Origin of the sequence: Mesorhizobium sp. M0018, assembly GCF_040323955.1 — a bacterium.
Taxonomy (GTDB): Bacteria; Pseudomonadota; Alphaproteobacteria; order Rhizobiales; family Rhizobiaceae; genus Mesorhizobium.
In genome coordinates, this window is record NZ_JAMYVL010000020.1 from 1 (window position 1) to 54054 (window position 54054).

67 protein-coding genes and 1 pseudogene (1 of these 68 only partly in view) are annotated in these 54054 nt (G+C 61.5%); 57 read left to right on the plus strand and 11 right to left on the minus strand.

From position 1 onward, the window contains the following. From NKJ81_RS23990 to rplQ, 28 genes are all read left to right on the plus strand, one after another. Positions 1-102 (plus strand): EF-Tu C-terminal domain-related protein (locus NKJ81_RS23990; RefSeq protein WP_502896533.1); only part of this gene is annotated, 102 nt, incomplete at its 5' end. 63 nt (positions 103-165) lie between these two features. Then, the gene (gene rpsJ, locus NKJ81_RS23995; protein ID WP_006205468.1) at positions 166-474 is read left to right on the plus strand and encodes a 30S ribosomal protein S10; all 309 of its coding nucleotides are present in this window, start codon (positions 166-168) and stop codon (positions 472-474) included. A 96-nt stretch (positions 475-570) separates the two neighbouring features. Further along, a complete protein-coding gene (gene rplC, locus NKJ81_RS24000; protein ID WP_352451050.1) occupies positions 571-1299 on the plus strand; it encodes a 50S ribosomal protein L3 in 729 nt (242 codons plus the stop codon). Further along, entirely contained in the window at positions 1299-1919 is a 621-nt protein-coding gene (rplD, locus tag NKJ81_RS24005; RefSeq protein ID WP_023675140.1) for a 50S ribosomal protein L4, read from the plus strand. The genes rplC and rplD overlap by 1 nt, the downstream gene beginning before the upstream one ends. Next, the gene (locus tag NKJ81_RS24010) at positions 1916-2209 is read left to right on the plus strand and encodes a 50S ribosomal protein L23 (RefSeq protein WP_023675139.1); all 294 of its coding nucleotides are present in this window, start codon (positions 1916-1918) and stop codon (positions 2207-2209) included. The genes rplD and NKJ81_RS24010 overlap by 4 nt, the downstream gene beginning before the upstream one ends. 22 nt (positions 2210-2231) lie before the next feature. Next, entirely contained in the window at positions 2232-3065 is an 834-nt protein-coding gene (gene rplB / locus NKJ81_RS24015) for a 50S ribosomal protein L2 (RefSeq protein ID WP_023675138.1), read from the plus strand. 16 nt (positions 3066-3081) lie between these two features. Next, positions 3082-3360, plus strand: coding sequence for a 30S ribosomal protein S19 (gene rpsS, locus NKJ81_RS24020; protein ID WP_006205463.1), 279 nt, complete (start codon positions 3082-3084; stop codon positions 3358-3360). 2 nt (positions 3361-3362) lie between these two features. After that, entirely contained in the window at positions 3363-3752 is a 390-nt protein-coding gene (gene rplV, locus NKJ81_RS24025; RefSeq protein WP_006205462.1) for a 50S ribosomal protein L22, read from the plus strand. Further along, positions 3752-4477: a 30S ribosomal protein S3 gene (gene rpsC, locus NKJ81_RS24030; protein ID WP_352541983.1), complete on the plus strand. Its 726-nt coding sequence runs from the start codon at positions 3752-3754 to the stop codon at positions 4475-4477. Before rplV ends, rpsC begins: the two co-directional genes overlap by 1 nt. Positions 4478-4504: 27 nt before the next feature. Next, positions 4505-4918, plus strand: a complete 414-nt coding sequence (rplP, locus tag NKJ81_RS24035; protein WP_006205460.1) for a 50S ribosomal protein L16 — start codon at positions 4505-4507, stop codon at positions 4916-4918. Positions 4919-4931: 13 nt separating this feature from the next. Then, positions 4932-5132: a 50S ribosomal protein L29 gene (gene rpmC / locus NKJ81_RS24040; RefSeq protein ID WP_006205459.1), complete on the plus strand. Its 201-nt coding sequence runs from the start codon at positions 4932-4934 to the stop codon at positions 5130-5132. Between the two features lie 11 nt (positions 5133-5143). Continuing rightward, a complete protein-coding gene (gene rpsQ, locus NKJ81_RS24045) occupies positions 5144-5383 on the plus strand; it encodes a 30S ribosomal protein S17 (RefSeq protein WP_023675136.1) in 240 nt (79 codons plus the stop codon). An 82-nt stretch (positions 5384-5465) separates the two neighbouring features. Next, positions 5466-5834: a 50S ribosomal protein L14 gene (gene rplN / locus NKJ81_RS24050; RefSeq protein WP_006205457.1), complete on the plus strand. Its 369-nt coding sequence runs from the start codon at positions 5466-5468 to the stop codon at positions 5832-5834. Positions 5835-5846: 12 nt separating this feature from the next. After that, complete coding sequence (gene rplX, locus NKJ81_RS24055; protein ID WP_254817150.1) at positions 5847-6161, plus strand: 50S ribosomal protein L24; 315 nt, start codon at positions 5847-5849, stop codon at positions 6159-6161. After that, the gene (rplE, locus tag NKJ81_RS24060; protein WP_008875670.1) at positions 6154-6732 is read left to right on the plus strand and encodes a 50S ribosomal protein L5; all 579 of its coding nucleotides are present in this window, start codon (positions 6154-6156) and stop codon (positions 6730-6732) included. The genes rplX and rplE overlap by 8 nt, the downstream gene beginning before the upstream one ends. A gap of 27 nt (positions 6733-6759) precedes the next feature. Further along, on the plus strand, positions 6760-7065 hold the full coding sequence (rpsN, locus tag NKJ81_RS24065; RefSeq protein WP_352451046.1) for a 30S ribosomal protein S14: 306 nt from the start codon (positions 6760-6762) through the stop codon (positions 7063-7065). Positions 7066-7077: 12 nt separating this feature from the next. Beyond that, complete coding sequence (rpsH, locus tag NKJ81_RS24070) at positions 7078-7476, plus strand: 30S ribosomal protein S8 (protein ID WP_006205453.1); 399 nt, start codon at positions 7078-7080, stop codon at positions 7474-7476. Between the two features lie 89 nt (positions 7477-7565). Continuing rightward, positions 7566-8099, plus strand: a complete 534-nt coding sequence (gene rplF / locus NKJ81_RS24075) for a 50S ribosomal protein L6 (RefSeq protein WP_023675133.1) — start codon at positions 7566-7568, stop codon at positions 8097-8099. 86 nt (positions 8100-8185) lie between these two features. Next, positions 8186-8545: a 50S ribosomal protein L18 gene (gene rplR, locus NKJ81_RS24080; protein WP_023675132.1), complete on the plus strand. Its 360-nt coding sequence runs from the start codon at positions 8186-8188 to the stop codon at positions 8543-8545. Positions 8546-8629: 84 nt separating this feature from the next. Continuing rightward, positions 8630-9193, plus strand: coding sequence for a 30S ribosomal protein S5 (gene rpsE, locus NKJ81_RS24085; RefSeq protein ID WP_006333394.1), 564 nt, complete (start codon positions 8630-8632; stop codon positions 9191-9193). A 24-nt stretch (positions 9194-9217) separates the two neighbouring features. Next, the gene (gene rpmD / locus NKJ81_RS24090) at positions 9218-9415 is read left to right on the plus strand and encodes a 50S ribosomal protein L30 (protein ID WP_006205449.1); all 198 of its coding nucleotides are present in this window, start codon (positions 9218-9220) and stop codon (positions 9413-9415) included. Positions 9416-9437: 22 nt separating this feature from the next. Beyond that, positions 9438-9911, plus strand: a complete 474-nt coding sequence (gene rplO, locus NKJ81_RS24095) for a 50S ribosomal protein L15 (protein WP_352541984.1) — start codon at positions 9438-9440, stop codon at positions 9909-9911. A gap of 191 nt (positions 9912-10102) precedes the next feature. Beyond that, the gene (gene secY / locus NKJ81_RS24100; RefSeq protein ID WP_352541985.1) at positions 10103-11443 is read left to right on the plus strand and encodes a preprotein translocase subunit SecY; all 1341 of its coding nucleotides are present in this window, start codon (positions 10103-10105) and stop codon (positions 11441-11443) included. Next, on the plus strand, positions 11440-12051 hold the full coding sequence (locus NKJ81_RS24105) for an adenylate kinase (RefSeq protein ID WP_352471809.1): 612 nt from the start codon (positions 11440-11442) through the stop codon (positions 12049-12051). Before secY ends, NKJ81_RS24105 begins: the two co-directional genes overlap by 4 nt. Positions 12052-12249: 198 nt before the next feature. Further along, entirely contained in the window at positions 12250-12618 is a 369-nt protein-coding gene (gene rpsM, locus NKJ81_RS24110; RefSeq protein ID WP_006205445.1) for a 30S ribosomal protein S13, read from the plus strand. Between the two features lie 139 nt (positions 12619-12757). Further along, positions 12758-13147 carry a 30S ribosomal protein S11 gene (gene rpsK / locus NKJ81_RS24115; protein WP_006205444.1) on the plus strand — a complete coding sequence of 130 codons (390 nt, stop codon included), beginning with the start codon at positions 12758-12760 and terminating at the stop codon, positions 13145-13147. A 104-nt stretch (positions 13148-13251) separates the two neighbouring features. Further along, complete coding sequence (locus tag NKJ81_RS24120) at positions 13252-14262, plus strand: DNA-directed RNA polymerase subunit alpha (RefSeq protein WP_023675128.1); 1011 nt, start codon at positions 13252-13254, stop codon at positions 14260-14262. Positions 14263-14377: 115 nt separating this feature from the next. Further along, positions 14378-14809, plus strand: coding sequence for a 50S ribosomal protein L17 (gene rplQ / locus NKJ81_RS24125; RefSeq protein WP_023675127.1), 432 nt, complete (start codon positions 14378-14380; stop codon positions 14807-14809). 22 nt (positions 14810-14831) lie between these two features. Here rplQ and NKJ81_RS24130 read toward each other — a convergent pair whose 3' ends face one another. Then, entirely contained in the window at positions 14832-15500 is a 669-nt protein-coding gene (locus NKJ81_RS24130; RefSeq protein WP_352541986.1) for a hypothetical protein, read from the minus strand. 132 nt (positions 15501-15632) lie between these two features. Here NKJ81_RS24130 and NKJ81_RS24135 point away from each other — a divergent pair, with 132 nt between their 5' ends. The 10 genes from NKJ81_RS24135 to NKJ81_RS24180 all read left to right on the plus strand — a co-directional run bounded on the left by NKJ81_RS24135 (position 15633) and on the right by NKJ81_RS24180 (position 25529). Continuing rightward, positions 15633-17120 carry a DegQ family serine endoprotease gene (locus NKJ81_RS24135; protein ID WP_352541987.1) on the plus strand — a complete coding sequence of 496 codons (1488 nt, stop codon included), beginning with the start codon at positions 15633-15635 and terminating at the stop codon, positions 17118-17120. Positions 17121-17163: 43 nt separating this feature from the next. Next, complete coding sequence (locus NKJ81_RS24140) at positions 17164-18474, plus strand: replication-associated recombination protein A (protein WP_352541988.1); 1311 nt, start codon at positions 17164-17166, stop codon at positions 18472-18474. Positions 18475-18610: 136 nt separating this feature from the next. Next, complete coding sequence (locus NKJ81_RS24145; RefSeq protein ID WP_352451041.1) at positions 18611-19441, plus strand: aspartyl/asparaginyl beta-hydroxylase domain-containing protein; 831 nt, start codon at positions 18611-18613, stop codon at positions 19439-19441. A gap of 31 nt (positions 19442-19472) precedes the next feature. Beyond that, positions 19473-19859 carry a fluoride efflux transporter CrcB gene (crcB, locus tag NKJ81_RS24150; RefSeq protein WP_352451040.1) on the plus strand — a complete coding sequence of 129 codons (387 nt, stop codon included), beginning with the start codon at positions 19473-19475 and terminating at the stop codon, positions 19857-19859. Between the two features lie 125 nt (positions 19860-19984). Beyond that, positions 19985-20356, plus strand: a complete 372-nt coding sequence (locus NKJ81_RS24155; RefSeq protein ID WP_352451039.1) for a CrcB family protein — start codon at positions 19985-19987, stop codon at positions 20354-20356. Beyond that, a complete protein-coding gene (locus tag NKJ81_RS24160) occupies positions 20353-20691 on the plus strand; it encodes a DUF190 domain-containing protein (RefSeq protein ID WP_352541989.1) in 339 nt (112 codons plus the stop codon). Before NKJ81_RS24155 ends, NKJ81_RS24160 begins: the two co-directional genes overlap by 4 nt. A 62-nt stretch (positions 20692-20753) precedes the next feature. Further along, on the plus strand, positions 20754-21734 hold the full coding sequence (locus tag NKJ81_RS24165) for an RluA family pseudouridine synthase (RefSeq protein WP_352451037.1): 981 nt from the start codon (positions 20754-20756) through the stop codon (positions 21732-21734). Positions 21735-21802: 68 nt separating this feature from the next. Then, positions 21803-22660 (plus strand): DMT family transporter, encoded by an 858-nt coding sequence (locus NKJ81_RS24170; RefSeq protein WP_502904319.1) that lies wholly within the window; start codon positions 21803-21805, stop codon positions 22658-22660. A gap of 2 nt (positions 22661-22662) precedes the next feature. Next, complete coding sequence (locus tag NKJ81_RS24175) at positions 22663-23454, plus strand: ATP12 family chaperone protein (protein WP_352541991.1); 792 nt, start codon at positions 22663-22665, stop codon at positions 23452-23454. 188 nt (positions 23455-23642) lie between these two features. Further along, the gene (locus tag NKJ81_RS24180) at positions 23643-25529 is read left to right on the plus strand and encodes an MFS transporter (RefSeq protein WP_352541992.1); all 1887 of its coding nucleotides are present in this window, start codon (positions 23643-23645) and stop codon (positions 25527-25529) included. 85 nt (positions 25530-25614) lie between these two features. On the opposite strand, the gene NKJ81_RS24185 is transcribed toward NKJ81_RS24180, so the two are convergent. Beyond that, positions 25615-25809 (minus strand): DUF2735 domain-containing protein, encoded by a 195-nt coding sequence (locus NKJ81_RS24185; RefSeq protein WP_352451032.1) that lies wholly within the window; start codon positions 25807-25809, stop codon positions 25615-25617. 319 nt (positions 25810-26128) lie between these two features. Between NKJ81_RS24185 and NKJ81_RS24190 the strand changes: the two genes are divergently transcribed. Continuing rightward, a complete protein-coding gene (locus NKJ81_RS24190; RefSeq protein WP_352541993.1) occupies positions 26129-27169 on the plus strand; it encodes a glutamine synthetase beta-grasp domain-containing protein in 1041 nt (346 codons plus the stop codon). A 114-nt stretch (positions 27170-27283) separates the two neighbouring features. Here NKJ81_RS24190 and glnA read toward each other — a convergent pair whose 3' ends face one another. After that, entirely contained in the window at positions 27284-28693 is a 1410-nt protein-coding gene (glnA, locus tag NKJ81_RS24195) for a type I glutamate--ammonia ligase (protein WP_023675115.1), read from the minus strand. A 54-nt stretch (positions 28694-28747) separates the two neighbouring features. Next, the gene (locus tag NKJ81_RS24200) at positions 28748-29086 is read right to left on the minus strand and encodes a P-II family nitrogen regulator (RefSeq protein WP_019857988.1); all 339 of its coding nucleotides are present in this window, start codon (positions 29084-29086) and stop codon (positions 28748-28750) included. A 358-nt stretch (positions 29087-29444) separates the two neighbouring features. Here NKJ81_RS24200 and NKJ81_RS24205 point away from each other — a divergent pair, with 358 nt between their 5' ends. Together NKJ81_RS24205 and NKJ81_RS24210 are read left to right on the plus strand one after the other, a co-directional pair. Further along, on the plus strand, positions 29445-30974 hold the full coding sequence (locus NKJ81_RS24205) for an NAD(P)H-hydrate dehydratase (RefSeq protein WP_352541994.1): 1530 nt from the start codon (positions 29445-29447) through the stop codon (positions 30972-30974). Then, positions 30971-32974: a hypothetical protein gene (locus NKJ81_RS24210; protein ID WP_352541995.1), complete on the plus strand. Its 2004-nt coding sequence runs from the start codon at positions 30971-30973 to the stop codon at positions 32972-32974. Before NKJ81_RS24205 ends, NKJ81_RS24210 begins: the two co-directional genes overlap by 4 nt. Before the next feature lie 44 nt (positions 32975-33018). Here the strand turns inward: NKJ81_RS24210 and NKJ81_RS24215 are convergent, their stop codons facing one another. Together NKJ81_RS24215 and NKJ81_RS24220 are read right to left on the minus strand one after the other, a co-directional pair. Beyond that, positions 33019-34089, minus strand: a complete 1071-nt coding sequence (locus NKJ81_RS24215) for a M48 family metallopeptidase (protein WP_352471823.1) — start codon at positions 34087-34089, stop codon at positions 33019-33021. Between the two features lie 7 nt (positions 34090-34096). Further along, positions 34097-35629, minus strand: a complete 1533-nt coding sequence (locus NKJ81_RS24220; protein WP_352541996.1) for an acyl-CoA carboxylase subunit beta — start codon at positions 35627-35629, stop codon at positions 34097-34099. A 387-nt stretch (positions 35630-36016) separates the two neighbouring features. Here NKJ81_RS24220 and NKJ81_RS24225 point away from each other — a divergent pair, with 387 nt between their 5' ends. Next, positions 36017-37435, plus strand: a complete 1419-nt coding sequence (locus NKJ81_RS24225) for a DEAD/DEAH box helicase (protein ID WP_352471825.1) — start codon at positions 36017-36019, stop codon at positions 37433-37435. Between the two features lie 108 nt (positions 37436-37543). Here NKJ81_RS24225 and NKJ81_RS24230 read toward each other — a convergent pair. Both NKJ81_RS24230 and NKJ81_RS24235 read right to left on the minus strand, forming a co-directional pair. After that, positions 37544-37690, minus strand: a pseudogene (locus NKJ81_RS24230) (alpha/beta hydrolase); the annotation flags it as partial. 25 nt (positions 37691-37715) lie between these two features. Further along, positions 37716-38537, minus strand: a complete 822-nt coding sequence (locus NKJ81_RS24235) for an SDR family oxidoreductase (protein WP_352457508.1) — start codon at positions 38535-38537, stop codon at positions 37716-37718. Between the two features lie 215 nt (positions 38538-38752). On the opposite strand from NKJ81_RS24235, the gene NKJ81_RS24240 reads away from it, so the two are divergent. From NKJ81_RS24240 to NKJ81_RS24265, 6 genes are all read left to right on the plus strand, one after another. After that, positions 38753-39787: a cysteine synthase A gene (locus NKJ81_RS24240; RefSeq protein ID WP_023675106.1), complete on the plus strand. Its 1035-nt coding sequence runs from the start codon at positions 38753-38755 to the stop codon at positions 39785-39787. After that, a complete protein-coding gene (locus NKJ81_RS24245; RefSeq protein ID WP_023675105.1) occupies positions 39787-40530 on the plus strand; it encodes an alanyl-tRNA editing protein in 744 nt (247 codons plus the stop codon). The genes NKJ81_RS24240 and NKJ81_RS24245 overlap by 1 nt, the downstream gene beginning before the upstream one ends. Before the next feature lie 35 nt (positions 40531-40565). Then, the gene (sseA, locus tag NKJ81_RS24250) at positions 40566-41417 is read left to right on the plus strand and encodes a 3-mercaptopyruvate sulfurtransferase (protein WP_023675104.1); all 852 of its coding nucleotides are present in this window, start codon (positions 40566-40568) and stop codon (positions 41415-41417) included. Between the two features lie 5 nt (positions 41418-41422). Continuing rightward, positions 41423-41986 carry a GNAT family N-acetyltransferase gene (locus NKJ81_RS24255; protein WP_352448953.1) on the plus strand — a complete coding sequence of 188 codons (564 nt, stop codon included), beginning with the start codon at positions 41423-41425 and terminating at the stop codon, positions 41984-41986. A 149-nt stretch (positions 41987-42135) separates the two neighbouring features. Further along, complete coding sequence (gene dapB / locus NKJ81_RS24260) at positions 42136-42942, plus strand: 4-hydroxy-tetrahydrodipicolinate reductase (RefSeq protein WP_352448952.1); 807 nt, start codon at positions 42136-42138, stop codon at positions 42940-42942. Positions 42943-43019: 77 nt separating this feature from the next. Beyond that, a complete protein-coding gene (locus tag NKJ81_RS24265; protein ID WP_352471826.1) occupies positions 43020-43487 on the plus strand; it encodes a DUF1203 domain-containing protein in 468 nt (155 codons plus the stop codon). A gap of 244 nt (positions 43488-43731) precedes the next feature. Here NKJ81_RS24265 and ald read toward each other — a convergent pair whose 3' ends face one another. Continuing rightward, entirely contained in the window at positions 43732-44847 is a 1116-nt protein-coding gene (gene ald, locus NKJ81_RS24270; protein ID WP_352502940.1) for an alanine dehydrogenase, read from the minus strand. Between the two features lie 157 nt (positions 44848-45004). Here ald and NKJ81_RS24275 point away from each other — a divergent pair, with 157 nt between their 5' ends. Then, the gene (locus NKJ81_RS24275) at positions 45005-45478 is read left to right on the plus strand and encodes an Lrp/AsnC family transcriptional regulator (protein ID WP_023675099.1); all 474 of its coding nucleotides are present in this window, start codon (positions 45005-45007) and stop codon (positions 45476-45478) included. Between the two features lie 13 nt (positions 45479-45491). Here NKJ81_RS24275 and NKJ81_RS24280 read toward each other — a convergent pair whose 3' ends face one another. Further along, positions 45492-46148, minus strand: a complete 657-nt coding sequence (locus tag NKJ81_RS24280; RefSeq protein ID WP_352471829.1) for a 5-formyltetrahydrofolate cyclo-ligase — start codon at positions 46146-46148, stop codon at positions 45492-45494. 180 nt (positions 46149-46328) lie between these two features. Between NKJ81_RS24280 and NKJ81_RS24285 the strand changes: the two genes are divergently transcribed. The 7 genes from NKJ81_RS24285 to NKJ81_RS24315 all read left to right on the plus strand — a co-directional run bounded on the left by NKJ81_RS24285 (position 46329) and on the right by NKJ81_RS24315 (position 53131). Beyond that, positions 46329-47594 (plus strand): NAD(P)/FAD-dependent oxidoreductase, encoded by a 1266-nt coding sequence (locus tag NKJ81_RS24285; RefSeq protein WP_352541997.1) that lies wholly within the window; start codon positions 46329-46331, stop codon positions 47592-47594. A 131-nt stretch (positions 47595-47725) separates the two neighbouring features. After that, a complete protein-coding gene (locus NKJ81_RS24290) occupies positions 47726-49705 on the plus strand; it encodes a bifunctional 2',3'-cyclic-nucleotide 2'-phosphodiesterase/3'-nucleotidase (protein ID WP_352541998.1) in 1980 nt (659 codons plus the stop codon). Positions 49706-50076: 371 nt separating this feature from the next. Next, a complete protein-coding gene (locus NKJ81_RS24295; RefSeq protein WP_292655342.1) occupies positions 50077-50211 on the plus strand; it encodes a hypothetical protein in 135 nt (44 codons plus the stop codon). Between the two features lie 103 nt (positions 50212-50314). Continuing rightward, on the plus strand, positions 50315-50602 hold the full coding sequence (locus tag NKJ81_RS24300) for a Dabb family protein (RefSeq protein ID WP_254817185.1): 288 nt from the start codon (positions 50315-50317) through the stop codon (positions 50600-50602). 306 nt (positions 50603-50908) lie between these two features. Next, complete coding sequence (locus tag NKJ81_RS24305) at positions 50909-51796, plus strand: VOC family protein (RefSeq protein WP_352541999.1); 888 nt, start codon at positions 50909-50911, stop codon at positions 51794-51796. Further along, the gene (kdsA, locus tag NKJ81_RS24310) at positions 51793-52644 is read left to right on the plus strand and encodes a 3-deoxy-8-phosphooctulonate synthase (RefSeq protein WP_352542000.1); all 852 of its coding nucleotides are present in this window, start codon (positions 51793-51795) and stop codon (positions 52642-52644) included. The genes NKJ81_RS24305 and kdsA overlap by 4 nt, the downstream gene beginning before the upstream one ends. A gap of 121 nt (positions 52645-52765) precedes the next feature. Next, positions 52766-53131, plus strand: coding sequence for a PRC-barrel domain-containing protein (locus NKJ81_RS24315; protein WP_023675091.1), 366 nt, complete (start codon positions 52766-52768; stop codon positions 53129-53131). A gap of 77 nt (positions 53132-53208) precedes the next feature. Here the strand turns inward: NKJ81_RS24315 and NKJ81_RS24320 are convergent, their stop codons facing one another. Further along, positions 53209-53331, minus strand: coding sequence for a hypothetical protein (locus NKJ81_RS24320; protein ID WP_084642452.1), 123 nt, complete (start codon positions 53329-53331; stop codon positions 53209-53211). A 202-nt stretch (positions 53332-53533) separates the two neighbouring features. Here NKJ81_RS24320 and eno point away from each other — a divergent pair, with 202 nt between their 5' ends. Further along, positions 53534-54054, plus strand: partial view of a phosphopyruvate hydratase gene (gene eno, locus NKJ81_RS24325; protein ID WP_352471834.1) — the 5' portion only. Its footprint extends 754 nt past the window's final position; only the first 521 of its 1275 coding nucleotides appear in the window; its start codon is at positions 53534-53536; its stop codon lies off the right edge, out of view.

Here is a 54054-nt window from a genome sequence, read left to right on the forward strand (position 1 = left end):
GAGCTGATCGTGCCGATCGCCATGGAAGAGAAGCTGCGCTTCGCCATCCGTGAAGGCGGCCGCACCGTCGGTGCCGGCATCGTCGTCACCATCACAGAGTAATTTGGACTTAAACCGATCTGTCGCGGGCGCTGCCCGCGCCGCGCCAGAACAAGGAAGTGACGCATGAACGGACAGAATATCCGCATCCGCCTGAAGGCGTTTGATCACCGGGTGCTCGACGCCTCGACACGGGAAATCGTGTCGACCGCCAAGCGCACCGGCGCCAACGTCCGCGGCCCCATTCCGCTGCCGACGCGGATCGAAAAGTTCACGGTCAACCGGTCGCCTCACGTCGACAAGAAGAGCCGCGAGCAGTTCGAGATGCGCACGCACAAGCGTCTGCTCGACATCGTCGACCCGACCCCGCAGACGGTCGATGCTTTGATGAAGCTCGACCTGGCCGCCGGTGTCGACGTCGAGATCAAGCTCTAAGGAACCAGAGGTCAGCGGGGCGACCCGGAACTCTGAAGGAACAAGAGGCGTGGAGGGGCGACAGCCCCGACAGGGAACTCTAAAGGAATTGAACCGATGCGTTCAGGTGTGATTGCAAAGAAGGTGGGAATGACCCGCATCTACAACGATGCCGGGGAACATGTTCCCGTCACTGTTCTCCAGATGGAGAACTGCCAGGTCGTGGCGCAGCGCACGCAGGAGAAGAACGGCTATACCGCCGTCCAGCTCGGCGTTGGCCTTGCCAAGGTGAAGAACACGTCGAAGGCGATGCGCGGCCATTTCGCGACCGCTTCCGTCGAGCCCAAGGCCAAGGTTGCCGAGTTTCGCGTCTCTGCCGACAACATGATCGATGTTGGCGCCGAGATCACCGTCGAGCACTTCGTCGTCGGCCAGAAGGTCGATGTGACGGGCACCACGATCGGCAAGGGCTTCCAGGGCGTCATCAAGCGGCACCACATGGGTGGCGGCCGCGCAACGCACGGCAACTCGGTGTCGCACCGTACACACGGCTCGACCGGCCAGCGCCAGGATCCGGGCAAGGTGTTCAAGGGCAAGCATATGGCCGGCCACATGGGCGACACCCGCGTCACCACGCAGAATGTCGAGGTCGTCTCGACCGACGCCGATCGCGGCCTGATCCTGATCCGCGGCGCGGTCCCGGGTTCGAAGGGTGCATGGATCCTGGTCCGCGACGCGGCCAAGGTGGCGCTTCCGGCCAATGCGCCGAAGCCCGCCGCGATCCGCGCCCTTGCGACTGACGGTGCCGCCACGAACGAGGCCCCGGCCACAGAGGGAGCGGAATAATGGACCTCAAGATTACAACGCTTGGCGGCAAGGACGCCGGCAAGCTGAAGCTCTCCGAAGAGATTTTCGGCCTCGATCCGCGTGAGGACATCCTGCAGCGCGTCGTGCGCTGGCAGCTTGCCAAGAAGCAGCAGGGCACGCACAAGGCCAAGGGTCGCGCGGAAATCGCCCGCACCGGCGCCAAGATGTACAAGCAGAAGGGTACGGGCCGCGCCCGTCACCATTCGGCTCGCGCTCCGCAGTTCCGCGGCGGTGGCAAGGCCCATGGCCCGGTCGTGCGCAGCCACGAGCACGATCTGCCTAAGAAGGTGCGTGCGCTCGGCCTGAAGCATGCGCTTTCGGCCAAGGCCAAGAGCGCGTCGATCATCATCATCGACGAGCTGAAGCTGACCGAGGCCAAGACCAAGGCGCTGATCGCGAATTTCGCGACGCTGGGCCTGAGCAACGCCCTAGTGATTGGCGGCGCCGAGCTTGACAAGAACTTCAAGCTGGCAGCGACCAACATCCCGAACATCGACGTGCTGCCCATCCAGGGCATCAACGTCTACGACATTCTGCGCCGCGGCACGCTGGTCCTTTCCAAGGCCGCCGTCGAGGCTCTCGAGGAGCGCTTCAAATGACCGACCTTCGTCATTACGACGTGATCGTCTCGCCGGCGATCACCGAAAAGTCGACCATGGCTTCCGAGCAGAACCAGGTCGTCTTCAACGTCGCCAAGAAGGCGTCGAAGCCGGAAATCAAGGCCGCCGTCGAAGCGCTGTTCGGCGTCAAGGTGATGGCCGTGAACACGCTTGTCCGCAAGGGCAAGATCAAGCGCTTCCGCGGCACGATCGGCCGCCAGAGCGACGTCAAGAAGGCGGTTGTGACGCTGGCCGAAGGCCAGTCGATCGACGTCGCGACGGGTCTCTGAGCAAGGTCGCGAGGACAGAACAATGGCACTGAAAAAATTCAACCCGGTAACGCCGAGCACCCGTCAGCTGGTCATCGTCGATCGGTCGGGCCTCTACAAGGGCAAGCCCGTCAAGGGCCTGACCGAAGGCCTGACCAAGTCGGGCGGCCGCAACAATTACGGCCGCATCACAGCCCGCTTCATCGGCGGCGGTCACAAGCGCACCTACCGCATCATCGACTTCAAGCGCCGCAAGTTCGACGTCGTCGGCACGGTCGAGCGCATCGAGTACGATCCGAACCGCACCGCCTTCATCGCGCTGATCAAGTATGACGATGGCGAGCTGTCCTACATCATCGCCCCGCAGCGTCTGGCTCCCGGCGACAAGATCGTGGCCGGTGAATCGGTCGACGTGAAGCCGGGCAACGCGATGCCGCTGGCCTCGATGCCGGTCGGCACGATCGTCCACAATATCGAGCTGAAGCCCGGCAAGGGCGCTCAGGTCGCCCGTTCGGCCGGCGGTTATGGCCAGCTCGTCGGCCGCGACCAGGGCATGGCGATCCTGCGCCTCAATTCGGGCGAGCAGCGTGTCGTCCACGGCTCCTGCATGGCCACTGTCGGCGCCGTGTCTAACCCGGACCACGGCAACATCAATGACGGCAAGGCAGGCCGCACCGTGTGGCGCGGCAAACGTCCGCACAATCGCGGCGTGACCATGAACCCGGTCGACCATCCACATGGCGGCGGCGAAGGCCGCACCTCGGGTGGCCGCCATCCGGTTTCGCCCTGGGGCAAGCCGACCAAGGGCAAGAAGACGCGGTCCAACAAGGCGACCGACAAGTTCATCCTGCGCTCGCGCCATCAGCGCAAGAGCTAAGAAGAGGTAACGCCAAGTGACTCGTTCGATTTGGAAAGGCCCCTTCATCGACGGCTACCTTCTGAAGAAGGTGGACAAGGTTCGTGAAGGTGGTCGCAATGAGGTGATCAAGATGTGGAGCCGCCGCTCCACCATCCTGCCGCAGTTCGTCGGCTTCACCTTCGGTGTCTACAACGGCCAGAAGCACGTTCCCGTCTCGGTGAACGAGGACATGGTCGGTCACAAGTTCGGTGAATTCGCTCCGACCCGGACCTATTACGGTCACGGCGCGGATAAGAAGGCGAAGAGGAAATAATCATGGGCAAGGCCAAAGCTCCGCGCAGGCTTGCTGACAACGAAGCGCGCGCCGTGTTGCGCACGATCCGTATCAGCCCGCAGAAGCTGAACCTGGTTGCCGCGCTGATCCGCGGCAAGAAGGTCGCGACAGCGCTTTCCGACCTCGAATTCTCGGCCAAGCGGATTTCCGGCACGGTCAAGAAGACGCTGGAATCGGCGATCGCCAACGCGGAAAACAACCACGACCTCGACGTCGATGCGCTGATCGTGGCGGAAGCCTATGTCGGCAAGTCGATCGTCATGAAGCGGTTCCATGCCCGTGGCCGTGGGCGCGCCAGCCGTATCGAGAAGCCGTTCTCGCACCTCACGATCGTCGTTCGTGAAGTCGAAGAAAAAGGGGAGGCCGCATAATGGGCCAGAAAGTCAATCCGATCGGTCTGCGTCTCGGCATCAACCGCACCTGGGATTCGCGCTGGTTCGCGAACACCGGCGAGTACGGCAAGCTGCTGCACGAGGACATCAAGATCCGCAAATATCTTGAGAAGGAACTCAAGCAGGCTGCGATCTCGAAAGTCGTGATCGAGCGTCCGCACAAGAAGTGCCGCGTCACCATCCATGCGGCGCGTCCGGGCCTGATCATCGGCAAGAAGGGCGCCGACATCGAGAAGCTTCGCAAGAAGCTCATGGAGATGACCAAGTCCGAGACGCATCTGAACATCGTCGAAGTGCGCAAGCCGGAGATCGACGCGACCTTGGTCGCCCAGTCGATCGCCCAGCAGCTCGAGCGCCGCATCGCGTTCCGCCGCGCCATGAAGCGTGCCGTGCAGTCGGCGATGCGCCTCGGTGCCGAAGGCATCCGCATCAACTGCGCCGGCCGTCTCGGCGGCGCCGAGATCGCGCGCATGGAATGGTATCGCGAAGGCCGCGTGCCGCTGCATACGCTGCGTGCCGACATCGACTACGGCACGGCCGAGGCGAATACGGCCTACGGCATCTGCGGCGTCAAGGTCTGGGTGTTCAAGGGCGAAATCCTCGAGCACGACCCGATGGCTTCGGAGCGCCGCGCCACCGAGGGCGATCATGCGCATGGCGGTGGTGGTGAGCGCGAACGCGGTCGCCGTCGCGAAAACGCGTAAGACATTTAGGAATTTGGAGTTAGAACGATGCTGCAGCCAAAGCGCACAAAGTTCCGCAAGCAGTTCAAGGGCCGCATCCACGGTACCGCCAAGGGCGGCACCAACCTGGATTTCGGTGGTTTCGGACTGAAGGCGCTTGAGCCGAACCGCGTCACCGCGCGTGAGATCGAGGCGGCCCGCCGCGCGATCACCCGCGAGATGAAGCGTGCCGGCCGCGTGTGGATCCGTATCTTCCCGGATGTGCCGGTGACGTCGAAGCCGACCGAAGTCCGTATGGGTAAGGGCAAGGGCGCGGTCGACTACTGGGCGGCACGCGTCAAGCCGGGCCGCATCATGTTCGAGATCGACGGCGTCAACGAGGAAACCGCCCGTGAGGCGCTGCGTCTCGGCGCGGCCAAGCTCTCGGTCAGGACGCGCTTCGTACAGCGCATCGCAGAATAAGGACGGGCTGATCATGAAAGCCGAAGACATCCGGACCAAGACCCAGGACCAGCTGACCGACGACCTGGCCAGCCTGAAGAAGGAGCAGTTCAACCTGCGCTTTCAGAAGGCCACCGGCCAGCTTGAGAAGACCGCGCGCGTGAGGCAGGTCCGCAAGGACATTGCGCGTATCAAGACCATCGCTGCGGAAAAGTCCGCGGCCAAGAAGGCTTAAGGACGAAAACCATGCCAAAGCGCATTCTGCAGGGCACCGTCGTCAGCGACAAGAACGAGAAGACGGTTGTCGTCAAGGTCGAACGGCGCTTCACGCATCCCGTGATGAAGAAGACCGTGCGCATGACCAAGAAGTACAAGGCGCACGACGAGAACAACGCCCACAAGGTCGGCGATCAGGTGTTCATCCAGGAATCGAAGCCGATTTCCAAGGACAAGCGCTGGGTCGTGGTGTCTTCGGACCAGGCCTGATCAGGGCCAACGAAACGAATTTTGGACAGACCGGGGAGGGGTGAGAAACCCGTCCCGTTAGAAAAGAAGAAGGCGGCCAGTCATGATTCAGATGCAAACAAACCTCGACGTCGCGGATAATTCCGGCGCCCGTCGTGTCATGTGCATCAAGGTGCTGGGCGGCTCGAAGCGGAAATACGCTTCCGTGGGCGACATCATCGTGGTGTCGATCAAGGAAGCCATCCCGCGCGGCCGCGTCAAGAAGGGCGATGTGATGAAGGCGGTCGTGGTTCGCACGGCCAAGGACATCCGCCGCCCGGACGGCAGCGTGATCCGTTTCGACAAGAACGCAGCCGTTCTCGTCGACAACAAGAAAGAGCCGATCGGCACGCGTATCTTCGGACCGGTTCCGCGCGAACTCCGCGCCAAGAACCACATGAAGATCATCTCGCTCGCGCCTGAAGTGCTGTAAGGAGCCGGACCAATGCAGAAGATTAGAAAAGGCGACAAGGTCGTCGTGCTGGCCGGCAAGGACAAGGGCCGTTCGGGCGAAGTCCTCTCGGTACAGCCGAAGGACGACACCGCGCTGGTGCGCGGCGTCAACCTGATCCGTCGTCACCAGAAGCAGTCCCAGTCCCAAGAGGGCGGGATCATCACCAAGGAAGCGCCGATCCAGCTGTCGAACATCGCGCTGGCCGACCCCAAGGATGGCAAGCCGACCCGGGTCGGCTTCATCTTCCAGAAGGACGGCAAGAAGGTGCGCGTCGCCAAGCGCTCGGGAGAAGTCATCAATGGCTAAGGCTCAAACCAAGCAGGCAACTGCCCAGAACACGCCGCGCCTCAAGCAGGTCTACAACGAGACCATCCGCAAGGCGCTGCAGGAGCAGTTCGGCTACGAGAACGAGATGCAGGTTCCGCGCATCGACAAGATCGTGCTGAACATGGGCGTCGGCGAGGCGACCGGCGATTCGAAGAAGCCTTCGATCGCGGCGGAAGACCTTGCGATGATCGCCGGCCAGAAGGCCGTCGTCACCCGCGCCCGCAACTCGATCGCCGGCTTCAAGGTCCGCGAGAAGATGCCGATCGGCGCCAAGGTCACGCTGCGCAAGGAACGCATGTACGAGTTCCTCGACCGCCTCGTGAACATCGCACTGCCGCGCGTCCGCGACTTCCGCGGACTTAATCCGAAGAGCTTCGATGGCCGTGGCAACTATGCCATGGGCATCAAGGAACACATCGTGTTTCCGGAGATCAACTACGACAAGGTTGATCAGATCTGGGGCATGGACGTCATCGTTTGTACGACTGCGAAGACGGACGACGAAGCCAGGGCATTGCTCAAGGCCTTCAACTTCCCCTTCCGCCAGTAACGGCAGCGAGAAAAGGAAAAATCTGAAATGGCAAAGACCAGCTCAGTCGAGAAGAACAACAGGCGCCGCAAGCTTGCGGACCAGTTCGCTGCCAAGCGCGAGGTGCTCAAGGCGATCATCATGGATCAGTCCAAGCCGATGGAAGAGCGCTTCCGCGCCCAGCTGAAGCTTTCGGCGCTGCCGCGCAACTCGGCCAAGACCCGCATCCGCAACCGCTGCGAAGTCACCGGACGTCCGCGTGCCTATTATCGCAAGCTCAAAGTATCGCGTATCGCGCTTCGTGATCTCGGCAATAACGGCCAGATCCCGGGCCTGGTCAAGTCGAGCTGGTAAGGAGGACATAACATGTCATTGAGCGATCCTCTCGGCGATATGCTGACCCGCATCCGCAACGCGTATGGCCGCAAGAAGTCGAGCGTTTCGACGCCGGCCTCGCGCCTGCGTACCCGCGTCCTCGACGTGCTGAAGGCGGAAGGCTATATCCGCGACTACAGCCAGACCGACTTCGACAACGGCAAGTCCGAAATCGAGATCGAGCTGAAGTATTTCGATGGTGCGCCGGTGGTGCGCGAAATCGCTCGGGTCTCGAAGCCCGGCCGCCGCGTCTACGTTTCGGCCAAGTCGATACCGCACGTCGCCAACGGCCTCGGCATCGCCATCCTTTCGACGCCGAAGGGCGTGATGGCCGACCACGAAGCGCGTGAACAGAATGTCGGCGGGGAAATCCTCTGCCAGATCTTCTGATCTGGTATGTGACCCGGTTGGAAACAGGTTTTCGGGATCTAGTCCCGAAAGCCGAGACCTGAAACAAGAGAAGTGACGAGGACAACAAAATGTCTCGTATTGGAAAGAAACCCGTTTCGCTGCCGCAGGGCGTGACCGCGACCGTCAACGGCCAGACCGTGACGGCGAAGGGTCCGAAGGGCGAGCTGAAGTTCGTGGTGAACGACGAAGTGCTGGTCAAGATGGAAGGCAGCGAGATCGCTGTCCAGCCGCGCGACCAGACCAAGACTGCCCGTTCCAAGTGGGGCATGTCACGCACGCAGATCGTCAACATCCTGCAGGGCGTCAAGGACGGCTTCGAAAAGAAGCTCGAGATCACCGGCGTCGGCTATCGTGCCGCCATGCAGGGCAAGAACCTGCAGCTGGCGCTCGGCTTCAGCCATGACGTCGTCTACGAGACGCCGCAGGGCGTGACGATTTCGGTGCCGAAGCCGACGGAAATCACGGTGACCGGCATCGATAAGCAGCAGGTCGGCCAGGTTGCCGCCGAGATCCGCGAGTATCGCAGCCCCGAGCCCTACAAGGGCAAGGGTGTCCGCTATGCCGGCGAGAAGATCGTCCGCAAGGAAGGCAAGAAGAAGTAATTTTAACGCCGCGGGGAGCGGTCGCGGGAGGCTCGTCCTACCGCATATGGTTGCCCCCGTTTTTTTGAAGGCAAGGAACTGATATCATGGGCTCGAAAGAATCCACCCAACGCCGCGCCCAGCGCGTCCGCCGCCAGATCAAGAAGGTTGCCGGCGATCGTCCGCGCTTGTCGGTCCATCGCACGTCGAAGAACATCTATGTCCAGGTGATCGACGACGCCAAGGGCCACACCATCGCGGCTGCTTCGACGCTCGAGAAGGAGCTCAAGGGTTCGCTCAAGACCGGCGCCGACACGGCGGCGGCCGCTGCCATCGGCAAGCTGATCGCCGAGCGTGCCTCGAAGGCCGGCGTCAAGGAAGTCGTCTTCGACCGCGGCGCCTACATCTACCACGGCCGTGTCAAGGCGCTTGCCGAGGCTGCCCGTGAAGGTGGTCTGAGCTTCTAAAAAACGAAATTCGCCCCCGGCGACCCACAGAGGCGCCGGATATCATCATCAACCGTGCTTCCGGAAAAAAACAAGGAACAGGATATGGCACAGGAACGTAGGGATGGCGGCCGCGGCCGTGATCGCGAAGAGCGCGACGACGGCATGGTCGACAAGCTCGTCCACATCAACCGTGTCGCCAAAGTCGTCAAGGGCGGCCGGCGCTTCGGCTTTGCGGCACTTGTTGTCGTCGGCGATCAGAAGGGCCGCGTCGGCTTCGGCCACGGCAAGGCGCGCGAAGTGCCGGAGGCGATCCGCAAGGCGACCGAATCGGCCAAGCGCGACATGATCTTCGTGCCGCTGCGCTCAGGCCGCACGCTGCACCACGACGTCGAGGGACGCTGGGGTGCGGGACGCGTTCTGCTGCGCGCCGCCAAGCAAGGTACCGGCATCATCGCCGGCGGCCCGATGCGCGCCGTTTTCGAGACGCTCGGCATGCATGACGTGGTCGCCAAGTCGATGGGTTCTTCGAACCCCTACAACATGGTTCGTGCCACTTTCGACGCGCTGAAGAGCCAGATGCATCCGAAGGATGTGGCTGCAGCGCGCGGCATCAAGTATTCGACCCTTCAGGCCCGCCGCGGCACCGCCGTTGCGGCTGAAGAATAGTCGACGCTGACCAGGGATTTGACCATGGCCAAGAAAGCAACCAAGACCATCACCGTCGAGCAGATCGGTTCGCCGATCCGCCGGCCGAAGGAGCAGCGCGCAACGCTGGTCGGCCTCGGCCTCAACAAGATGCACAAGCAGCGCACGCTGGAGGATACGCCCTCGGTGCGCGGCATGATCGCTGCCGTCCAGCATCTCGTCCGCGTCGTGGACGAGGGCTGAACCAGAGCGCAGGAGAACCCAGATGAAACTCAATGATCTGCGTGACAAGGACGGCGCGACGCACTCCAAGAAGCGTCTCGGCCGTGGCATCGGCTCCGGTTCGGGCAAGACCGCCGGTCGCGGCGTCAAGGGCCAGAAGGCGCGCTCCGGCGTCGCCGTCAACGGCTTCGAGGGTGGCCAGATGCCGCTCTACCGCCGCCTGCCGAAGCGCGGCTTCAACAATATCTTCGCCAAGAGCTTCACCGTCGTGTCGCTGGCCCGCATCCAGGCGGCGCTCGATGCCAAGAAGCTCGACGCCAAGACAGTTGTAACGGCCGAGGCGCTGGTTGCGGCTGGCGTCATCCGTCGCGTCAAGGACGGCGTGCGCATCCTTTCAGACGGCGACATCAAGGCCAAGCTTGCCTTCGACGTGGCCGGAGCCTCCAAGGCCGCGATCGAGAAGATCGAAAAGGCCGGCGGCTCGGTGAAGGTGCCTGAGAAGGCAGCCGCCGAGTAACGGCAATTTGAAGCACGGCCGGCAAAGGTGGAATTCGGTTTTGCCTGCGGTCGTGCTTTGATCCGACAGATGTGACGGCCGCATCAACGCGGCCGCTTGCATGTTTGCAGTCCGGAGCTTATCTCGTGAGTTTCGGTGACACGCGCCGCCTGAGCTGCGGGCATCGAGCGTGACCAAGCGGAGAATCAGGCATGGCTTCGGCTGCTGAACAACTAGCCTCGAATCTGAATTTTTCGGCCTTCGCCAAGGCCGAGGATCTGAAGAAGCGCATCTGGTTCACCATCGGCGCGCTGCTCGTCTACCGTCTTGGCACCTATATCCCGCTGCCCGGCATCAATCCGGAGGCCTTTGCCCACGCCTTCTCGTCGCAGAGCAAGGGCGTGCTTGGCATGTTCAATATGTTTGCAGGCGGTGCCGTGCAGCGCATGGCGATCTTTGCCCTCGGCATCATGCCCTATATCTCCGCCTCCATCATCATGCAGCTGATGACCTCGGTCATTCCGTCGCTGGAAGCGCTGAAGAAGGAAGGCGAGCAGGGCCGCAAGATTATCAACCAGTATACGCGCTACGGGACCGTGCTTCTGGCGCTGGTCCAGGCCTACGGCATTTCGGTCGGGCTCGAGGGCGGAAACGGCATCGTCAACGATCCCGGCATCTTTTTCCGCATCTCGACCGTCGTCACGCTGGTCGGCGGCACCATGTTCCTGATGTGGCTCGGCGAGCAGATCACCGCCCGCGGCATCGGCAACGGCATTTCGCTGATCATCTTCTCCGGCATTGTCGCCGGCCTGCCGCGCGCCATCTCCGGTACCTTGGAGCTAGGCCGCACCGGAGCGCTGTCGACCGGCCTGATCCTGGCGATCATCGTGCTCGCCATTATCGTTATCGGCCTGATCGTCTTTTTCGAGCGCGCCCAGCGCCGCCTGCTGATTCAGTACCCCAAGCGCCAGGTCGGCAATCGCATGTTCCAGGGCGATACCTCGCATCTGCCGCTGAAGCTCAACACATCCGGCGTCATTCCGCCGATCTTCGCTTCGTCGCTATTGCTGCTGCCGGCGACCGTCGCCGGTTTCTCGCAGACGACGAACATGCCCGCTTGGGCCAGCACCATCCTGGCATCGCTCGGCCATGGCCAGCCGCTCTACATGGCCTTCTACGCGGCGATGATCGTGTTCTTCGCCTTCTTCTACACGGCGATCGTCTTCAACCCGAAGGACACCGCGGACCAATTGAAGAAGCATTCGGGCTTCATCCCGGGCTATCGCCCGGGCGAGCGCACCGCGGACTATATTGACTATGTGCTCACCCGCATCACCGTCGTCGGCGCCATCTATCTGGTGCTGGTGTGTCTGCTGCCCGAGTTCCTGATTTCAGCGACTGGCGTACCGTTCTACCTTGGTGGCACTTCGCTCCTGATCGTGGTCAGTGTAACGCTCGATACGGTGGCGCAGATTCAGGGTCACCTGATCGCGCACCAGTATGAGGGCCTGATCAAGAAGTCGAAGCTGCGCGGGGGGAAAAAGGCCAGATGAGGTTGATATTGCTTGGACCGCCGGGGGCGGGCAAGGGGACACAAGCACTGAGACTGGTAGAACGACACGGCATCCCACAGCTTTCCACGGGGGACATGCTGCGTGCTGCTGTCCAGGCCGGCACCGAAGTCGGCAAGCGCGCCAAAGCGGTGATGGACGCTGGCGAACTGGTGTCCGACGCTATCGTCAACGCCATCGTAGCAGAGCGCATCGATCAAGCTGATTGCGCAAACGGCTTCATCCTTGACGGGTATCCCCGAACTCTGGTGCAAGCGGACGCCGTTGAGGAAATGCTGTCGGATCGCGGACTGGAGCTAGACGCGGTCATCGAATTTGTCGTCGACGACAAGGCGCTGGTTGGCCGAATCGTCAAGCGAGCCGAAGAAGCCAAGGCCGCAGGCCTGCCGGTGCGCAAAGACGACAGTCCAGCGGTGTTCGAAGAACGCTTGAGGGAATATTACAAGAAAACCTCGCCGCTGATCGGCTACTACTACGCCAAGGGTAAACTCAGGGGCGTCGATGGCATGGCCGACATCGATGCGGTGACGCAGCAGATCGAGGCGGTGCTCAGGGCGACGACCCGGCGGGTTGGCCAGGCGGCCGGCTAGAGAATCGAACGATTGCGCTTGACTGGAGCGGTCCGCTGGGGTATGGCGGCCCGTCTTCCTATCAGGCATGAGGCTTGCTTGTCCGCAAGGGCAAGGCAGGCCGCTTTGAACTGGAAACTCCCGCAAGGGCCGGCCTCCACCGGACGCGGGGCAACTTGAAGCGCCGGCTCGCCCGGCCTATATGGAGAAGAGAAGAACATGGCTCGTATAGCCGGCGTCAACATTCCGACCAACAAGCGCGTTGTCATTGCGCTTCAATACATTCATGGCATTGGCAAGAAGTTCGCCCAGGAGATCGTCGACAAGGTCGGCATCCCGGCCGAGCGCCGCGTCAACCAACTGACCGACGCGGAAGTGCTGCAGATCCGCGAGACCATCGACCGCGACTACCAGGTCGAGGGCGACCTGCGCCGCGAAGTGTCGATGAACATCAAGCGGCTCATGGACCTCGGCTGCTACCGCGGCCTGCGTCACCGTCGCTCGCTGCCGGTTCGTGGCCAGCGCACGCACACCAATGCGCGCACCCGTAAGGGCCCGGCCAAGTCGATTGCCGGAAAGAAGAAGTAATTTAGGGCAGTAAGGGGGTAGGGCAGTAAGGCAATAGGGACGGCAGACATACTGCCCTACTGCCATATTCCCCTACTGCCTTCTCCCTGGTGGAGCCGCTGGCATTACGGCGGTGTAGAGATCAACTGAAAGGACTATCATGGCCAAGGAAGCCGCTCGTGTTCGCCGTCGCGAACGCAAGAATATCTCGTCGGGCGTTGCCCACGTCAATTCGACCTTCAACAACACGATGATCACCATCACCGACGCACAGGGCAATTCGATTGCCTGGTCGTCGGCCGGAGCACAAGGCTTCAAGGGATCGCGCAAGTCGACCCCTTTCGCTGCCCAGATGGCTGCCGAAGATGTTGCCAAGAAGGCTCAGGAACACGGCATGCGCATGCTCGAGGTCGAGGTCTGTGGACCCGGCTCCGGTCGTGAATCGGCGTTGCGCGCACTGCAGGCAGCAGGGTTCACCATCACCTCGATCCGTGATGTGACGCCGATCCCGCACAACGGCTGCCGTCCGCGCAAGAAGCGCCGCGTCTAAAGAATTTACCGAACGCCGCGCGAGCGCCTCAAGGGCGCTCCTCCACGGCATTCCAGGTCGCCCGCCACGATTGGATGGTGGCGGGACAACGGAAGGAAAGCACTATGATCCAGAAAAATTGGCAAGAACTGATCAAGCCGAACAAGATCGAGTTCTCGTCGAAGAAGAAGACGCTGACCACGCTGGTCGCCGAGCCGCTCGAGCGCGGCTTCGGCCTCACCCTAGGCAACGCGCTGCGCCGGGTGCTTCTGTCTTCGCTGCGTGGCGCGGCTGTAACCGCCGTGCAGATCGACGGCGTTCTGCATGAATTCTCGTCCATCGCCGGCGTCCGCGAGGACGTGACCGACATCGTTTTGAACATCAAGGAAATCGCCATCCGCATGGAAGGCGACGGCCCCAAGCGCATGGTCGTCCGCAAGCAGGGACCGGGCGCGGTTCTCGCCGGCGACATCCAGACGGTCGGCGACGTCGAGATCCTCAATCCCGACCACGTCATCTGCACGCTGGACGAAGGCGCTGAAATCCGCATGGAATTCACCGTCGATACCGGCAAGGGCTATGTGCCGGCCGACCGTAACCGCGCCGAGGACGCGCCGATCGGGCTGATCCCCGTCGACAGCCTGTATTCGCCGGTCAAGAAGGTCTCCTACAAGGTCGAGAACACCCGCGAGGGCCAGGTTCTCGACTATGACAAGCTGACCATGACCATCGAGACCGACGGTTCGATTTCGGGCGAGGACGCGGTGGCCTTCGCCGCTCGCATCCTGCAGGACCAGCTCGGCCTATTCGTCAATTTCGACGAGCCGCAGAAGGAAGTCGCCGCCGAACAGGTTACCGAGCTTGCCTTCAACCCGGCGCTGCTCAAGAAGGTCGACGAACTCGAGCTTTCGGTGCGTTCGGCCAACTGCCTGAAGAACGACAACATCGTCTATATTGGCGACCTGATCCAGAAGACCGAAGCCGAGATGCTGCGCACCCCGAACTTCGGCCGCAAATCGCTGAACGAGATCAAGGAAGTCCTGGCGGCGATGGGCCTTCATCTCGGCATGGAAGTACCGGACTGGCCGCCGGAAAACATCGAAGACCTCGCCAAGCGTTACGAAGATCAATATTAAGCATGATCCCGAACCGAAGGTCAGCGCAGCAAAAAGTTGCAGACTTTCGGACAAGATCATGCGGCTAACCAACTGAGGCTCAGGCCTCTTGAAACCGCAATGAAGGAGAAGAGCCATGCGCCACGGATTTAAAGGCCGCCGGTTCGCCCGCAGCATAAGCCATCGCAAGTCGATGTTTGCCAACCTTGCCGTGTCGCTTATCGAGCACGAGCAGATCCTCACCACGCTGCCGAAGGCGAAGGATTTGCGTCCGATCGTCGAAAAGCTGGTGACGCTCGGCAAGCGCGGCGACCTGCACGCCCGCCGCCAGGTTATTGCCCAGATCGGCAATGAAGGCGTCGTCAAGCGCCTGTTCGATACCATCGCGCCGCGCTACGCCACCCGCAACGGCGGCTATCTGCGCATCATGAAGGCCGGCTTCCGCCACGGTGACAATGCCGCAATGGCCGTCATCGAATTCGTCGACCGCGACACCTCTGCCAAGGGCGCCGGCGATCGCGCCCGCATCGAGGCCGAAGGCACCGAAGAGGAAGCCGCAGCCGCATAAGGCTTGGTTTTTCTGAGTGAGTTTAAGGGGCCTGCGGCCCCTTTTTCATTGGGGCGGCTACCTCTTGCCGAGCAAAGTTGAGGTAGTTTCTTCCGCTTATTGACTTCCAATCAATCGCCTTTGTTATTTGCTCGATTGCGGGATGCGAATAGGAATAAACACTGTCGATCTCCGTTCGGTGATCGATATCGCTTATCAATTGGGACACAGTCACGCCGTTCAGATATTTTTCGGCGTCCCGATCTTCGATGAAGTCGGTATCAACGCGGAAATAAATCTGGATCGGACCCGCGCAGATGTTCAGGTCGATGTCGTTCCTCGATGCGATGTAGAAGACCATAGCTTCTTCTGGTGTCCACAGGCCCGCGTTCAGAAATTCCGATGGCTTTGTTCTGCTGTCGAACCCATCCATTGAAAGAGCAAATTGGTCGGTTATGCGCTCGGTCTTGCTGCGGATGGCATGCACATGTTCGATCTGAAACCAATTCAGATCGTGAGGCGGCTCGTTATCAAAGGAAGCTTCGAGCTGACCATATATCCAATAGACGGGAATCGTCTCGGCATACTTGGTGATCCAATCATCCGGCGCGCCGAACGCTTCGGCAATTTCGATCATTTTCATGCCGGGGATAACAGGCCCCAAAGTGCCGGTCATAAAAAAATCACGGAGTGAAACGAGCTGTTTTTTCATTTGCCGACACGGCTTTCCGGTTTCACCTCGACCTATAACCGCTTTGCCGCCCAAAATAATCGGATTTCAGCGGCTTAGCCTTTCATTTTGCACAATCGTCAGGACAATGGCGCCCGACTTGGAGGATTCGGAATGCGCGTTAAACGGCTGTCCCTTGTTCTGATCTGCGCCTTGATGGCGCTGGCCATCGTGCCGGCGGCCAGGCACGCGCTGGCGGAGGAGAACAAGCCAGACCCCGGTTTGTCCGACGTGCTGACGGATCTATTGCATGGCGTCGAAGGCGAAAACGCCACTTCCGGCCCCGACAAGCGCGTGCCGTTCGGCCGCGAGGAGGTGCAACTATCCTTCGCGCCGCTGGTCAAGCAGACAGCGCCGGCCGTGGTCAATGTCTACGCCTCGCAAACCGCCAAGGTGACGTCGCCCTTCGACGGCGATCCGTTCTTCGAGGAGTTCTTCGGCCGCTCGCAGCCGCGCGCGCAGTCTTCGCTCGGTTCGGGGGTGCTGGTCGATCCCACTGGCGTCGTGGTCACCAATTTCCACGTCGTCAAGAACGCTGACCAGGTCAAGGTAGCGACCGCCGACGGGCGCGAATTCGACAGCAAGGTGCTGCTCAAGGATGAGACGCTCGACCTCGCCGTGCTCAAGATTTCTTCTGACAAGCCGTTCCCGGTGATCGCTATCGGCGATTCCGACGCGCTCGAGGTCGGTGATCTGGTGCTGGCGATCGGCAATCCGTTCGGTGTCGGCCAGACCACCACCAGCGGCATCATTTCGGCCGTGGCGCGCAGCCATATCGGCGTCTCCGATTCCAGCTTCTTCATCCAGACCGACGCCGCCATCAACCCCGGCAATTCCGGTGGCGCGCTGGTCAACATGGGAGGGCAGCTGATCGGCATCAACACGGCGATCTATAGCCGTAGCGGCGGCTCGATCGGCATCGGCTTTGCCATCCCTTCGAACATGGTTCGCGCCTTCGCCGACGCGGCCAAGGCCGGGCTCGACTTCTTCGAGCGGCCGTATGCCGGTGCCGAGTTCGAGGCGGTGACGCCGCAGATTGCCGAATCGCTCGGCATGGACAAACCGACCGGTGCGCTGGTTTCTTCGGTCGAAGAGGCGGGACCCGCCGCCAAGGCAGGGCTCAAGCCGGGCGACGTAGTGCTGTCGCTCAACGGCAAGCCGGTCGAGAGCGTCGGGGCGCTGGACTACCGGATGGCGACGCTGTCGATTGGTACGAATGCCAGCTTCGGCGTTCTGAGCAAGGGTCAGCAGGCGACGATGGACATCGCGCTGGAACGGCCGCCTGAGGGCGCCAAAGCTGCGGAACTCACATTGCGCGGCCGCAGCCCGTTCTCCGGTGCCAAGGTTGCTGAACTGTCGCCACGGCTTGCCCAACGGCTCGGTCTGCGCACCGATGTCAAAGGCGTCACCGTGGTCGACATCAACCGCGATTCGCCTGCTGCCGATTTTGGCTTCCAGCCAGGCGACATCGTGCGTGAGGTCAATGGCCTGACGATCGACAAGGCGGCGACCCTGGAACAGGTAGCCCAGCAGGATACGCGCTGGTGGCGCTTTACCGTCGAGCGCGGCGGGCAGATACTGCGCCAGGTGTTGCGTTACTGAGCCCGACCGTCAGCATGATCGGACTCCAGGCAGAAGAAGTTGCATGGCCGATCTGTTCAGTGTCGACGAACCGGAAAAGACGCCGCCCGGCAGGCCGCTGGCGGACCGTCTGCGCCCGAAGAACCTCGGCGAGGTCGTCGGCCAGGAGCATCTGACCGGACCCGACGGCGCGCTGACGCGGCTGATCGGCTCCGGCTCGCTCGGCTCGATGATCTTCTGGGGCCCGCCCGGCACCGGCAAGACAACGGTCGCACGGCTGCTTGCCGGCGAGACAAGCCTCGCCTTCGAACAGATCTCGGCGGTGTTTTCCGGCGTTGCCGACCTGAAGAAAGTGTTCGAGGCAGCGAAGCTGCGCCGCTCGAACGGCCGCCAGACGCTGCTGTTCGTCGACGAGATCCATCGCTTCAACCGCGCCCAGCAGGACAGTTTTCTGCCCGTGATGGAAGACGGCACCGTCGTGCTGGTCGGCGCCACCACGGAGAATCCATCCTTCGAGCTTAACGCCGCGCTTTTGTCGCGCGCGCGTGTGCTGGTCTTTCACTCACTCGGCGAGGACAGTATTGCCAAGCTGCTGGCGCGGGCCGAACAGGCAGAGGGCAGGCCGCTGCCGCTCGATGAAGACGCGCGGGCGATGCTCATCCGCATGAGCGACGGCGACGGCCGCGCGGCGCTGACGCTCGCCGAAGAGGTCTGGCGCGCAGCGAAATCAAAGGACGTGTTCGGTGCCGAAGCTCTGCAGCGCATCGTCCAGCGCCGCGCGCCGATCTACGACAAGGGACAGGACGGCCACTACAATTTGATCTCCGCCTTGCACAAATCGGTGCGCGGCTCCGACCCCGACGCGGCACTCTACTATCTCGCCCGCATGTTCGACGCCGGCGAAGATCCGCTTTATCTCGGGCGCCGGTTGGTGCGCATGGCGATGGAGGATATCGGGCTGGCCGACCCGCAGGCGCTCGTCGTCGCTAACGCCGCCAAGGACGCCTATGACTATCTGGGCTCGCCCGAGGGCGAACTGGCCTTCGCCGAGGCGACCGTCTATCTCGCCACCGCGCCGAAATCCAATGCAGTCTATACCGCGTTCAAGGCCGCCACACAGGCGGCGAAGGAATTCGGTTCGCTGCTGCCGCCCAAGCACATTCTCAATGCTCCGACCAAGCTGATGAAACAGGAAGATTACGGCGCCGGCTATCGCTACGACCACGACGAGCCCGACGCTTTTTCCGGCCAGGACTATTTTCCGGAGAAGATGGGAAGGCAGACATTCTACGACCCGCCCGAGCGCGGCTTCGAGCGCGATATCAGGAAGCGGCTGGATTATTGGGCCAAGCGGCGCAGCGAGCGGGAAAAGTAGCTGCCAGTCGCACACTGGTGTGATCGCCGTTGTCTGGCGGGATAAAAAACCCTATCAAGGTGCGCCTTCGGCCGGCGGACAGGCCAGAAACGTACCGACGATATTCAGAACGGAATCGCGCCTGGCGCGTGGAAAAATGACAAAAAGAACTCGCAAGACCCTCCGGAAGTTCGCCATAGCGATCCCGCTGCTGGCGCTCGGCTTCTATTTCATTCCCATCCTGACGACAATTTTCATTGTCCTCGGCCTGATCGACGTGTTGCGCAACGACAACAAGAACTGGGCCCTGTTCAGTGGTTATTTCCTCGGCAACGGCATCTTCACCTGGCTGCTTTCGCCCTTCAATCTGCTGGTCGATCTGCTGTGCTACAGAAACCGCGGTGTCTGGAAACTGGACCAGTTTCCTCCGGACTATCAGCGTGAGGTCAACGAGGTTCTGGACGTCTTCAAAGCGCGCAAGGACGAGATCATCGCCGATATCGACGCCAATTTCGGCAGCGGCCGGCGCGGCATGTATGTCTACCAGTGGTATGGCAAGCACAAAATCGACAACGTTGCCGAATTCAACAAGGATTTCAAATACATCAAGACCATCGCCGTGTCGGTGTTTAGGGGCAGGGAATCGACCTCCTGGCATTTCGGACCGCTGCGGCTCAGCCTGCGCATTCTCTACAATCTTCTCCCGGTGAAGGCCGAGGTTTTCGTCGAGTGCAACAACGCCAGGAACTACTGGCACGACAATCCGCTCTATATTTTCGACGACACGCTGCTGCACCGATCGGTCAACGAATATGATGGGCGCCGCTACTGCGTGTTCATGGACATCATCCGGCCATCGCCATTTCCCGGCATGATTGCCGCTCTTCTCGCCATCGTTTCGGTCAGCGTCGAGCGCATCAATGCCATGTTCTACAAGAACTGGAAGATGATCGGCTCCAGCAAGCCGAAGAAGGCCGGAGCCGCCTGACACCATGGTGTGACCGGCGCGAGGGAGCACGATGTATCATCTGTTGCTTGTCTGCCTTGGTGGCGCGATCGGTGCAATGGCCCGCTTCTTCCTGTCCGGCTTCGTCGCCCGCCGGGTCGGCGAGACCTTTCCCTGGGGCACTATGGCCGTCAATGTCTCGGGAGCGTTTGCAATCGGCGTCGTTGCGCATGCGGTGGCGCGCGACGGCATGCCCGCCATCTGGGCCTTTACCGTTACCGGCGGCCTCGGCTGCTATACCACGGTTTCTTCCTTCAGCCTGCAGACGCTGGCGCTGGCGCGCGAGGGCGAATGGCGGCGCGCCGGCGGAAATGTGCTGCTTTCGGTTTTTCTGAGCCTCGGCGGCGTGACGCTGGGCTTTGCCGCCGGAAGTCTTCTGATTGGCAGCGGGGCGCGGTGAGCGGCCCGCGGAAGCTCCGCCACGACGGGACGGACACTGCCGCGGCAGGGCATGCGGCGCGCCTCATTGGCCGTCGCAGAACCAACGAAACGGTTCGGCTCTATGCGACCGTGGCCGCAGGCAGCATGATCGGCGGTGTGTTGCGGGCGCTTGCCTCATCGACGAGCACTGCCCTGTGGGGCGCTGGATTTCCCTTCGGCACGCTCCTCGTCAATATTGTTGGCTCGTTCCTCATCGGCTTCTACGCGACATTGACGGGACCGGATGGTCGCGTCTTCGCCGGTCCGCTGCAACGTCAATTCTTCATGGCCGGCTTCTGCGGCGGCCTGACGACCTTCTCCGCTTTCAGCCTTGAAACACTCATCCTCGCGCAAGGCGGGAGGTTTGTGGCGGCGGGACTCAATATCGCGATCTCCGTGGTGGCCTGGCTTGCCGCCGTCTGGCTTGGCCACATCTTTGCAGTTCGGCTCAACCGGCTGAGAGGGTCCAGGCAATGAAGATACCAACACAGGCACAATTGCTGCGCATCTTTATCGGCGAAAACGACAGGGCAGATGGCCGTCCGCTGTATGAGGCTATTGTGCTGAGGGCCCGCGAAATGCAGATAGCCGGCGCGACCGTCCTGCGCGGCGCGATGGGGTTCGGCCATTCCAGCCGGCTTCACACCACGAAGATCCTCCGCCTATCGGAGGATCTGCCACTCGTCATTGAGATCGTCGATGACGAGGAAAAATTGGCCGCTTTCCTGCCCGTGCTTGAAACAATCATGACAAGTGGTTTGATTACGCTGGAGAAAGTTCAGGTTCTGCAATATGGAACCGACAACGAATAAGCGAGTGAGATTGCGGGTACCGGCGAATGCCGTTGCATGCCTGCAAAACGGCGATTGGAATCATGGCAGGCGTTGAACAGATCACAGTGGACGCCGGCGAGGCGGGCATGCGGCTCGATCGCTGGTTCAAGAGCCATTTCCCCGGTCTCGGTTTCGGTCATCTGCAGAAGCTGCTGCGTTCCGGCCAGATCCGCGTCGACGGCGGCAGGGTGAAGGCCGATACCCGCGTCGAAGCCGGCCAGACGGTGCGTGTGCCGCCGCTCGAAGTCGACAAGAAAGGTGAAAGCCCGCTCACCGGTCATTCGATCCGCAACCAGGGCGACGCCGACGTTTTGGCAAAGATGCTGATCCATGAGGACCCGAAGGTCTTCGTCTTCAACAAGCCGGCCGGCCTGGCAGTGCAGGGCGGCTCGGGCGTCACCCGCAATGTCGACGACATGCTGGAAGCCTGGCGCAACCAGAAGGGCGAGAAGCCGCGCCTGGTGCACCGGCTCGACCGCGACACGTCGGGTGTGCTGGTTGTCGCCCGTACAAGGCTCGCCGCCATGAAGCTCGCCGAAGCGTTCCGGGCGCGTGAGACGAAGAAAACCTACTGGGCGCTGGTCAAGGGCGTGCCGCCGAAGCGCGAGGACAAGATCTCGACCTGGCTGATCAAGGAACCGACGCCCGACGGCGATCGTGTGCGTATCGCCAAGCATGGCGAAAAGGGCGCCGATCACGCCGTCTCCTATTACCGCATAGTCGAGCAGGCGGCGCAGACCCTGTCCTGGCTGGAAATGGAACCCTATACCGGGCGCACCCACCAGCTTCGCGTCCATGCCGCCCATATCGGTTGCCCGATCATCGGCGACCCCAAATATTTCGAGGCCGACACCAATTGGGATTTTCCAGGCGGCATGCAGAACCGGCTGCATCTGCACGCGCGCCGCATCGTTATCCCGCATCCCGACAAGGGCTTTGTCGACGTCACCGCACCGATGCCGCCGCATATGCGCCAGAGCTGGAACCTGCTCGGTTTCGACGAGCAGAGTGCCGAGGACTAGCGCTGGTGGGCGTCGCCACAGAAACCCTCGACCGCCGTGACGCGGTCGATCTGGCGGCAGCCGCCATCATGGTTGGGTTGACTTTTTCCTGGGGGCTGAACTACGTCGCCGCCAAGATCTCCTACGCCGGCTACGATCCCATTTTCCTGTCGATCGCACGGTCGGTGATCGGCGGCCTGTGTGTTTTCGGCTGGTGCCGCTGGCGCGGCAGTGCGCTGTTCACGCCCGACAAGACCCTCGTCGCCGGCATTCTGGCAGGCGCGCTTTTCGGTCTCGAGTTCCTGTTTCTCTATGTCGGGCTCGAGCATACCACTGTCGTGCGCAACACTTTGCTGGTCAACACCATGCCGTTCTGGATGTTGGTCGGCGGTCATTTCCTGCTGGGCGAAAGCATCACGGCACGCAAGCTCGTTGGTCTTCTGCTCGCTTTCGCTGGATTGATCGCGGTGTTTTCCGATAAACTGAGCGCCAATGGCGGCGCAACATTGGGTGGCGATTTGCTCAGTCTCGGTGCCGGCATTCTGTGGGCCGTGACCAATATCGTCATCAAGCGGTCGAAGCTGGTGACGGCCAGCGCCGAAAAGCTGCTGCTCTATCAGCTGGCCGGAGCCGCTGTCGTCGGCATTTTGGTGATGCCCTTTGCCGGGCCGCCCGTCCGCAGCTTTACTCTTCTGCCGACCTTGGCTCTGCTGTTCCAGGCCGTCTATGTCGTCGCCTTCACCTATGTGCTGTGGTTCTGGCTGCTGCGGCGCTACCCTGCATCTGGACTGTCGAGCTTCACTTTCCTGTCGCCGGTATTTGGTGTGCTGTGCGGCGCCGTGTTCTTGAATGAGCCGCTGACCGTTCGTATCTTCCTGGCACTCGCCCTGATCGCCGCCGGACTCATCATCGTCAACCGGCCGGCCCGAAAACAAAGTCCCGGATGAGCATGCGCGATATATTGAACGACCTCGAAGCTGGAAAGCTGCTCTCTGATCCGGACCCGGTGCGTCGCGCCCAGATCCAGATGAAGACGCCGCTGCCGAAGCGCTTCTACAAGACCGTCGCGGTAGCACCGGTCGAAGACAGTTTTGCCGTCCATCTCGATGGCAAGCCCGTCCGCACGCCGGCCAAGGCGCTGCTGGCGCTGCCGACCGAAAAGGCGGCTGCTCTCGTCGCCGAGGAATTCGCCGCACAGGAGGAGACCATCAACCCGGTGACGATGCCGGTGATGCGTCTGGTCAATACGGCAATCGATGGCGTCGCCAGTGATCCCCAGGCCGTGCTGGAGGATATCCTGCGCTTTGCCTCGTCCGATCTGCTCTGCTACCGCGCCGATGCGCCCCAAGGACTCGTCGAGCGGCAGAACCAGCTTTGGGATCCGGTCATCGACTGGGTGCGCAGCGCTCTCGGCGCCCGGTTCCATCTTGCCGAAGGCGTGATCCATGTCGAACAGCCGCGCGAGAGTATCGCGCTGCTTGGCCAGCATCTTGCCCAACGTGCCGATCCGCTGCGCCTTGCCGCCATCCACGTCATGACGTTGCTGACCGGATCGGCGCTGCTGGCGCTGGCCGTCGACTTCGGCGAGCTCGACGGCGAGGCGGCCTGGGCTGCCGGTCATGTCGACGAGGACTGGCAGGCCGAGCAATGGGGCCATGATGCCGAGGCCGTCGCGCACCGCGCGGCCCGCAAGCGCGACATGATGGCGGCAGTCACGCTGCTCGAAGCTCTCAAAGGCTGACCGCACCGTCGTTTCTATTTCGCACTGCACATTAGACCAAAGTCATAATCCCAAAGACGGTCTGCCTCTGGACGGCGCTTTCTGTCATTTTTTTGCACCGGTGGCTGCACTGAGTCTGCGTTGCGAGGAAACGCGGACGATGACGCGCAGCATCGAGGACTGACGGAATCACACGGGAGGACACGCTCATGGCAATGGCATCGACCGCCGGCAAAACAAGCCGCGGTATGACGCGCGAGGAGAAGAAGGTCATCTTCGCCTCCTCGCTCGGCACCATTTTCGAATGGTACGATTTCTATCTCTACGGTGCATTGGCGGCCGCGATCGGCACGGCATTCTTCAACTCTTATCCGGAAACAACGAGAAACATCTTCGTGCTTCTGGCGTTCGCCGCAGGCTTCATCGTTCGCCCGCTCGGTGCCCTGGTGTTTGGCCGCATCGGCGATCTCGTCGGCCGCAAGTACACATTTCTTGTCACCATCATGATCATGGGTCTGTCGACCTTCCTGGTCGGCCTGCTTCCCGGCTCCGCCAGTTGGGGCATTGCCGCGCCGATCATGCTGATTGCACTCCGTCTGCTGCAGGGTCTGGCGCTTGGCGGCGAATATGGCGGCGCCGCGACCTACGTCGCCGAGCACGCTCCAGATGACCGCCGTGGCTTCTACACCTCATGGATCCAGACCACCGCAACGCTCGGCCTGTTCCTGTCGCTGATCGTGATTCTGATTGTGCAGAATTCCCTCAGCAAGGAAGATTTCACAGCTTGGGGCTGGCGCATTCCGTTCCTGGTTTCCGCGGTGCTGCTCGCCATCTCGGTCTGGATTCGCCTGTCACTTGCCGAGTCTCCGACCTTCCAGCGTATGAAGGCCGAGGGCAAAGGCTCCAAGGCACCCCTGTCCGAAGCCTTCGGCCAGTGGAAAAACGCCAAGATCGCATTGCTGGCACTGCTTGGCCTTACCGCTGGCCAAGCCGTGGTCTGGTACAACGGCCAGTTCTACGCGCTGTTCTTCCTGCAGAACGTGCTCAAGGTCGATCCGCAGTCGGTCAACATCATGATCGCGATCGCGCTGGCGCTTGGCACCATCTTCTTTGTCGTATTCGGCTGGCTCTCCGACAAGATCGGCCGCAAACCGATCATCATGGCGGGATTGGCGCTGGCGATCGTCACCACCTTTCCACTGTTCAAGGCACTGACCCGCGCCGCTAATCCCACTCTAGCTACCGCGCAGGAAAATGTTCGAGCAACCGTCACCGCGGCACCGGGCGACTGCAGTTTCCAGTTCAATCTTACCGGAACATGGAAATTCACCAGCTCGTGCGATGTGGCCACGGCATTCCTTGCGAAGAGTTCCGTGCCATACGATGTGGTCACGACAGCCGCGCCCGGAACGGCTGCAACGGTCAAGATTGGCAACGAAACGGCTGAAGCCTATGACGCGGTCGCGGCTGGCGACCAGTTGAAGGCCAAGGAGACAGCCTTCGGCAAGGCAATCAATATCGCCTTACAGGATGGAGGTTATCCTCTAAAGCGTGCGGCATCGAAAGTGGCCGACCAGAAGCTCGACGCTTTTGTGGCTGCCAATCCCGAGCTTAAACTCGATGCCACCGCGATTCGTGCCGGCGAAAAAACAACCGTCCCGACAGACAAGGCAATCGCGGACAAGATCCTGACCAAGGAAGAAGCGGCTGGCGCAACCGAGGTGACAGTCTACAACATTCCCGCTTCCGGCGCTTTTGCCATGTTCGCGGATCCGGCGCAGATCAACTGGCCGCTGACCATCGGCATCCTGTTCATCCTGGTTCTGTACGTGACCATGGTTTACGGGCCGATTGCTGCGATCCTGGTCGAGATGTTCCCGACGCGCATCCGCTACACCGGCATGTCGCTGCCTTACCACATTGGCAATGGCTGGTTTGGCGGTTTACTGCCGGTGACCGTCTTCGCGCTGAGCGCGGCTAAGGGCAACATCTACTACGGCCTCTGGTATCCGGTCGCCGTTGCAGCGATGTCGCTGATCATCGGCATGATCTTCATCAGGGATACGCTCGGAACGGACCTGCACACCAAACAGTAGCCGGCCTGTCCGGTTCAAAGCAAAGCCCGGCGCGAGCGATCGCGCCGGGCTTTTCCAATCTATCAAGTGCAGGGAGGGGAAGGGCTTAGCTCTTCCGATCCTGGTTCGCTTCCTCGATCGCTGCCTCATGATACCAGGCACTTCCGAAATCCGTGCGGTTGCGCAACGAAGCAAGTTCTGCCGCGAACTTAGCCTTTCCGCTTAAATTTGAGGCAGAAGCGCGCGCTGCCACCGGGAACATCAGGATTTTGGCCGACTGACGAGTGGAAGTGATTTCCATTGTCGGTTTCCTTTCTTCGACAGAACCTTGCCGATTCAACCTTTCCCCAACATAGGTTCAGCAATCGAAATAGGCAATATGATTACGAAAAGATCAGTACTTGCATATTATTTGTGCAAAATGTGCTTGTGGATGATCCGAACGCAGCATGACAGCGGACCAGCGATTTTGGGCGGATACAACCTCACTTTTGCCGCATCCATCGCCGGCGAGAATGGCACACGAATTGCATTTTAGTAATCCGGCAGGTCGGCTGCTGGATAGGCCGGCTCGCCCCGGCGCCATCCAGGGTTCGGTGATCAAGCAACGAGAGGCTAGAATGACGAAATACAAGCTCGAGTACATTTGGCTCGATGGATACACCCCGGTTCCCAATCTTCGCGGAAAGACGCAGGTCAAGGACTATGCCGAGTTTCCGACGCTCGACCAGCTTCCGCTGTGGGGCTTCGACGGTTCTTCGACCATGCAGGCCGAGGGCCACAGCTCCGATTGCGTTCTGAAGCCGGTCGCCGTCTACCCGGATCCGGCCCGCACCAATGGCGCGCTCGTTATGTGCGAGGTCATGATGCCCGATGGCGTGACGCCGCATGCCTCCAATAAGCGCGCCACCATCCTCGACGACGACGGCGCCTGGTTCGGCTTCGAGCAGGAATATTTCTTCTACAAGGACGGCCGTCCGCTCGGCTTCCCCGAGAGTGGCTATCCGGCGCCGCAAGGCCCGTACTACACCGGCGTCGGCTACAGCAATGTCGGCTCCGTCGCCAGGCAGATCGTCGAGGAGCATCTTGACCTTTGCCTTGCCGCCGGCATCAACCATGAAGGCATCAACGCCGAGGTGGCCAAAGGCCAGTGGGAATTCCAGATCTTCGGCAAGGGCTCCAAGAAGGCCGCCGACCAGATGTGGATGGCGCGCTATTTGTTGCAGCGCCTGACCGAGAAGTACGGCATCGATATCGAATATCATTGCAAGCCGCTCGGCGACACCGACTGGAACGGCTCCGGCATGCATGCCAACTTCTCGACCGCCTATATGCGCGAAGTCGGCGGCAAGGGCTATTTCGAGGCGCTGATGGCAGCCTTCGACAAAAACCTGATGGATCACATCGCCGTCTATGGGCCGGACAACGACAAGCGTTTGACCGGCAAGCACGAGACCGCGCCCTGGAACAGGTTCAGCTACGGCATCGCCGACCGCGGCGCCTCGATCCGCGTGCCGCATTCCTTTATCAATAACGGCTACAAGGGCTATCTCGAGGATCGCCGCCCGAACTCGCAGGGTGACCCCTACCAGATCGCCTCGCAGATATTGAAGACGATCGCCTCCGTCCCTACCAGCTCCGAAGTTTCGGCCGCGGCTTGAGCATTCGTCCCGGCGTAGACCTCAGGTCTGCGCCGTGACTTTCTCTCCGATCGCATCGCAATAAAAACCCCGGCGTCTCCTCCGGGGTTTTTTTGTTGGCTGCAACGATCTGGATCACACCGAATAATACATATCGTATTCGACCGGATGCGGGGTCATTTCGAAGCGCATTACCTCGGCCATCTTGAGCTCGATATAGCTGTCGATCTGGTCGTCATCGAATACGCCGCCGGCCTTCAGGAAGCCGCGGTCCTTGTCGAGGCTCTGCAAAGCCTCGCGCAGCGAGCCGCAGACGGTCGGGATTTTCTTCAATTCCTTCGGCGGCAGGTCGTAGAGATCCTTGTCCATCGGCTGTCCCGGGTGGATCTTGTTCTTGATGCCGTCAAGGCCGGCCATCAGCATGGCGGCGAAGGCAAGATAGGGGTTCGCGCCCGGATCGGGGAAGCGGACCTCGACGCGCTTGGCCTTCGGCGACGAGCCGAACGGAATGCGGCACGAGGCCGAGCGGTTGCGTGCCGAATAGGCGAGCAGCACCGGCGCTTCATAACCCGGCACCAGGCGCTTGTAGGAGTTGGTCAGCGGGTTGGTAAAGGCGTTGATCGCCTTGGCATGCTTGATGATACCACCGATGTAGAACAGGCAGCTCTCGGACAGGCCGGCATATTCGTTGCCGGCGAAGGTCGGCTTGCCTTCCTTCCAGATCGACTGGTGGACATGCATGCCCGAGCCATTGTCGCCGAACACCGGCTTCGGCATGAAAGTGGCCGTCTTGCCGTAGGCGTTGGCGACCTGGTGCACGACATATTTATAGATCAGCATCTTGTCGGCGTTGCGGACCAGCGTGTCGAACTTGATGCCGAGCTCGTGCTGGGCGGCGGCCACTTCGTGATGGTGCTTTTCAACGCGCACGCCCATCTCGGCGAGCACGGTGAGCATTTCCGAGCGCATGTCCTGCGCCGAATCGACCGGCGGCACCGGGAAATAGCCGCCCTTGATGCGCGGCCGATGACCGAGGTTGCCGGTCTCGTAGTCGGTGTCGTCATTGGACGGCAGTTCGGTCGAATCCAGCCTGAAGCCGGTGTTGTAAGGATCGGCCTTGTACTTGACGTCGTCGAACACGAAGAACTCGGCTTCAGGACCGACGAAGATCTGGTCGCCGATGCCTTCGGCCTTCATGTAGGCCTCGGCTTTTTTAGCGGTGCCGCGCGGGTCGCGGTTGTAGGATTCGCCCGAGATCGGATCGAGGATGTCGCACAGGATGACCATGGTCGACTGCGCGAAGAACGGGTCCATATGCACCGTATCGGAATCCGGCATCAGCACCATGTCGGACTCGTTGATCGCCTTCCAGCCGGCGATCGAGGAACCGTCGAACATGACGCCATCGGCAAACATGTCTTCCTCGACCTCGACGACATCCATCGTAACGTGCTGCAGTTTGCCCTTCGGATCGGTGAAGCGCAGATCAACGAACTTCACGTCGTTGTCCTTGATCTGCTTCATGATGTCTTTGGCTGTCGTCATGTCCCTGCTTCCCTATGTGATGACGTTTTGAACACGGCCTTTTAACGGGAAAATTCAGACGGCGTCCATGCCGGTTTCGCCGGTGCGGATGCGCACCACTTCCTCGATGTTGGAGACGAAGATCTTGCCGTCGCCGATACGGCCAGTCTGGGCCGCCTTGCGGATGGCTTCGATCGCTGCTTCGACCGCATCGTCGCCGAGCACGACTTCGATTTTCACCTTCGGCAGGAAGTCGACGACATATTCGGCGCCGCGATAAAGCTCGGTATGGCCCTTCTGGCGGCCAAACCCTTTGGCCTCGGTAACGGTGATACCTTGCAGGCCGGCCTCCTGAAGCGCTTCCTTCACTTCGTCTAGCTTGAATGGCTTGATGATCGCTTCGATCTTTTTCATGTAAAAAGTGGCCTCCACTGCCAAAAAAGACGGGTTGTGAGCCCCGCTTGCGCCTCAATCAAGCACGAACTGTGCCAATTGATGGGGCGCCGAACGGCCTCACATGATTTGGATACCATGCCACGCGGGAATGTACATTCGCGTCATTCGCAGCGTTGGATGCGCCATGAGCGCTACGAGCCTAAACAACGCCGGTCCCGTCGTCCGCACAAAAAATGGGCAGATCGGATATTTCATGGGCAGCTGCGGACCTGCGACTCGTCGCTCCGGGCATTGCCGGTGTGTTTCATAACCTTCGTAGTTTGCGTCGGATCAAAAACTGGACAATGCTTCGGCAGATGATGTGCATGTCGCCCGCATGAGCCACGAACTTCTTTCTCCGTCCGAAATGGCCGAGGCCGACCGGCTGGCGATTGCCGCTGGTCCATTCGACGGCATCGGCCTGATGCGCAATGCCGGCGCTGCGGTTGCTGCCGTGGTGCTCAAGCGCTACCCGAAAGCAACGCGCGTCCATGTGCTTTGCGGCCCCGGCAACAATGGCGGCGACGGCTATGTCGTGGCGCGCATCCTTCGGGAGAGCGCCGTCGATGTCTCTGTGTGGGCGTCCGGATCGCCCAAACGCGGCCGTGATGCGGCACTCGCTGCCTCGGAATGCCCGGTTGAAGCTCGGCCGCTGTCGGATTTCGTTGCCGAGATGGGCTCGGTCGTGGTTGACGCGGTCTATGGGGCGGGGCTGTCCAAGCCGCTGTCCGGCGACGCCGCCAAGGTGATCGACATTGCGGCGGAATTGAATTTGCCGGTTGTCGCGGTCGACCTGCCGTCGGGCGTTTCAGGCGAGAGCGGCAATGTGTTAGGAAAGGCCTTCCGGGCCCGGACCACGGTGACCTTCGCGCGAAAAAAGCCAGGCCATCTTTTGTTGCCGGGGCGCGAGCTGTGCGGCGAAATCGTGCTCGCTGATATCGGCATAAGCGACAGTGTTGTTGCGCAGCTTGAACCACGAACATTCGAGAACATTCCGGCGCTCTGGCTTGGCCGCTTTCCGGTTCCGGCCGTCGACGCCCATAAGTATAAACGCGGCCATGTCGGCGTCTTTTCCGGCGGGCCGTCGGCGACGGGTGCTGCGCGGCTGTCGGCGCTTGCCGCGGCTAGGAGCGGGGCAGGGGCCGTCACCTTGCTGTCGCCGGCGAACGCCATCCATGTGAACGCGGCGCATCTGACCTCGATCATGCTGCGCAAGCTAGACACTGTCGCGGATGTGGACGAATTCGTCGGCAGCCGCCGGCCATCGGCCTTCGTGCTCGGCCCAGGATTTGGCATTGGTGAGAAGACGCGCGAATTCGCCCTGGCCGTGCTGAATGGCGCTCGTGGGCAAGACGGTGGGATCGACGGACTGGTGCTCGACGCCGACGGCGTCACCTCGTTTCGCGACGCGACGGATGCCCTGTTCGAAGCCGCCAGCCGGCCGAGCGCGCCGGCTCTGGTGATGACGCCGCATGACGGCGAATTCGTCAGGCTTTTTTCAGATATCGCCGAGGACAAGGACCTGTCCAAACTGGCCAAGGCACGCGCCGCAGCCGAACGGGCCAACGCCACTCTCGTCTACAAGGGTGCCGACACTGTGATTGCGGCCCCCGATGGCCGGGCAGCGATCAACGGCAATGGCGCGCCTTGGCTGGCCACCGCCGGTTCGGGCGACGTGCTGTCGGGTATCATCGCCGCGCTGCTGGCGCAGGGCATGCCGGCCTTTGAAGCGGCCTGTGCGGCAGTCTGGATCCATGCCGAGGCCGGCAGCCGTTTCGGACCGGGGCTGATCGCCGAGGACCTGCCGCTGGCGCTGGTGCCGGTCCTGCGCGAGCTTATCGAAAGTCGCGGGATAGCTGCCGAATGAACCGCATGTTCGCGCTGCTCGTTGCGATCGTCGGCGCCGTATTCATGGCGCAGGCTGCGAACGCCGAAACTCCGCTGACGATCGTCGACGACCCGGCCGTTCTCGCCGCTCTCGACAGCAACGGTTACGGGTTCGCCGGCATTTTCGGCGTCGATGGCAACGGCGATTTGAAGACGCTTTATGACAAGGCGCCCGCTTACCACGCGATCGTCGAAACGATTGCAAGCGACGTCGCGGCATTGCGGGCCGAGATGAAGGCCGGCGGCCGGCCGCTTTACGAGGTGACCGACGGCAATGTTGGCCGCGTCATGGACATGCGCTGGCTGAGGACCGAGGCCGCACGCTTCCGCCTTGTCGGCGTGGTCAACCGGCTCGACCGGCGCGACTTCGCCGCCTTGCAAGGCGACACGAGTTGCGGCGAAGTGCGCTTCATCTATCGCCTCGCCTACGGCTTCAAGAAGAACGGCAAGGTTCTGGCCTCGCGCCTGCCGTTCAATTTCAGTGCCGTCTACGATGCCGCGCCGGATGCCGACGGCGGTTGTGTCGGCGTCGCCGGACGCTGGGCACCACAACTCGACGAGAGCGTCGATGCCGGCTGGCTGACCGGTGGGCCGCTGGAAAGGACGGCGCTCACCTTCAAGCAGCTCGAGCTCAATGCGCAAGTGGTGCGCTTCCCCTCCGGCCAGGAGACCGAATTCGGCGGGCAGGCTGCCTATCTCATGCGTATCTTCGGCATCGACGGAGCGGCTGTCAGCGAAAAGCCGCTGGAAAACACGCCCGACACGGCACGTCTCGCCGAAGACGCTGCGCTGAAAGCAAGACTTGCCAACTATGTCCGCCCCAATGTCGCGGCGGTCGATCTCGGCGTCTACCAAATCCCCGATGAATTCTTGGCAAGGAAGGTCATTTCGTGGTCGACCTTCGGCAGTGCAAGGCAGGCCAACCACCCGTTCACGCCACTGTTCCAGCCCGCGGATTTCGCTGGTGTCGATTTCTCCGCGCTGAAGCTGGTGCGCACGCCGGAGGCACTGGCCGAGCGGCTGGACAACGGCGCCTGCCAGGGCTGCCATCAGGCGGGCTCGACCGCCGGCTTCCATTTTATCGGACTTGACGACAAGACAACCTCGCCGCTCAACCGCATCGAGGTCGGCATCTCGCCGCATCTCCACGCCGACATCCCGCGCCGCGTCGCCTGGCTGCACGCGACTGCCGACGGCAAGGAACCGAACCGCTTCCGCCCGCTGTCCTTCGCGCCGCCGGCGACATGGAACGATGCCGGCGAAATTGCCTATTCGCCGGCCGAAATGGCGATGCCGTGCTTCATGCCGGAAGATGCGGCCCGCTTCGGCGCGACATGGCAATGCGGTGGCGGCACCGTCTGCACGCCGTTGACCACCGCGTCCGGCGTGCGCACCAAGCTGGCGCAATGCCTGTTGCCCAAGGACAGCGAAGACATGTTTTCCGGCCACCCTTGTTTAACGGGATCCATCGCCAGCAACCCGGCACGGCCTTTCAATGACCGGTATACCATCACCGGTCAGTTCGCCGCGTTCGCGCCAGGCATTTCGCGCGTCGCCTACACCTGCCGACCGCCGAAGATCGGTGTGCCGGCGGGTATCGCCTATCGCGGCTGCGATGACCGGGATCGCAGCTTTGCCGCCTTCAAGACGGGCAAGCCGATGCCGAACGAGATTTGCGGGCTGGTTGGCGGCAAGAAATTCGACACCTGCGTGGCGACCAATAATTTCGACCAGTGCCTGGGCGGCGCCGTCAATCGCGGCAATCGTCCTGCCTGCTCGGCCGACCATTTCTGCCGAGAGGATTACATGTGTCAGTCGCTGCCGCCGGATACACCCGGTATCGGCAAAGTGAAGGGCATCGGCTTCTGCTCGCCGACTTATTTTATCTTCCAGATGCGCATCGACAATCACGCCACGCCATGGTCGGGCGCTGTCCGCGCGACGAGGGGGGGCGGGTTCGGAGCGGCGGAAGCGGAATAGCCTGCGCCGACTGGGCATTAGCCGCTATAGTTTCAGGTGGATAGCTATCGATCGAGATAGTCGGCGATCTTCGATGTCCATTCGCCGTCGAAATGGCGGACATGTTCGGCGACGATCTCATCGCTCAGCAGGCTCGACAAGGCGGAAACCAGAATTGGTTCTATCTCTGGAGCCGAGCTAAATCCAAGAGCAGTCAAACGTTCGGACCAGGGCGGATGATCCGCGCTTTCGTTATCTGGCGCGTCCCAGGCCTTTTGCGCATATTCTTGCAGGATGGGAAGCCTCGACAGGTGACTGGCGGCCGCCAGAATTCTTTCGAGTGGTGGACGAGGCGGTACCATGGTGCCAAGCAGTTCACGTTTAAGCGGAATATACACTTGGTCATCGAAGAACGCACTGGCGGCACCGACCAGCAGCAGGGCGCGGGCCGCTTCATATGCATCGCCGGACATCGCTGCATGACGATCCGCGTCAATTTCCGCCCGCCGCGACAACCGTATTTCTTCGCGCTCCAGCGTGCGCGACAGCGGGCCAAGCATCCAGTAGAACAGGCTGCCCGAAACTGTTTTTCCCGGTGGGGCGAAGTCAAAGATTAGATCGAAGCTCTTTTCGAGTTCGGCCAGGTTGAGCCCGCCATTTGTATCTTTATTTTTCAGATGGGCGTCCTCATGGGCCAAGATCGCCGCAAACCCCTTTTGGTCGGTCACTGCGAGCAGCGGCAGGCCCACGGTGAGAATTGCCCTGCGACCAAGCAGGCCCACAAACGGCCGCTCTTCACCGATGCTAGCGTTGAGATCGGGGCTCAGCACGATGGTAGTCCGGCTGGCGCGGTGTTTGCCGGCAATACTCTCCCAGATGGCCCATAATTTCGGGGCTGATTCCCGAGTGATCCCGTCCACCTTGCTGGGTCGAAAACCGGCGAACAATGTCCCGATCAACAGAACCATGCCCAGCATCGCAGCTGGGATCGCAACAACGCCAGCCGCGATGACGGCGAGCGGATGCCGGTCGAGAAACCAGAACCATAAGACTGTTGGGCAGAACAGCGGCAGAGCGAAAAGCAGGACGGCAAACCTGCCGAAGCGCGCTCCCATGTAGAAGACCAGGCGCGACATCAACCCCTCACAGCGGAATGTTGTCGTGCTTCTTCCAGGGGTTTTGCATATCCTTGTTGCGCAGCATCCTGAGCGCGCGGGCGATGCGGCGGCGGGTTGAATGCGGCATGATCACCTCGTCGACATAGCCACGCTCGGCGGCAACGAAGGGGGACAGGAAGCGATCCTCGTAAGCTTTTGTGTGCGCTGCAATTTTCTCCGCGTCGCCGATATCCTTGCGATAGATGATCTCGACTGCGCCCCTGGCGCCCATCACCGCAATCTGCGCCGTTGGCCACGCATAGTTCATGTCACCGCGCAAATGCTTTGACGCCATGACGTCATAGGCACCGCCATAGGCCTTTCTGGTGATGACGGTGATCTTTGGCACGGTCGCTTCGGCATAGGCGAACAGAAGCTTGGCGCCGTGCTTGATCAACCCGCCATATTCCTGCGCGGTGCCGGGGCGGAAGCCCGGCACGTCGACGAAGGTGACGATCGGGATCGAGAAGCAGTCGCAGAAGCGCACGAAACGAGCCGCCTTGCGGCTGGCATCCGAATCGAGCACGCCGGCCAGCACCATCGGCTGGTTGGCGACGAAGCCGACGGTGCGGCCCTCGATACGGCCGAAGCCGGTGACGATGTTTTTCGCAAAATTCTGCTGGATCTCGAAGAAGTCACCCTCGTCGGCAACTTTAAGGATCAACTCTTTGATGTCGTAGGGTTTGTTGGCATTGTCGGGGATCAGCCTGTCGAGCGACAGATCGTGATCGGTGACCGACTGGTAGCATTCGATCTCGGGAATTTCCGCCGTGTTGGAAGCGGGCAGCAGATCGACCAGCCGGCGCATCTGCAGCAGCGCCTCGACGTCATTGTCGTAGGCTCCGTCGGCGATCGAGGACTTCGTCGTGTGGATAGAAGCGCCGCCGAGGCTTTCGGCGGTGACCGTCTCGTTGGTTACGGTCTTCACCACATCCGGCCCGGTGACGAACATGTAGGAGGTTTCGCGAACCATGAAGATGAAGTCAGTCATCGCCGGCGAATAGACATCGCCGCCGGCGCAGGGGCCCATGATCAGTGAAATCTGCGGGATGACGCCGGAGGCCAGTACATTGCGCTGGAAGATCTCGGCATAGCCGCCGAGCGCCGCCACGCCTTCCTGGATGCGGGCGCCGCCGGCGTCGTAAAGGCCGATGATCGGCGCGCGATTGCGCAGCGCCATCTCCTGGACCTTGACCACCTTTTCGGCATGGGCCTCGGACAGCGAGCCGCCGAACACGGTGAAATCCTTGGCGAAAAGATAGACCGGGCGACCGTTGACGGTGCCCCAGCCGGTAACGACGCCGTCGCCGGCGATCTTGGTTTTCTCCATGCCGAAATCGGTCGAGCGGTGCTCGACATACATGTCGAACTCCTCGAACGAGCCCTCGTCGAGAAAGACGTCTATGCGTTCGCGGGCGGTCAGCTTGCCCTTCTTGTGCTGGGCGTCGATGCGGGCCTGGCCGCCGCCCATGCGGGCGATCTCGCGGCGGCGCTCGAGTTCCTTCAGCACGTCCTTCATGACCGGTCCCCGAAACGGAAAGCTGCATTGTGGTAATCATGCCCGCGAGAGAGCGCAAGCGCCGCTTCCTCATGGCTTTTGCTGCGCTGCAACATCAGGCCCCTTGCATTTCGATGCGAACTGGGCCATATGCGGCGGCATAGGCGCTTGGGCCGGGATAGTCCGGCCTTCTCGATGAATGAGACTGGTTGCGTCTGTTTTCCCTCTTCCCGACATATCGGCAAGGTGGCGAAAAAGCCCCGTGGCATGAAGCCTGCGGGCACGACAGCGCAGCCGTGCGGACGATGACGTCCGCCCGCCTTGTCGTTTCATGACAATTTTCGACGGCAGGTTGCGCCCTGCCGCCATCGATGTTTGCGGCCAGGAGCCGCATGAAAGAAGAATATTTTGACCAATGAAAACACTTTGACCGGTAAGGACACTGCGGAACCGAACGGTTTCGCCGCACTTGGAATCACCGGCGCACTGCTCAAGGCCACCAATGCCGCCGGTTTTACCGATCCGAAGCCGATCCAGGCCCAGGCGATCCCGCCGCAGCTCGAAGGCCGCGACATTTTCGGCATCGCCCAGACCGGCTCGGGCAAGACGGCGGCGTTCGCGCTGCCGATCCTGTCGAAGATCATCGCACTTGGTACCAAGCGCCGGCCGAAGACGGCCCGAGCGCTGATCCTGGCGCCGACACGTGAACTTGCGGTGCAGATCGAGGAGATGATCAAGCTGCTCGCCAAGGGCGCGCATGTATCGACCGCGCTCGTGCTGGGCGGCGTCTCGCGCTTCAGCCAGGTGAAGAAGGTCGCGCCCGGCGTCGACATCCTGATCGCAACGCCCGGTCGGCTGACCGACCTTGTGCGTGAAGGCGACCTGATGCTTGCCGACACCAAATGGCTGGTGCTCGATGAAGGCGACCGCATGCTCGACATGGGCTTCATCAACGACGTGAAGCGCATCGCCAAGGCGACGGCGCCGGACCGTCAGACGGTGCTGTTCTCGGCGACCATGCCGGCCGAGATCGCCGAACTGGCGAAAGGCCTGCTGAAGAACCCGATCCGCGTCGAAGTCGCTCCTCACAGCACCGCGGCAGCCGAGATCGTGCAGGGTGTCGTCTTTGCCCGCACCAAGCAGAAGCGCCAGGTGCTGGCCCAGATGCTCGCCGACGAGGCGATGAAGTCCGTCATCATCTTCTCGCGCACCAAGCATGGCGCCGACAGGGTGACCAAGGATCTCGAGCGCGACGGCTTCAAGGCCGCCGTCATCCACGGCAACAAGTCGCAGAATGCCCGTCAGAAGGCACTCAACGATTTCCGTGAGGGTTCGGTGCGCATTCTCGTGGCGACCGACATTGCGGCACGCGGCATCGACGTGCCCGGCATCAGCCATGTGGTGAATTTCGACCTGCCGGACGAGGCGGAGAGCTATGTCCACCGGATCGGCCGCACCGGCCGCAACGGCATGGACGGCATCGCCATCACACTCTGCGACCCGTCTGAAAACAGCAAGCTGCGTCAGGTCGAGCGCATCATCCGCACCAAGCTGCCGATCATTGCCGACCATCTCGGCAGCCCCGATCCGCAGCGCAATCCCGCCGAGAAGAATGAGCGCAGCTTCGAACCGGCCAATGATCGCAACGACCACAATGGCCGTCGCGACGGCAGGCGGCCCAGCGGCGCAAACAACGGCTTCGGCAAGAAGCGGTTCGGCGACAAGCCGGCCTTTGCGGGCGAGCGCAAGCCGGAAGGCGCCAAGCCCTTCAAGGGCAATAACAAACGCCGCTTCGGCGGCAAGCGGCCAGCAGCGCGGGCCGCATAATCTGACCGTGTTGCGGTCAGCCAAGCCTGGCTTGGTCGAATACGATTGAAGAGGGCGACCGGAGCGATGCTTCGGTCGCCCTCTTGCTTGGGGCTTTGGTTCACTTACCACCGCCTCGACCCACACGACGATCCGCTGCGCGAGGAAAGCCGTGGTCGATGGCGACAGCGCGTCGCCGGCAATGACGTGGTTGTCCGGGTCGCCGGTATCGTCGACCGGCACCAATTCATGTGCGGCGCCCCAGCGACCCGCAAGCACGATCGCTCGCCCATCACCGATCCTACTCGACTGGCGGCTTGCGGTCGAAATTCAGCGGCCGCGCGTTCCAGCGGGTGACCGTGCTGATCACCCATCGGCAGAACGGCCTCGGCAGCATCCTGAGCAGTTTCAGCGTCCAACTCAGGCGGCGTGGGAAAGTGACTTCGAAGCCGCCGTATTCGATGCCTTGCGCGATGCGGCGCGAGGCCAGATTGACCGGCATCAAGCCCGGCATCGGCAGGAAGTTCTTTTCGGTCAGCCGCGTGTCGACAAAGCCCGGATTAATCACCTGGATGCGGACGTTCATCTTGTCGAAATCGTATTTCAGCGACTCGGCCAGGATATTGACCGCCGCCTTGGTGCCGCCATAGGCGGCGGTGGTGGGCCAGCCGAAATAGGCGGTGACCGAACCGATCAGCACGACATGGCCGCGCGAGCGCACGCGCATGCGTTCGATGACCGGCAGCAGGCCATTGATGATGCCAAAATAATTGACTTCGAAAGACCGACGGAAATTGCGCGCCACAAGATCCTCGCCCGGCGTTGCGATATAGCTTCCAGCGTTGAACACTGCCAACACGATCGGACCGAGATCTTTCTCGATCGCTGCAACCGTCTTCGCCATGCGTTTTTCGTCGGTCACGTCGCAAGGATAGGCTGCGACACGGCCCGCCATCTGCGCCGTTTCGACGATGAGCGTATCGATCGGATGGTCATCTGGCGCAGTCACCGCGACGACATAGCCCCGAGCGGCAAGATCCTTGGCCAGCGAACGGCCGATACCGCTGCTGCCGCCCGTAATCCAGGCGACGCCATGCTTCGGATTGGCCCGATAGAGTGTCATGTTGCGCCCCGCCGGCTCTTCTTAGCCTGTGCTCTACCGGTGAAGAAATCGAATGAAAAGAGTGCTTTTCGGTACATGGTTGAAATGAATACCGGTCGGGCGCTCCTGGCTGCAGGAATTGCAGTGTGCGAAATGCGACTGGACCAGGCAAATTCTTGCCTTGAAACCGAAGCTTCGGGTTTCTAGGGTTTCGCCGCACCCACAAAGGAATCTCCATGCCCCGTTCTGTGATCGACGTGATCGGCAACACGCCCCTGATCCGCCTCAACAAGGCCTCGGAAGCAACCGGCTGCGAGATCCTGGGCAAGGCCGAATTCATGAATCCCGGGCAGTCGGTAAAGGACCGCGCCGGCCTGTTTATCATCCGCGATGCGGAACAGCGCGGGCTGCTGCGGCCCGGCGGCGTCATCGTCGAGGGGACGGCTGGCAACACCGGCATCGGATTGACACTGGTTGCCAAGGCGCTCGGCTACCGCACGGTGATCGTCATTCCCGACACCCAGAGCCAGGAGAAGAAGGATACGATCAAACTGCTCGGCGCCGAGTTGATCGAAGTGCCCGCCGTGCCTTACAAGAACCCGAACAACTACGTGAAGCTGTCGGGCCGGCTGGCCGAGCAGATGGCCAAGAGCGAGCCGAACGGCGCGATCTGGGCCAACCAGTTCGACAATGTCGCCAACCGTGACGGCCATATCCGCACCACGGCCGAAGAAATCTGGAACCAGACCGACGGCAAGGTGGATGGTTTCGTGTCGGCGGTCGGTTCCGGCGGCACTCTGGCAGGCGTCGGTTTCGGGCTGAAGGCCAAAAACAACCAGGTCAAGATCGCGCTGGCCGATCCGCTGGGGGCAGCGCTCTATTCCTTCTACACCAGCGGCGAGCTGAAATCCGAGGGCAGTTCGATCACCGAAGGCATCGGGCAGGGGCGGATCACCGCCAACCTCCAAGGCTTTACACCCGATTTTGCCTTCCAGATCCCCGACGAGGACGCGCTGCCGATCGTATTCGACCTGATCCAGGAGGAGGGGCTTTGCGTTGGCGGTTCGACGGGCATCAACATTGCCGGCGCCATTCGCCTGGCGCGCGAGCTAGGCCCCGGCCACACTATCGTGACCATGCTTTGCGACTACGGCACGCGCTACCAGTCGAAGCTGTTCAATCCTGAATTCCTGCGCGAAAAGAAGCTGCCGGTGCCGGGGTGGATGGAGCAACAGAGCACGATTTCAGTACCGTTCGAAAGGGTTGCGTGATGGCGCACAAGACCGAAGCGCTGTTTCGTGACGACGCCTATCTGGGGACGGCCGACGCCACCGTCGTCGCAGTCAATGATCGCGGCGGCATCATTCTGGACCGGACGGTGTTTTACGCCACATCGGGCGGGCAGCCGGGCGACACCGGCAGCCTCGAACGCGCCGACGGCACCGGCATAGCGATTGCCGCTACGATCACCGGCGAAACCAAGGACGAGATCATCCATGTGCCGGCGCCGGAGCAGGCAGTTCCAAAGGTGGGCGAGCGCATGAGGCTCGCCATCGACTGGCCGCGGCGGCAGTTGCTGATGCGCATGCATTCTGCCTGCCACCTGCTTACCGTCGTCTGTCCGTTCCCGATCACCGGCGCCGCGGTTTCCGAGGACGACAGCCGTATCGATTTCGACATCCCGGATGCCGGCTTTACCAAGGAAGACGTGACGGCCAGACTGATGGAACTGGTGCGAGCCGACCACCCGATCTTCACCCGGCTCATTTCCGACGAGGAACTGGCATCCAATCCGGGCTTGGTGAAATCCAAGAATGTGCGGCCCCCGGCCGGCACGGGAAGGATCCGATTGGTCTGCATCGGCGAGAACGCTTCGATCGACAGCCAGCCTTGCGGCGGCACCCATGTAAAGAGCACCAGCGAAATCGGCGAGATCCATATCGGCAAGATCGAGAAGAAGGGCCGCGAGAACCGGCGCTTCCGCATTCGCTTTGGTCCTATGCCGCCAGCCTGATATAGGACTGCGACGGGCGGGACAGGAGAGAAAAGATGGCCGACGACAGTCCTTTCACCATCGATGCCGATTGGTTACAGAAGCGGCTCGGCGAACCCGGCCTGACGATTGTCGACGCGTCCTGGTATCTGCCGGCGCAAAAGCGTGACGCGCGCGCCGAGTACGACGTAGCGCATATTCCAGGCGCCCGCTTCCTCGACCAGGATGCGGTTTCGGACCCCGACGCGGCTCTGCCGCACACGCTGCCGTCGCCGCAGCATTTCGCGCAATATGTCGGCGCGATGGGTATTTCGGCCGATGACACGATTGTTGTCTATGACGGGCCAGGGTTCTTTTCTGCACCGCGCGCCTGGTGGTTGTTTCGCGTCATGGGCGTGTTCCAGGTCTATATACTCGACGGCGGGTTCGATCGTTGGAAAGCCGCCGGACGGCCAGTGACGGCGGAGCCGACGAAGATCGCGCCTTGCGTGTTTTATGCCAACTTCGATGCCGCCCGCGTCGCCAGCCTTGCCGACATGCGCCGGATCGTCGAGACGGGGGAGAGCCAGATCGCCGACGCGCGCTCGCCTGGCCGTTTTGCCGGCACCGAGCCGGAGCCGCGCCCCGGCATCCGCTCCGGCCATATGCCGGGCGCGCACAACGTGCCATTTTCGGCGCTTTCGGAAAACGGCGAATTGTTGCCGAAGGACAGGCTGCGCAAAGTGATCGAAGGAGCCGGCATCGACCTGTCGAAGCCGGTCGTCACCTCCTGCGGGTCGGGCGTCACCGCGGCAGCTGTCACGCTGGCTTTGGAGACGCTTGGCCATGCCGACAACAGGCTTTATGACGGTTCATGGACCGAATGGGGCGGGCTTTCCGACACGCCCGTCGTGACGGGCAAGGACTGACGGGGATGGAAGACGGATCGCTGGAAGACATCGACGTCACCGTGACGTTTCTCGAAATGCATGTGCCGCCTGCGTATTCGCCGCCGCTGCCGTACAACCGCCAGATCGCGCTGCTCAAGACCAAAGACATTCCGCTGCATTTCTACCGCTATTTGATGGATCGGGTGGGCCGCAAATGGCACTGGGTCAATGTGCTGAGGCTGAGCGACGAGGAGCTTGCGGCGGGCATCCACCGCGAGGACCGCGACATCAGGGTGCTTTATCTGGATGGTGCGCCGGCCGGCTTCTTCGACCTCAAGCCGCATTTGCCGGAGGAAGTGGAACTCGCTTATTTCGGAATGATGGAGCACGCGACCGGGCAAGGCATCGGCCGCTGGTTCCTTGGTGCGGCAATCGCCGCGGCATGGTCGCACGGGCCAAAGCGGGTGACGGTGCAGACCTGCACCCTCGATCACCCAGCAGCACTGCCGCTCTATCAAAAACTCGGCTTTACGCCAGTGGCGCAAAAAAAGGAGGTCGTACATCCGATGTCTTTTGCCGAGCGCGCGGCCAGCGTCATGCGGCCCTGATTTTCAGGCCCGTTCATCCGCGCTTCAGCTTGTCTTGCAATGTCCCAGAGTCTCTGGATCAACACTCAAAGGCGAGCCCGACTTGAATGAGCTTGGCTCTTTCCATATCGCTATCGTCTAAAAACCGATGGGTGATGGAGGATCGCACGATGGCAATACGCGTGGTAATGGCCGGCGCGACCGGCTGGGTCGGCAAAGCGCTGGTTCCGGCGATCGGGGCGCAGGGCGACATGGCGCTGGCCGGGGCTGTATCACGCAGCGGCGCGGGGCAGGATTCCGGTCTGCTGGTTGGTATGCCGGCTAATGGTATTGCCGTTTCGGCCTCGCTGGCCGAGGCGCTGGAGGCGCCGTCGGACGTGCTGGTCGACTTCACCAAGCCGCATGTCGTGAAAGACCATGTGCTGCTCGCCATCGACAACGGACGGCATACGGTGATCGGCACGTCGGGACTGGGAGCTGCCGATTATGCCGAGATCGACGCCGCGGCGCGCGCTAATGGCGTCGGCGTCGTTGCCGCCGGCAACTTTTCCATCACCGCCACGCTGATGAAGCGGTTTGCACTTATGGCGGCAAAATACGTGCCGGATGTCGAGGTCATCGATTATGCTAGTGCAAAGAAGCCCGACGCGCCCTCCGGAACCGCACGAGAGCTTGCTGAAGCGCTGGCCGACATCCGCAAGGCCTCAACGGCAAAGCCGGTCTCCGAGGTCTCCGGCGTGCCGGCCACACGCGGTGGTGCGGTCGGCGCAGGCGAGGGGGTGCAAGTGCACGCGCTTCGCCTGCCGTCCTACATCCTGTCCTGCGAGGCGCTGTTCGGTCTGCCAGACGAGCGGCTGACCATACGCCACGACGCCGGCTCGTCCGCGGCGCCTTACGTGGCGGGCACGCTGCTCGCCATCAGACGGGTACAGCAGATCAAAGGTCTGGTTCGTGGTCTCGACGCGCTGATGGATTGATCCATTTCGGCAGGAATCGGGTGGGAAACGCTGTCTTGCGAGCATAATTTCCGGTCGACGACACCGGAGATTTTGCCATGACGCTAAAATTCAAAGCCTTGCCAACCAATGCTGTCCGGGCACTTCAGCGCGGCGGGCCGGATGCTTATGGCTTGAAGCCAGAGCGGCAAATTTCGGATGGCGACGGCGTGCCTTGCCGTCATTGCTTGAAAAATATTGCTTTGGGAGAAGCCTATCTTGTTTTGGCCTATCGACCTTTTCCGGAGCTGCAGCCTTATGCCGAAACGGGGCCGATCTTTCTGCATGCGAAAGAATGCGAACGCGCCGCCGAGGGGAAAATGCTTCCCGAAATGCTCGAAAGCAGCGATTACATTGTGCGCGGTTATGGCAAGGACGACCGCATCGTTTACGGCAGCGGCGGCGTCATTCCGACCGACGCCATTGCCGCACGGGCAGAGACGTTGTTCGAACGCGACGACATCGCTTACGTCCACATCCGCTCGGCGCGCAACAATTGCTATCAGTGCCGGATCGACCGCGCGTAACCGGACAGGCTGCACCGGCTTGGCTGTCGTACTCCCGTCGCATACCAGCGGTAGAAAGAGACTGTCGATCGATTTGCCGACCGCGGATGAACCGGCGGAAATTTTCGACAACCGAGGAAGCGGGGCTTTGGCTCCGCTTTTTTGTTGTCCGGTTATTCTGCGCGCCCGACACTTTTCCGTTTTTCGACATAAGAAAAACCCGTCGGACGAATCCGACGGGCACTGGAGAGGCAGATTCGGAAGCTCAGGCGGCGAGAACGGCCTTCGGCTCGACCAGCTCGTAACCGAGCGCTTCGGCCACCGCGCGATTCGTGATCTTGCCCTTGTGGACGTTCAGCCCGTTGCGCAGATGGTGGTCGTCTACCAGCGCCTTGAGGCCCTTGTCGGCGAGCTGCAGGCCATAATGCAGCGTCGCATTATTGAGTGCGTGGGCCGAGGTGACCGGCACCGCACCCGGCATGTTGGCGACGCAATAGTGGATGACGCCGTCGACCTCATAGGTCGGCTCGGCATGGGTGGTGGCGTGCGAGGTCTCGAAGCAGCCGCCCTGGTCGATGGCGACGTCGACCAGCACGGCGCCTTTCTTCATGCCCGACAGCATCTCGCGCGTCACCAGCTTGGGCGCTGCTGCCCCCGGGATCAGCACGGCGCCGACGACGATGTCAGCCGAAAAACATTCTTCTTCCAGCGCCTCGACGGTCGAGTAGCGGGTGTGGACGCGGCCGCCAAAGATGTCGTCGAGCTGACGCAGGCGCGGGATCGAGCGGTCAATGATGGTGACGTCGGCGCCAAGGCCGGCGGCCATCCGTGCAGCATGCAGGCCGACGACGCCGCCGCCGAGCACGGTTACCTTGCCGGGGAGCACGCCGGGCACGCCGCCAAGCAGCACCCCGCGGCCGCCATTGGCCTTTTGCAGCGCCGTTGCACCCGCCTGGATCGACAGGCGGCCGGCAACTTCCGACATCGGCGCCAAGAGCGGCAGACCGCCGCGCTCGTCGGTGACGGTCTCGTAGGCTATCGCGGTCACGCCGGAGGCCAGCAGGCCCTTGGTCTGCTCCGGATCCGGGGCAAGATGCAGATAGGTATAGAGGATCTGGCCGTCGCGGAGCTGAACCCATTCGTTGGGCTGCGGCTCCTTGACCTTCACGATCATGTCGGACTTGGCAAAAACGTCGGCTGCCGTCTTGGCGATCGTGGCGCCGGCGGCACGATACGCGTTGTCGTCGGCGCCGATGCCGGCGCCGGCGCCGGTCTCGATCAGCACTTCATGGCCATGCGCGACATATTCGCGGACCGAACCCGGCGTCAGGCCGACGCGATATTCGTGATTCTTGATTTCCCGGGGGCAGCCGATGCGCATCGTTCTTCTCCTGATCCGGCCCTTTGGGGCTCGTTCCCTGTCTAGAGATAGTGAACCACGAATCGTTCGGTAAGTGTTTGCGAATGCGCTTGCCTGAGAAGCCACTGTTCGATAATCGTTGCGCGAAACATTAGAATTGTCGCAGGAACCCGCAAAAATGCCGCTCGACAGGATTGATATCGCCATTCTCGAGACGTTGCAGAAGGATGGGCGGATACCCAACGCAGCGCTCGCCGAGAAGGTCGGCCTGTCCCAGTCGGCCTGCTCGCGGCGGCTGGACAATCTGGAGAAATCCGGAACCATCCGCGGCTATCACGCCCGGCTGTCCAACGCTGCACTTGGGCACCAGATGACGGCGATCGTGCATATATCGCTGTCCGGGCAATTCGAGAAGACGTTGTCGGATTTCGAGGCAGCGATAAAGCGCTGCCCGAACGTCTTGTCCTGCCATTTGATGTCGGGCGAATATGACTACATCCTGCGCATAGCGGCAAAGGATCTCGTCGACTACGAACGTATCCACAAGGAGTGGCTGTCGGCAATGCCGCATGTGACGAAGATCAATTCGTCCTTTGCCTTGCGCGAAATCGTCGATCGCACAGCCGTGGGAATGAAGCCTGAACTCGCCTAGGCCCCGAACTCGCCTAGGCCTTGGATGCCTCAGTCACCACACGGTCCATCGGAATATCGTGCGGCTGCGGGTAGATGGTGGTGATGCGCTGCAACTCGTAGCCGACGCCGATGACCAGCGGCTTGAACGGCATCGCGGCAAGCGTGCGATCGAAGAAGCCGCCGCCATAACCCAAGCGGAACTGCCCGGGATCGATGCCGACGATCGGCGAAATGACGACGTCGGGCAACACCGGATCACCGTCAGCCGGTATCGGGATATTCCAGACGCCCTTCTCCAGCCGGTCTCCGTGGGCATAGGCGCGAAAGACAAGCGGCCGGTCTTTCTCGACGACGACGGGCAACGCCGTGCGCCCGCCTCGCGCGTTAACGGTTTCCATCCAAGGGCGCAGGTCCGGCTCGCCGCGAAACGGCCAGTAGAGGCTGACCAAACGGCCGGCGATGTCGCCGATCACCGCGTCGAGCCCTTCGGCAATACGCTGCGACATAGCTGCGCGCGTGTCGGCTGAAACGGCAAGGCGGGATGCGATCAACCGCTCGCGCTCGGCCTTGCGCCAGCGCCTTACGTCGGTCCAGTCGGATAGCGGCGCTTGGAACTCCGGATCGAGCTCGTGCATAAAACAAGGCGGCGAGGCGTACTGCGCTGAGCCTTCGTCTTCATCGCTAGCCATGCTTCACCTGCAATATACAGTTCCAACCAAGTAGTATCCTGGACGCAGGCTATATCCGGGAACGAGTCCGCAGCATGCGTATTCACGACATCAAGCGACGACTCCCAGGTAGTTGCAGCGCAGGCATTGCTGCACTGCACAACGATACTTACATCAGCCTTGGCGAGAGGGATGAGCGAGATGAACACAGCCAACCATCACGTCGTCGTCGTAGGTGCCGGTTTCGGCGGCCTCGAGTTCACCCGCGCACTAGCCGGCTCGCCGGTGCGCATCACGATGATCGACAGGCGCAATCATCACCTTTTTCAGCCGCTGCTCTACCAGGTGGCGACGACGGCGCTGGCCACCTCCGAAGTCGCCTGGCCGATCCGCCATCTTCTGCGCAGGCGCAAGGACGTGACGACGCTGCTCGCCACCGTTACCGGCATCGACCGCACCGGCAAGCGCGTGCTGCTGCAGGACGGCGGCACGGTCGCTTACGACACGCTGGTGCTGGCCACCGGCGCGCGGCACGCCTATTTCGGCCATGACGAATGGGAACCGTTCGCCCCTGGCCTGAAGACGCTGGAGGACGCCACCACCATTCGACGGCGTATTCTTTTGGCTTTCGAGCAGGCCGAGCGGGAAACCGATCCCGCCCAGCGCCAGGCATTGCTGACCCTGGCGATCGTCGGCGGCGGGCCGACCGGCGTGGAACTGGCCGGCACCATTGCCGAGCTGGCGCACGACACGCTGCACGGCGAGTTCCGCAACATCGACACGCGGCAGACGCGTGTGGTGCTGATTGAGGCCGGTGACCGCATCCTCTCCAATTTCGCTCCCGAACTCTCCGATTATGCAACGAAGGCGCTCGAACGGCTCGGCGTGACCGTCGAACTCGGCCGGGCGGTTACGCGCTGCGATGCCGAGGGTGTCGTCTTCGGCGACACACATTTGCCGGCCAGGACAATCCTGTGGGCGGCGGGCGTCGCCGCTTCGCCGGCCGCCGAATGGCTCGGCGCGGCAGCGGACCGCGCGGGCAGGGTGCTTGTCGAGCCCGACTTGAGTGTGCCGGGAAACCCGGAGATTTTCGTCATCGGTGACGCAGCGCACGTCCTGCGGCCGGATGGCCGGCTCGTGCCGGGCGTCGCGCCCGCCGCCAAGCAGCAGGGACGGCATGTCGCCGCGACGATCAAGGCAAGGCTTACCGGTGGCACGACACCGCGTCCTTTCAGCTACAGGCATGACGGCGACCTGGCGACGATCGGCAAGCGCGCCGCGGCCATCGATTTCGGCTGGATCAAGCTTACCGGCCGGCTTGCCTGGTGGCTATGGGGCTTGGCGCATATCTACTTCCTGATCGGCTTTCGTAACCGGCTTGCGGTTTCCCTGAGTTGGCTATGGATCTACTTCACCGGTCAGCGCAGCGCGCGGCTGATCACGCAAGGCGACGACGACAAGGGCTGATTGTTCGCTGCCGGACATTTATCGGCGCGTCACCTCCTCTTGATGGAATCGGCTTCTGGACTCGACTGGATTTCGGCGCGAAGCTTTGCTTCGGGCAGGACTTGTCACGTCGTGGAAGAAAGAGAAAACGAATGTCCCAATTGCGCCACCTCGTCTCACGCCGCGATTTCCTCGCCGGCGTCGCCGCCAGCGGAGCGCTGATCATGCTGCACCCGTTCTCCGCCCGGGCTCAAGCCAATCAGGCGCATCTGAGGATTATGGAGACGACCGACATCCACGTGAATGTGCTGCCTTACGACTACTACGCCGACAAAGCTAACGACACGATGGGGCTGTCGCGAACGGCATCGTTGATTGAAGCCGTGCGCAAGGAAGCAATCAACGCGATGCTGATCGATAATGGCGACCTTCTGCAAGGCAACCCGATGGGCGACTACATCGCCTACGAGAGGGGGATGAAGGATGGCGATCTGCATCCGGTCATGAAGGGCATGAACCTGCTCGGCTACGAATGCTCGACCCTCGGCAACCACGAGTTCAACTACGGCCTGTCGTTCATGGACAAGGTGCTGGCCGGTGCCAACTTCCCGTTTGTCTGCGCGAATTTGATCCGCGGCACGGAGCTCGCCGCGAACCCGCGCGACGACAGGCTTTATCTCAAGCCTTACGTCATCCTCGACAGGAAGATCAAAGACGGGTCGGGCGCCGAGCAACCGATCAGGATCGGCATCATCGGCTTCGTGCCGCCGCAGATCATGGTCTGGGACCTGAAAAATCTCGAGGGCAGCGTCAAAACACGCGACATCGTCGAGGCGGCCAAGGCGTGGGTGCCGCAAATGAAGGAAGAAGGCGCCGACATCGTCATTGCGCTCTCCCATTCCGGCATCGACGTGAAGCAAAGTGACATGATGGAGAACGCCTCCTTCTTCGTTGCCGGTGTCGAAGGTATCGATGCGGTGTTCACCGGTCACCAGCATCTGGTCTTCCCCGGCAAGAAGGACTTTCAGTCGCTGGAAGCCGTCGATACGGCGAAAGGCACGTTGCAAGGCAAGCCCGCCGTCATGGCCGGCTTCTGGGGCTCGCACATGGGGCTGATCGATCTGTTGCTGGAGCGCGACGGATCGACGTGGAAAATCGTCTCGGCGACCTCTGAGGCCAGGCCGATCTTTGAGCGGGTCGACAAAACGAACAAGCCGACCGTCGCGGACGACCAGCGCATCATCGACGCGCTCAAACAGGACCACGAGGCGACGCTTGCCTATGTGCGCCGGCCGGTCGGCAAAACCTCGGCGCCGCTCTATTCCTATTTTGCGCTGGTCGCCGATGATCCATCGGTGCAGATCGTCAGCCAGGCGCAGACCTGGTATTTGAAGGACATCCTGAAGAACACAGAGTGGAAGGATATGCCGCTGTTGTCGGCGGCGGCACCGTTCAAGGCCGGCGGGCGCAACGGCGCCGACTATTACACCGACGTGGCGGTGGGCGATATCGCCATCAAGAACGTCGCCGATCTCTACCTCTATCCAAACACGGTGCGCGCCGTTGAAATCACCGGGGCAGAGGTGAAGGAATGGCTGGAAATGTCGGCCGGCATCTTCAACCGGATCGAACCGGGCAAAGCCGACCAGGCGCTCATCAACACTGACTTCCCATCCTATAATTTCGACGTGATCGACGGCGTCACATACAAGATCGATCTGTCGCAGCCACCGAAATATGATTCGAAGGGCGGGCTGGTGAATGCTGGCTCGACCCGCATCATTGACTTGATGTTCGACGGCAAACCGATTGACCCCAAGCGGAAATTCGTCGTCGCCACCAACAACTACCGAGCCGGCGGCGGGGGCAATTTCCCGGAGATCAATGCCTCGAAGATCATCTACGAAGCGCCCGACACCAACCGCGATGTGATCGTGCGCTATATCGTCAGCAAAGGCACCATCAACCCGTCGGCGGACGCCAACTGGTCGTTTGCGCCACTGCCGGGAACCCGCGTCGTATTCGAGACCGGCGCCAAGGCGAAGGAGTTTATTGCGCAAGTGAAGTCGCTGAAGATCGAGCCGGCGGGCGAGGGCGAAGCGGGCTTTGCAAAATACCGCATCACTCTTTGAGGCGAGGATTTGAACGTCGGCTCGAAACTGTCTCAGCGTTAAGATACTGCCCCGATACGGCCAATCCGTTTGAGACAGGGGGCCTCTTCAAGCAGGTGGTGCGAAACGCCGCTTGACGGCGGCATGACCGGATCCAGCGCGTCCGTCGAAATCCCGCCGGAATAATGGTGTGGCAGTCGGTCGATCGAGGCGGGAAGCGGTCGTCGAAGCCGAGCGGGGTTATCTTTCCAAGGCGCCCTGTGGCGGTAGCGCCATTCTGGCCAGCAAGCATCGCAGCAGACAGACCACAAAGGCCATTAAATTCGGGGAAGGGTCCCCAGCAGCGTTGGAATCGCTATGGTTGCAACCGTCCATATGCGCTAGTTTTAGTCATGCGTTATGTCATCGTCATCACGACTGTCACCTTTTTCCTGATCTGGGACGGCATTTACAACCAAGGCCGCTACCTCGACAGGACGGTCAGGGAGGTGACCCGCATCGTGCACTATGTAACGAGCATGGTGTAGTTTCTCTTCGCACCTACGGTTCGCAGACGCGACAAACCTGCCGATTGACGGCACGCTGCCGCTGACACAAAAGAACGCCGGTCCAACGGTCGAGGAGGCTGGGTTGATCCGGCATATCGTTTTCTTCAGCGCACGGCATAAAGCGGATGTCGAGGCAGTGCGCACGGGCCTCCTGGCGCTTGGCAAGATACCGCATTCGCGTCATTTCGAGGTAACGCTCAACACCAAGGTCGACCCGCTCTCGGATGAGATCGATGTGGTCGTCTACGCCGAGTTCGAGGACGAAGCGGCGCTCGCCGCCTACAAGGCGCATCCGCTCTATGCAGAGACGACCAGCCGGGTCAAACCTCTGCGCGAATTACGCTATTCGGCCGACATCGTTGCAAGTTGACCGCCTCCCAAGGCAGATTTGACGTCGCGGAGGGGCTCCGCGCCGTAGCCCGCTTCACTCCGTCTGAGCCGCGGAGGTTTCGGTCGGATCGACGCCCGGCCGCTTTGGCGCGTTCCAGATCAGCACGGCGATAACTGCTATCGCAATAACGGCTAGGGCGATGAAAAGGTCTCTTCCCATAGCAATGAGCTAGGATGATTTTTGCGGGCGGCAAGTCGGCTCCTCGCGGCCGAGGCCTGCGATCGCCGCTGAGGCACCGGCTAAGCCCTTGAACCATTTTCAGGAATGAGGCACATCGCGCGGGACATGACCGAAAACACCCCCGCAAGGCCTCATCCGCTCGATCACCTGGTGCTGCCGACAGCAAGCCTCGATGTTGCGCGGGCGCGCTTGGCCCTGCTCGGCTTTACCGTTGCGCCGACAGGTATCCACCCTTTCGGAACGCAAAACTGCTGTGTCTTTCTCACCGACGGCACCTATCTCGAGCCGCTCGCGGTCGCTGACCGGCAGGCCGTGGCAACGGCGATCGCGAACCGCAATGTCTTTGTCGTGCGTGATCGCACGTATCGCGAAGAAAACGGCGATGAAGGATTTTCTGCCGTGGCGCTGGGCACCGAAAGCGCCGCCGCGGACCACGCGCGCTACATGGAAGCCGGTCTGTCGGCGGGAGACGCGCTAAGCTTTTCGCGCGCCTTCACCGATGCGGCGGGAAAGAGCGATACCGCATCGTTCAAACTGGCCTTCGCGGCTACAGGCAAGACAGCGGACGCTTTTCTCTTCGCCTGCGAGCGGATCAATGCGCCGAACGTCGACCGCACTGCGTTGCAGGCCCACGCTAATGGCGCAACCGGCATTGTCGAAGTCGTGGCAGTCACTGGCGAACCTTTCGAACAAGGCCGTTTGATTTCGATCGCAGCCGGAATCGAGGCGCAGGGCGGCGGCACTGTCTATGAGCTACCGAATGCCGTCGTGACCGTTCTGGATCCTGCAGCCTATTCGGCACGCTTCGGCATTCCTGCCGGCGCACCATCTGAACTCCGCTTTGCTGGGATCGTCTTTTCGATTAGGCACGGCGATGCCGTCGCCAAGCTGCTTGCAGCCAATTCTGTGGAACACCACATGCGCGGCGGTGATACCATCGTGCCGCCGGCGCCAGGGCAGGGCGCAGCCTTCATTTTCCGGGAGATCGCATGAACAAGCTCAATCCACTGATGCCGAACTCTTCCGTTGCGGTCGGCAAAGTCATTTTCGGCAACAGCGCGCCCCTATCGCTGATCGCTGGTCCATGCCAGCTGGAATCGCGGCAGCACGCTTTCGACATGGCCGGTGCGCTAAAGGAATTGACCGACAGGCTCGGCATTGGGCTCGTCTACAAGACCAGCTACGACAAGGCCAATCGCACCTCGCTTGGCGGCACGCGCGGCGCGGGACTTGAAGCGGCAATGCCGATCTTCGACGACTTGCGCAAGAATTTTGCCTTGCCGATCCTGACCGACGTCCACACTGAGGAACAATGCGCGATCGTCGCGCTTCATGCCGATATCCTGCAGATTCCTGCCTTCCTCAGCCGCCAGACCGATTTGCTGATTGCTGCGGCAAAAACCGGCAAGGTGGTCAATGTGAAGAAGGGGCAATTCCTCGCGCCGTGGGACATGAAGAACGTCGTCGCCAAAATCATCGGCTCCGGCAACGCCAATGTCTTGGTCACCGAGCGCGGCGCATCCTTTGGTTACAACACCCTGGTGTCCGACATGCGGGCGCTGCCGATCATGGCCGAGATCGGCGCGCCGGTGATTTTCGATGCCACCCATTCCGTGCAGCAGCCGGGTGGGCAGGGCGGTTCGTCTGGAGGCGACCGGCGCTTTGTCGAGACGCTGGCGCGCGCGGCCGTCGCGGTTGGCGTCGCCGGCGTCTTCATCGAGACGCACCAGGACCCCGACAACGCGCCTTCCGACGGTCCCAACATGGTGCCGCTAAAGGATCTTCCCGCATTGCTTGAACGGCTGATGGCGTTCGATCGCGTTGCCAAAAGCGTGGGTTGAACCAGCAGTTGCGCCACAGCAGCGCCGCCAGGAAACTTTGAAGAATTTCGAACCCGCCTGGAACCTTAGCCCGCGGCCCTCATTGTCAAAATCTAATGTCAACGACGACGAGGAGCACACCATGACGACCCAGACGGGACACACCGAAGCCATCGCCGCTTCGCGGGTTATCGGCACATCGGTCTACAATACGGAAGGCACTCATATCGGCGACATCGAGGACGTCATGCTCGACAAACTGTCGAACGGAATCATGTTTGCCGTGATCGGTTTTGGTGGATTTCTCGGCATCGGCGAGAAATACCACGCCATTCCGTGGGCGAGCCTTGACTATGACGAGAACAAGGGCGGCTATGTCGTGCCGTTCACCAAAGACCAGCTGATGGCCGCTCCTTCCTATTCGATCAACGAGTTGACCGGCGCCGACGGCGAGGCCGCGCGTGATGCCTCATACAACTACTACAAGGTCGAGCCTTACTGGCACTGACCTTACTGGCACTGACTAAGTCTCCTGGAATCAAAAAGGCCCCCGGGAAATCGGGGGCCTTTCGATGTGGCGGGATGCTACTGCGCAATCTGCAGGGCCGGCAAAGGCGACGATCCCTGCGGGGGTTGCTGATTGTCGCACGACGTCAGGAACGCAGCCGCGATCAGGAACAAACTCACAATACCGCTCAACTGGGACATGGCGAAACTCCTCCTGTTTCGCCCCGCGCGACAACAGCCATAAACCAGAAACCGGCATGCCGCGTATGACAAATGATGACAGCGCTTCGTGCTTCGTGAATCCGTAGCGCACGGGCAATATTTGCAAGTGCCCCGATTGCGTTTTGCGGCGCTTTGGCTAAGAGGTGCGCGACGCTTCAATCGATCAATCGGGGACATCGCAATGACGGCCATCATCGACATTGTCGGGCGTGAAATCCTGGACAGCCGCGGAAATCCGACCGTCGAGGTCGACGTCGTGCTCGAAGACGGCTCGATGGGTCGCGCCGCGGTGCCGTCCGGCGCCTCGACCGGCGCGCATGAGGCGGTCGAACTGCGCGATGGCGGCCCCCGCTATCTCGGCAAGGGCGTGCTCACTGCGGTCGAGGCGGTGAACGGCGAGCTGTTCGAGGCGATCGGCGGCATGGAGGCAGAGAATCAGATTCATATCGACCAGACCATGATCGAGCTCGATGGTACGCCCAATAAGAGCCGGCTCGGCGCCAATGCCATCCTCGGCGTGTCGCTGGCTGTGGCCAAGGCTGCGGCCGAAGCCGCCGACCTGCCGCTCTATCGTTATGTCGGCGGCACCAAGGCCCATGTGCTGCCGGTGCCTATGATGAACATCATCAATGGCGGCGCGCATGCCGACAACCCGATCGATTTCCAGGAATTCATGATCCTGCCGATCGGCGCGCCGACGCT

Coding starts and splice junctions, on each gene's coding strand:
- glnA (WP_023675115.1), bottom strand. CDS start 28,693: ATGACGACAGCCAAAGACATCATGAAGCAGATCAAGGACAACGACGTG.
- NKJ81_RS24290 (WP_352541998.1), top strand. CDS start 47,726: ATGTCCCAATTGCGCCACCTCGTCTCACGCCGCGATTTCCTCGCCGGC.
- NKJ81_RS24135 (WP_352541987.1), top strand. CDS start 15,633: ATGCGCGTTAAACGGCTGTCCCTTGTTCTGATCTGCGCCTTGATGGCG.
- rplN (WP_006205457.1), top strand. CDS start 5,466: ATGATTCAGATGCAAACAAACCTCGACGTCGCGGATAATTCCGGCGCC.
- NKJ81_RS24265 (WP_352471826.1), top strand. CDS start 43,020: ATGACGCTAAAATTCAAAGCCTTGCCAACCAATGCTGTCCGGGCACTT.
- rplE (WP_008875670.1), top strand. CDS start 6,154: ATGGCTAAGGCTCAAACCAAGCAGGCAACTGCCCAGAACACGCCGCGC.
- NKJ81_RS24205 (WP_352541994.1), top strand. CDS start 29,445: ATGAGCCACGAACTTCTTTCTCCGTCCGAAATGGCCGAGGCCGACCGG.
- rplB (WP_023675138.1), top strand. CDS start 2,232: ATGGCACTGAAAAAATTCAACCCGGTAACGCCGAGCACCCGTCAGCTG.
- rplV (WP_006205462.1), top strand. CDS start 3,363: ATGGGCAAGGCCAAAGCTCCGCGCAGGCTTGCTGACAACGAAGCGCGC.
- NKJ81_RS24315 (WP_023675091.1), top strand. CDS start 52,766: ATGACGACCCAGACGGGACACACCGAAGCCATCGCCGCTTCGCGGGTT.
- rpsC (WP_352541983.1), top strand. CDS start 3,752: ATGGGCCAGAAAGTCAATCCGATCGGTCTGCGTCTCGGCATCAACCGC.
- NKJ81_RS24275 (WP_023675099.1), top strand. CDS start 45,005: ATGCCGCTCGACAGGATTGATATCGCCATTCTCGAGACGTTGCAGAAG.
- rpsQ (WP_023675136.1), top strand. CDS start 5,144: ATGCCAAAGCGCATTCTGCAGGGCACCGTCGTCAGCGACAAGAACGAG.
- rplC (WP_352451050.1), top strand. CDS start 571: ATGCGTTCAGGTGTGATTGCAAAGAAGGTGGGAATGACCCGCATCTAC.
- rplO (WP_352541984.1), top strand. CDS start 9,438: ATGAAACTCAATGATCTGCGTGACAAGGACGGCGCGACGCACTCCAAG.
- rplP (WP_006205460.1), top strand. CDS start 4,505: ATGCTGCAGCCAAAGCGCACAAAGTTCCGCAAGCAGTTCAAGGGCCGC.
- secY (WP_352541985.1), top strand. CDS start 10,103: ATGGCTTCGGCTGCTGAACAACTAGCCTCGAATCTGAATTTTTCGGCC.
- NKJ81_RS24145 (WP_352451041.1), top strand. CDS start 18,611: ATGACAAAAAGAACTCGCAAGACCCTCCGGAAGTTCGCCATAGCGATC.
- NKJ81_RS24210 (WP_352541995.1), top strand. CDS start 30,971: ATGAACCGCATGTTCGCGCTGCTCGTTGCGATCGTCGGCGCCGTATTC.
- crcB (WP_352451040.1), top strand. CDS start 19,473: ATGTATCATCTGTTGCTTGTCTGCCTTGGTGGCGCGATCGGTGCAATG.
- ald (WP_352502940.1), bottom strand. CDS start 44,847: ATGCGCATCGGCTGCCCCCGGGAAATCAAGAATCACGAATATCGCGTC.
- rpsJ (WP_006205468.1), top strand. CDS start 166: ATGAACGGACAGAATATCCGCATCCGCCTGAAGGCGTTTGATCACCGG.
- rplF (WP_023675133.1), top strand. CDS start 7,566: ATGTCTCGTATTGGAAAGAAACCCGTTTCGCTGCCGCAGGGCGTGACC.
- NKJ81_RS24305 (WP_352541999.1), top strand. CDS start 50,909: ATGACCGAAAACACCCCCGCAAGGCCTCATCCGCTCGATCACCTGGTG.
- NKJ81_RS24190 (WP_352541993.1), top strand. CDS start 26,129: ATGACGAAATACAAGCTCGAGTACATTTGGCTCGATGGATACACCCCG.
- rpmC (WP_006205459.1), top strand. CDS start 4,932: ATGAAAGCCGAAGACATCCGGACCAAGACCCAGGACCAGCTGACCGAC.
- rplX (WP_254817150.1), top strand. CDS start 5,847: ATGCAGAAGATTAGAAAAGGCGACAAGGTCGTCGTGCTGGCCGGCAAG.
- sseA (WP_023675104.1), top strand. CDS start 40,566: ATGGCCGACGACAGTCCTTTCACCATCGATGCCGATTGGTTACAGAAG.
- NKJ81_RS24175 (WP_352541991.1), top strand. CDS start 22,663: ATGCGCGATATATTGAACGACCTCGAAGCTGGAAAGCTGCTCTCTGAT.
- rplR (WP_023675132.1), top strand. CDS start 8,186: ATGGGCTCGAAAGAATCCACCCAACGCCGCGCCCAGCGCGTCCGCCGC.
- NKJ81_RS24140 (WP_352541988.1), top strand. CDS start 17,164: ATGGCCGATCTGTTCAGTGTCGACGAACCGGAAAAGACGCCGCCCGGC.
- NKJ81_RS24155 (WP_352451039.1), top strand. CDS start 19,985: ATGATCGGCGGTGTGTTGCGGGCGCTTGCCTCATCGACGAGCACTGCC.
- rpmD (WP_006205449.1), top strand. CDS start 9,218: ATGGCCAAGAAAGCAACCAAGACCATCACCGTCGAGCAGATCGGTTCG.
- rplQ (WP_023675127.1), top strand. CDS start 14,378: ATGCGCCACGGATTTAAAGGCCGCCGGTTCGCCCGCAGCATAAGCCAT.
- rpsK (WP_006205444.1), top strand. CDS start 12,758: ATGGCCAAGGAAGCCGCTCGTGTTCGCCGTCGCGAACGCAAGAATATC.
- NKJ81_RS24235 (WP_352457508.1), bottom strand. CDS start 38,537: ATGACACTCTATCGGGCCAATCCGAAGCATGGCGTCGCCTGGATTACG.
- rpsM (WP_006205445.1), top strand. CDS start 12,250: ATGGCTCGTATAGCCGGCGTCAACATTCCGACCAACAAGCGCGTTGTC.
- NKJ81_RS24120 (WP_023675128.1), top strand. CDS start 13,252: ATGATCCAGAAAAATTGGCAAGAACTGATCAAGCCGAACAAGATCGAG.
- NKJ81_RS24105 (WP_352471809.1), top strand. CDS start 11,440: ATGAGGTTGATATTGCTTGGACCGCCGGGGGCGGGCAAGGGGACACAA.
- NKJ81_RS24170 (WP_502904319.1), top strand. CDS start 21,803: ATGGTTGGGTTGACTTTTTCCTGGGGGCTGAACTACGTCGCCGCCAAG.
- NKJ81_RS24160 (WP_352541989.1), top strand. CDS start 20,353: ATGAAGATACCAACACAGGCACAATTGCTGCGCATCTTTATCGGCGAA.
- NKJ81_RS24180 (WP_352541992.1), top strand. CDS start 23,643: ATGGCAATGGCATCGACCGCCGGCAAAACAAGCCGCGGTATGACGCGC.
- NKJ81_RS24320 (WP_084642452.1), bottom strand. CDS start 53,331: ATGTCCCAGTTGAGCGGTATTGTGAGTTTGTTCCTGATCGCGGCTGCG.
- NKJ81_RS24255 (WP_352448953.1), top strand. CDS start 41,423: ATGGAAGACGGATCGCTGGAAGACATCGACGTCACCGTGACGTTTCTC.
- rpsE (WP_006333394.1), top strand. CDS start 8,630: ATGGCACAGGAACGTAGGGATGGCGGCCGCGGCCGTGATCGCGAAGAG.
- rpsN (WP_352451046.1), top strand. CDS start 6,760: ATGGCAAAGACCAGCTCAGTCGAGAAGAACAACAGGCGCCGCAAGCTT.
- NKJ81_RS24215 (WP_352471823.1), bottom strand. CDS start 34,089: ATGTCGCGCCTGGTCTTCTACATGGGAGCGCGCTTCGGCAGGTTTGCC.
- NKJ81_RS24295 (WP_292655342.1), top strand. CDS start 50,077: ATGCGTTATGTCATCGTCATCACGACTGTCACCTTTTTCCTGATCTGG.
- NKJ81_RS24200 (WP_019857988.1), bottom strand. CDS start 29,086: ATGAAAAAGATCGAAGCGATCATCAAGCCATTCAAGCTAGACGAAGTG.
- rplD (WP_023675140.1), top strand. CDS start 1,299: ATGGACCTCAAGATTACAACGCTTGGCGGCAAGGACGCCGGCAAGCTG.
- NKJ81_RS24240 (WP_023675106.1), top strand. CDS start 38,753: ATGCCCCGTTCTGTGATCGACGTGATCGGCAACACGCCCCTGATCCGC.
- NKJ81_RS24185 (WP_352451032.1), bottom strand. CDS start 25,809: ATGGAAATCACTTCCACTCGTCAGTCGGCCAAAATCCTGATGTTCCCG.
- NKJ81_RS24285 (WP_352541997.1), top strand. CDS start 46,329: ATGAACACAGCCAACCATCACGTCGTCGTCGTAGGTGCCGGTTTCGGC.
- NKJ81_RS24130 (WP_352541986.1), bottom strand. CDS start 15,500: ATGAAAAAACAGCTCGTTTCACTCCGTGATTTTTTTATGACCGGCACT.
- kdsA (WP_352542000.1), top strand. CDS start 51,793: ATGAACAAGCTCAATCCACTGATGCCGAACTCTTCCGTTGCGGTCGGC.
- rpsH (WP_006205453.1), top strand. CDS start 7,078: ATGTCATTGAGCGATCCTCTCGGCGATATGCTGACCCGCATCCGCAAC.
- NKJ81_RS24245 (WP_023675105.1), top strand. CDS start 39,787: ATGGCGCACAAGACCGAAGCGCTGTTTCGTGACGACGCCTATCTGGGG.
- NKJ81_RS24220 (WP_352541996.1), bottom strand. CDS start 35,629: ATGAAGGACGTGCTGAAGGAACTCGAGCGCCGCCGCGAGATCGCCCGC.
- NKJ81_RS24280 (WP_352471829.1), bottom strand. CDS start 46,148: ATGGCTAGCGATGAAGACGAAGGCTCAGCGCAGTACGCCTCGCCGCCT.
- NKJ81_RS24010 (WP_023675139.1), top strand. CDS start 1,916: ATGACCGACCTTCGTCATTACGACGTGATCGTCTCGCCGGCGATCACC.
- NKJ81_RS24165 (WP_352451037.1), top strand. CDS start 20,754: ATGGCAGGCGTTGAACAGATCACAGTGGACGCCGGCGAGGCGGGCATG.
- dapB (WP_352448952.1), top strand. CDS start 42,136: ATGGCAATACGCGTGGTAATGGCCGGCGCGACCGGCTGGGTCGGCAAA.